This is a genomic window from Streptomyces sp. NPDC046261 (assembly GCF_040646235.1).
GTDB lineage: Bacteria > Actinomycetota > Actinomycetes > Streptomycetales > Streptomycetaceae > Streptomyces.
On the sequence record NZ_JBEYZU010000001.1, the window covers coordinates 848349 to 906019 of the forward strand.

The 57671-nt window shown below is 73.5% G+C and carries 46 protein-coding genes (2 of these 46 cut by a window edge); 30 read left to right on the forward strand and 16 right to left on the reverse strand.

Features of this window, described 5'->3' with window-relative positions:
- The 5 genes from ABZ956_RS03925 to ABZ956_RS03945 all read right to left on the reverse strand — a co-directional run.
- A protein-coding gene (locus tag ABZ956_RS03925) for a hypothetical protein (RefSeq protein WP_361886399.1) crosses the window boundary here: on the reverse strand, positions 1-885 show its 5' portion. It extends 48 nt beyond the left edge of the window; only the first 885 of its 933 coding nucleotides appear in the window; it begins with the start codon at positions 883-885; its stop codon lies beyond the left edge, outside the window.
- Positions 886-1012: 127 nt separating this feature from the next.
- Positions 1013-2221 carry a hypothetical protein gene (locus ABZ956_RS03930; RefSeq protein WP_361886402.1) on the reverse strand — a complete coding sequence of 403 codons (1209 nt, stop codon included), beginning with the start codon at positions 2219-2221 and terminating at the stop codon, positions 1013-1015.
- On the reverse strand, positions 2203-2940 hold the full coding sequence (locus ABZ956_RS03935; protein WP_361886405.1) for an ATP-binding cassette domain-containing protein: 738 nt from the start codon (positions 2938-2940) through the stop codon (positions 2203-2205). The genes ABZ956_RS03930 and ABZ956_RS03935 overlap by 19 nt, the downstream gene beginning before the upstream one ends.
- Before the next feature lie 273 nt (positions 2941-3213).
- Positions 3214-4593: an aspartate aminotransferase family protein gene (locus ABZ956_RS03940; RefSeq protein WP_361886407.1), complete on the reverse strand. Its 1380-nt coding sequence runs from the start codon at positions 4591-4593 to the stop codon at positions 3214-3216.
- Positions 4578-5066, reverse strand: a complete 489-nt coding sequence (locus ABZ956_RS03945) for an Lrp/AsnC family transcriptional regulator (RefSeq protein WP_071965076.1) — start codon at positions 5064-5066, stop codon at positions 4578-4580. The genes ABZ956_RS03940 and ABZ956_RS03945 overlap by 16 nt, the downstream gene beginning before the upstream one ends.
- Before the next feature lie 181 nt (positions 5067-5247).
- Here ABZ956_RS03945 and ABZ956_RS03950 point away from each other — a divergent pair, with 181 nt between their 5' ends.
- Positions 5248-6699: a gamma-aminobutyraldehyde dehydrogenase gene (locus tag ABZ956_RS03950; protein WP_361886410.1), complete on the forward strand. Its 1452-nt coding sequence runs from the start codon at positions 5248-5250 to the stop codon at positions 6697-6699.
- Between the two features lie 127 nt (positions 6700-6826).
- Positions 6827-7990 carry a spermidine/putrescine ABC transporter substrate-binding protein gene (locus ABZ956_RS03955; RefSeq protein ID WP_361886712.1) on the forward strand — a complete coding sequence of 388 codons (1164 nt, stop codon included), beginning with the start codon at positions 6827-6829 and terminating at the stop codon, positions 7988-7990.
- Between the two features lie 12 nt (positions 7991-8002).
- Here ABZ956_RS03955 and ABZ956_RS03960 read toward each other — a convergent pair whose 3' ends face one another.
- Positions 8003-8698, reverse strand: a complete 696-nt coding sequence (locus ABZ956_RS03960) for a glycerophosphodiester phosphodiesterase (RefSeq protein WP_361886413.1) — start codon at positions 8696-8698, stop codon at positions 8003-8005.
- A gap of 28 nt (positions 8699-8726) precedes the next feature.
- Positions 8727-9749 carry an adenosine deaminase gene (locus ABZ956_RS03965; RefSeq protein ID WP_361886416.1) on the reverse strand — a complete coding sequence of 341 codons (1023 nt, stop codon included), beginning with the start codon at positions 9747-9749 and terminating at the stop codon, positions 8727-8729.
- A 118-nt stretch (positions 9750-9867) separates the two neighbouring features.
- Between ABZ956_RS03965 and ABZ956_RS03970 the strand changes: the two genes are divergently transcribed.
- On the forward strand, positions 9868-10680 hold the full coding sequence (locus ABZ956_RS03970) for a DUF4190 domain-containing protein (RefSeq protein ID WP_361886419.1): 813 nt from the start codon (positions 9868-9870) through the stop codon (positions 10678-10680).
- Here the strand turns inward: ABZ956_RS03970 and ABZ956_RS03975 are convergent.
- Complete coding sequence (locus ABZ956_RS03975) at positions 10626-11261, reverse strand: NADAR family protein (protein ID WP_361886422.1); 636 nt, start codon at positions 11259-11261, stop codon at positions 10626-10628. The genes ABZ956_RS03970 and ABZ956_RS03975 overlap by 55 nt on opposite strands.
- A 215-nt stretch (positions 11262-11476) precedes the next feature.
- Between ABZ956_RS03975 and ABZ956_RS03980 the strand changes: the two genes are divergently transcribed.
- The 6 genes from ABZ956_RS03980 to ABZ956_RS04005 all read left to right on the forward strand — a co-directional run bounded on the left by ABZ956_RS03980 (position 11477) and on the right by ABZ956_RS04005 (position 17217).
- Positions 11477-11605, forward strand: a complete 129-nt coding sequence (locus tag ABZ956_RS03980; protein WP_361886425.1) for a hypothetical protein — start codon at positions 11477-11479, stop codon at positions 11603-11605.
- Positions 11605-12819: a spermidine/putrescine ABC transporter substrate-binding protein gene (locus tag ABZ956_RS03985; RefSeq protein ID WP_361886428.1), complete on the forward strand. Its 1215-nt coding sequence runs from the start codon at positions 11605-11607 to the stop codon at positions 12817-12819. The genes ABZ956_RS03980 and ABZ956_RS03985 overlap by 1 nt, the downstream gene beginning before the upstream one ends.
- 105 nt (positions 12820-12924) lie before the next feature.
- Positions 12925-14100, forward strand: a complete 1176-nt coding sequence (locus tag ABZ956_RS03990; protein ID WP_361886431.1) for an ABC transporter ATP-binding protein — start codon at positions 12925-12927, stop codon at positions 14098-14100.
- Complete coding sequence (locus ABZ956_RS03995; protein ID WP_361886434.1) at positions 14097-14984, forward strand: ABC transporter permease; 888 nt, start codon at positions 14097-14099, stop codon at positions 14982-14984. Before ABZ956_RS03990 ends, ABZ956_RS03995 begins: the two co-directional genes overlap by 4 nt.
- Positions 14984-15799: an ABC transporter permease gene (locus tag ABZ956_RS04000; protein WP_361886437.1), complete on the forward strand. Its 816-nt coding sequence runs from the start codon at positions 14984-14986 to the stop codon at positions 15797-15799. The genes ABZ956_RS03995 and ABZ956_RS04000 overlap by 1 nt, the downstream gene beginning before the upstream one ends.
- A 5-nt stretch (positions 15800-15804) precedes the next feature.
- Positions 15805-17217, forward strand: coding sequence for an FAD-dependent oxidoreductase (locus tag ABZ956_RS04005; protein ID WP_361886440.1), 1413 nt, complete (start codon positions 15805-15807; stop codon positions 17215-17217).
- Here ABZ956_RS04005 and ABZ956_RS04010 read toward each other — a convergent pair.
- Together ABZ956_RS04010 and gabT are read right to left on the reverse strand one after the other, a co-directional pair.
- Positions 17200-17754 (reverse strand): phosphatase PAP2 family protein, encoded by a 555-nt coding sequence (locus tag ABZ956_RS04010; protein WP_361886443.1) that lies wholly within the window; start codon positions 17752-17754, stop codon positions 17200-17202. The two genes, ABZ956_RS04005 and ABZ956_RS04010, sit on opposite strands and share 18 nt — an antisense overlap.
- A gap of 406 nt (positions 17755-18160) precedes the next feature.
- Positions 18161-19495 carry a 4-aminobutyrate--2-oxoglutarate transaminase gene (gabT, locus tag ABZ956_RS04015; protein WP_361886446.1) on the reverse strand — a complete coding sequence of 445 codons (1335 nt, stop codon included), beginning with the start codon at positions 19493-19495 and terminating at the stop codon, positions 18161-18163.
- Positions 19496-19733: 238 nt separating this feature from the next.
- Between gabT and ABZ956_RS04020 the strand changes: the two genes are divergently transcribed.
- The 12 genes from ABZ956_RS04020 to ABZ956_RS04075 all read left to right on the forward strand — a co-directional run bounded on the left by ABZ956_RS04020 (position 19734) and on the right by ABZ956_RS04075 (position 37173).
- On the forward strand, positions 19734-22127 hold the full coding sequence (locus ABZ956_RS04020; protein ID WP_361886449.1) for an ATP/GTP-binding protein: 2394 nt from the start codon (positions 19734-19736) through the stop codon (positions 22125-22127).
- Between the two features lie 106 nt (positions 22128-22233).
- Positions 22234-23874 (forward strand): PucR family transcriptional regulator, encoded by a 1641-nt coding sequence (locus ABZ956_RS04025; protein WP_361886452.1) that lies wholly within the window; start codon positions 22234-22236, stop codon positions 23872-23874.
- 198 nt (positions 23875-24072) lie between these two features.
- Entirely contained in the window at positions 24073-25518 is a 1446-nt protein-coding gene (locus tag ABZ956_RS04030; protein WP_361886454.1) for an aldehyde dehydrogenase family protein, read from the forward strand.
- Positions 25519-25796: 278 nt separating this feature from the next.
- On the forward strand, positions 25797-27056 hold the full coding sequence (locus ABZ956_RS04035) for a sensor histidine kinase (RefSeq protein ID WP_361886457.1): 1260 nt from the start codon (positions 25797-25799) through the stop codon (positions 27054-27056).
- Complete coding sequence (locus ABZ956_RS04040) at positions 27022-27744, forward strand: response regulator transcription factor (RefSeq protein WP_361886460.1); 723 nt, start codon at positions 27022-27024, stop codon at positions 27742-27744. Before ABZ956_RS04035 ends, ABZ956_RS04040 begins: the two co-directional genes overlap by 35 nt.
- Positions 27745-27896: 152 nt before the next feature.
- Positions 27897-29831 carry an acyl-CoA dehydrogenase family protein gene (locus ABZ956_RS04045; RefSeq protein ID WP_361886463.1) on the forward strand — a complete coding sequence of 645 codons (1935 nt, stop codon included), beginning with the start codon at positions 27897-27899 and terminating at the stop codon, positions 29829-29831.
- Positions 29832-29904: 73 nt separating this feature from the next.
- Positions 29905-31179, forward strand: coding sequence for a 1-deoxy-D-xylulose-5-phosphate reductoisomerase (dxr, locus tag ABZ956_RS04050; protein WP_361886466.1), 1275 nt, complete (start codon positions 29905-29907; stop codon positions 31177-31179).
- Positions 31176-32477, forward strand: a complete 1302-nt coding sequence (locus ABZ956_RS04055) for a site-2 protease family protein (protein WP_361886468.1) — start codon at positions 31176-31178, stop codon at positions 32475-32477. Before dxr ends, ABZ956_RS04055 begins: the two co-directional genes overlap by 4 nt.
- Before the next feature lie 134 nt (positions 32478-32611).
- Positions 32612-33769, forward strand: coding sequence for a flavodoxin-dependent (E)-4-hydroxy-3-methylbut-2-enyl-diphosphate synthase (gene ispG / locus ABZ956_RS04060; RefSeq protein WP_311614070.1), 1158 nt, complete (start codon positions 32612-32614; stop codon positions 33767-33769).
- A 178-nt stretch (positions 33770-33947) separates the two neighbouring features.
- The gene (locus ABZ956_RS04065; RefSeq protein ID WP_361886471.1) at positions 33948-34793 is read left to right on the forward strand and encodes a GNAT family N-acetyltransferase; all 846 of its coding nucleotides are present in this window, start codon (positions 33948-33950) and stop codon (positions 34791-34793) included.
- Between the two features lie 37 nt (positions 34794-34830).
- Positions 34831-35364, forward strand: coding sequence for a GNAT family N-acetyltransferase (locus ABZ956_RS04070; RefSeq protein WP_361886474.1), 534 nt, complete (start codon positions 34831-34833; stop codon positions 35362-35364).
- Positions 35365-35439: 75 nt separating this feature from the next.
- A complete protein-coding gene (locus ABZ956_RS04075; RefSeq protein ID WP_361886477.1) occupies positions 35440-37173 on the forward strand; it encodes a proline--tRNA ligase in 1734 nt (577 codons plus the stop codon).
- 41 nt (positions 37174-37214) lie between these two features.
- Here ABZ956_RS04075 and ABZ956_RS04080 read toward each other — a convergent pair whose 3' ends face one another.
- The 3 genes from ABZ956_RS04080 to ABZ956_RS04090 are packed head-to-tail and all read right to left on the reverse strand — an operon-like array spanning position 37215 to position 39125.
- Positions 37215-38150 carry an aminoglycoside phosphotransferase family protein gene (locus ABZ956_RS04080; RefSeq protein WP_361886480.1) on the reverse strand — a complete coding sequence of 312 codons (936 nt, stop codon included), beginning with the start codon at positions 38148-38150 and terminating at the stop codon, positions 37215-37217.
- A 31-nt stretch (positions 38151-38181) separates the two neighbouring features.
- Positions 38182-38679 (reverse strand): ferritin-like domain-containing protein, encoded by a 498-nt coding sequence (locus ABZ956_RS04085; RefSeq protein ID WP_361886482.1) that lies wholly within the window; start codon positions 38677-38679, stop codon positions 38182-38184.
- A complete protein-coding gene (locus tag ABZ956_RS04090; protein WP_361886715.1) occupies positions 38676-39125 on the reverse strand; it encodes a hypothetical protein in 450 nt (149 codons plus the stop codon). The genes ABZ956_RS04085 and ABZ956_RS04090 overlap by 4 nt, the downstream gene beginning before the upstream one ends.
- 245 nt (positions 39126-39370) lie before the next feature.
- On the opposite strand from ABZ956_RS04090, the gene rimP reads away from it, so the two are divergent.
- The 9 genes from rimP (at position 39371) to ABZ956_RS04135 (ending at position 53076) form a co-directional block, all read left to right on the forward strand.
- Positions 39371-39919, forward strand: a complete 549-nt coding sequence (rimP, locus tag ABZ956_RS04095; protein ID WP_361886485.1) for a ribosome maturation factor RimP — start codon at positions 39371-39373, stop codon at positions 39917-39919.
- Positions 39920-39921: 2 nt separating this feature from the next.
- The gene (nusA, locus tag ABZ956_RS04100) at positions 39922-40917 is read left to right on the forward strand and encodes a transcription termination factor NusA (RefSeq protein ID WP_361886488.1); all 996 of its coding nucleotides are present in this window, start codon (positions 39922-39924) and stop codon (positions 40915-40917) included.
- A 210-nt stretch (positions 40918-41127) separates the two neighbouring features.
- Positions 41128-41403: a YlxR family protein gene (locus tag ABZ956_RS04105; protein WP_361886491.1), complete on the forward strand. Its 276-nt coding sequence runs from the start codon at positions 41128-41130 to the stop codon at positions 41401-41403.
- 175 nt (positions 41404-41578) lie between these two features.
- Positions 41579-44653 (forward strand): translation initiation factor IF-2, encoded by a 3075-nt coding sequence (gene infB, locus ABZ956_RS04110; protein ID WP_361886494.1) that lies wholly within the window; start codon positions 41579-41581, stop codon positions 44651-44653.
- A gap of 133 nt (positions 44654-44786) precedes the next feature.
- A complete protein-coding gene (locus ABZ956_RS04115) occupies positions 44787-45083 on the forward strand; it encodes a DUF503 domain-containing protein (protein ID WP_361886497.1) in 297 nt (98 codons plus the stop codon).
- A 54-nt stretch (positions 45084-45137) separates the two neighbouring features.
- Positions 45138-45587, forward strand: a complete 450-nt coding sequence (rbfA, locus tag ABZ956_RS04120) for a 30S ribosome-binding factor RbfA (protein ID WP_361886500.1) — start codon at positions 45138-45140, stop codon at positions 45585-45587.
- Positions 45584-46486 carry a tRNA pseudouridine(55) synthase TruB gene (truB, locus tag ABZ956_RS04125; protein WP_361886502.1) on the forward strand — a complete coding sequence of 301 codons (903 nt, stop codon included), beginning with the start codon at positions 45584-45586 and terminating at the stop codon, positions 46484-46486. Before rbfA ends, truB begins: the two co-directional genes overlap by 4 nt.
- Positions 46487-46736: 250 nt before the next feature.
- On the forward strand, positions 46737-52058 hold the full coding sequence (locus tag ABZ956_RS04130; protein ID WP_361886505.1) for a hypothetical protein: 5322 nt from the start codon (positions 46737-46739) through the stop codon (positions 52056-52058).
- A gap of 52 nt (positions 52059-52110) precedes the next feature.
- Positions 52111-53076 carry a bifunctional riboflavin kinase/FAD synthetase gene (locus ABZ956_RS04135; protein ID WP_361886508.1) on the forward strand — a complete coding sequence of 322 codons (966 nt, stop codon included), beginning with the start codon at positions 52111-52113 and terminating at the stop codon, positions 53074-53076.
- 88 nt (positions 53077-53164) lie between these two features.
- On the opposite strand, the gene ABZ956_RS04140 is transcribed toward ABZ956_RS04135, so the two are convergent.
- From ABZ956_RS04140 to eccE, 3 genes are all read right to left on the reverse strand, one after another.
- Positions 53165-55897, reverse strand: a complete 2733-nt coding sequence (locus ABZ956_RS04140) for an SCO5717 family growth-regulating ATPase (RefSeq protein ID WP_361886511.1) — start codon at positions 55895-55897, stop codon at positions 53165-53167.
- 281 nt (positions 55898-56178) lie between these two features.
- The gene (locus tag ABZ956_RS04145; protein WP_361886514.1) at positions 56179-57018 is read right to left on the reverse strand and encodes a hypothetical protein; all 840 of its coding nucleotides are present in this window, start codon (positions 57016-57018) and stop codon (positions 56179-56181) included.
- Positions 57018-57671, reverse strand: partial view of a type VII secretion protein EccE gene (eccE, locus tag ABZ956_RS04150; protein WP_361886517.1) — the 3' portion only. It continues 633 nt past the right edge of the window; the window shows 654 of its 1287 coding nt (coding positions 634-1287); its start codon lies off the right edge, out of view; the stop codon is at positions 57018-57020. The genes ABZ956_RS04145 and eccE overlap by 1 nt, the downstream gene beginning before the upstream one ends.

Below are 57671 nucleotides of genomic sequence, written 5' to 3' on the forward strand. Positions count from 1 at the left end.
GGTCGCCGCATGCGCGTCCGGTTCGCCGAACCACGCGACGGCCACCGCGCCGGCCACCGCGAGCAGGAAGCCGAGGACCGCCATCCAGGCCAGGCCCTCGCGGGAGGCGTCGCCCAGCCACATGACGCCGATGATGCCCGGCAGGACCGTCTCACCGACCACCAAGGCGGCCGTGGCGCCGTTGACCGAACCGATCTGCAGGGCCACGGTGTGCAGGTACATGCCGACGCTGCCGGCTATGAAGATGGCGTAGAAGGCCGGGTCCGACAGCAGCGTGGTCAGGTCGAACGGGTCGACGCCGTCGAGGATGCGGACGCCCACGCCGATCGCGCCGAAGCCGAGGCCGGAGAGCAGACCGGCCAGGATGGCGGCCTTCGAACCGAGGAAGTGGACGGCCACCCAGCCGCCGCCCATCAGCACCACGGTGATGGCCAGCAGCCACCAGTGCGTGGACCGGGCGGCCTCGCCGCTGCCCTCGTGGCCCGCGGCGGTCGCCAGCAGCACCAGCGCCGAGCAGACGACGCCGATCGACATGACCTCGCGCTTGTTCAGCCGGATGCCCAGCATCTTGATGCTCAGCAGGGCGGTGACGACGAGGTTGGCGCTGATGACGGTCTGGGAGAGGAAGAGCGGCAGCATGCGGGCGGCGAGCGCGCCGAGCGCGAAGCCGACGAAGTCCAGGACCGTGCCGACCATGAACTCCCAGGTCACCGCCGCCTTCGCGGTGGACGACAGACTGGGGCCGCCGTGCTGGGTCGTGCCCGCGGTGGAGGCCCCCTTGGCGGCCTCCCGCTGGGCCGACTTGCGCGACCCGACGGCTTGCAGGACGGATCCTGTGCCGTAACACGCCGAGGCCGCGACAGCCGTGACAAGGCCGATGATCACCAATAGCTCCGTTCGCCTGATGGCCCGTCCTGCTTTGAAGCAGACGTACTCCTGAGCAGACGTACTTTTCGGCGCCGGAGTTGCCTTGAGTCAAGAACTGGTCAAGAACTGATGCTCCCAGCCCTCTTCACCGGGTCAGGGGGAGGGTCGTCAGCTCCGCGATCACCCAGGTGAGTGGGGCGAGCACGGCCAGCAGGACGCCCGTCCGTACGGCCGCCGCACCGCGCAGCATGGACGGCGGGACGCCCAGCCGCAGCAGGGCGTCCGTCGTCTCCGAGCGGGACTGGCGGGTGTCCAGGGCGGCGGTGATCGCCGTGGCCGTCACACAGGCCATCACGACCGCCGCGCCCAGCCCCGTGAGCGGCCCGAACGGGCTGTCGCCCGCCGGCTCCCATGCGGCGCCGTACAGCTCGGCGGCGGCCAGCGCCCCCGAGGCGACCGCGCACAGCACGCCGAGCGGCCGGCCGAGCCGGGTCGCCGCGTCCTGCAGTATCCGCCCGGCCAGCAGGCGCATCGGCCCGGGCCGTCCGGCCGACAGGAGCGTGCCGCACCAGTGGGTCAGGCCGGGGCCGGCCAGCACCAGGCCGAGGGAGGCGAGCAGCCAGCCGCCCAGCAGGCCGGGGGAGGCGCCGTCCTGGCCGGGCAGCGCCAGCAGGGCGGTGGGGGCGGGGGCCGGGGCGTGGCCGACGTACGCCTCCAGGGCGAGGCCGCAGGCGATGATCGAGATGCCCCACGGCAGGCCCGCGTAGCTCGGTCTGGCGGTCCGGGGCGCCGTGGGCGCGGCGGCGTCCGGGGCACCGGGCTCCGGTGCGCTCGCCCTGCGCTCCTTGCGCGGGCGCAGGGCGATGGCGCACGCGCCGGCCGCCAGCGCCGGGAGCAGCCCGAGCAGGGTCAGCGTCGCCGCCCAGGGCAGGGTGGCGTTCCCGTTCAGCAGCGATGCCGCCGACCCGCTCAGCGGAGTGCCGCCCAGATCGCCCCGCAGCTCGAGGTAGACCAGCAGGGCGACGACGCTGCCGAGCCCGCAGGAGAGGGCCGTCGACGTCGCCGCGAGGACGGACAGCCGCACCGGGCCGAAGCCGATGGCGTCCAGGCCGTCCCGGGGGCGCGTGGCGGGATCGTTGCGGGCCACCGCGAGCGCGAACTGCACCACGGCGGCCAGCGGGACCGCGCACCACAGCAGCCGCACGAGCGACTCCTCGGTCGCCTTGGGGTGGGCCACGGCGTACCCCAGCGTGCACAGCAGCAGGAAGCCGACACCGGACGCGGCCCCCGCCACCAGCACACGGCGGAGCAGGACGAGCGGGTGCGCGCCGCGCGCTAGGCGGAGACTGAGCACGCGGCCCTGCCCTCCCCTTCGGGCGCGTCGGGGGCCGGGATCGCGCCGCCCCGGCGGCCGTCCACGAGGGAGACCGTGCGGTCGGCGAGCGAGGCGCTCTCGTCGTCGAGGGTGGCCAGGACGACCGTGATGTGGTGCGAGCGGGCGGCCGTGGTCAGGGTGCGCAGCACCTGGGCGCGGTCGCCCTCGTGCAGGGGCGCGGTCGGCTCGTCGGCGAAGACCACGGTCGGCTCGGCGGCCAGGGCGCGGGCGATGGCGATGCGCTGGCGCTGGGCCTGGGTGAGCGCGCCGGGGCGCTTGCGGGCGCAGTCGCCGACGTCGAGGCGTTCCAGCCATTCGTGGGCCGTCTGTTTGGCCGTCCGGTGGCCGACGCCGCGCACCAGCAGGGTCAGGGCGGCGTTCTCCCAGCCCGTCAGCTCCGGCACCAGGTGCGGCGCGCTGTCGATCCAGCCGAACCGCTCACGGCGCAGCCGCTCGCGGGCGGCGCGGGAGAGGGTGTGCACGGGGGCGCTGTTGAACCACACCTCGCCGGGGTCCGCCAGGAGCTGCCCGGACAGGCATTTGAGGAGTGTGGTCTTCCCGGAGCCACGGGGTCCGGTCACGGCGAGGATCTCGCCCTCCCGGACGCCGATGGACACACCGGCCAGGGCCGGTGAACCGCTGTAGGAGTAATGCAGACCGCGTGCCCAGAGCACGTCGTTGTCCGGCGGGGCCACCATATCGAGCACCTCGGGTCGCTTCAGAGGGTCCGTTCCCCTGTCCGGGTGAACGAACCGGAGGCCATTGGGTCACTGGCACCGTACGGAACCGGGATCCTAGCCCCCGTCCAGGCTCGGCGCTGGAGTGCCCCACTTTCCTCCCATCGGGCTCATCCCGCCCGGACATGAGCGAGCCGTGGCCCACGAGCGCGCGGGGGAGTGGTGCGCGCACGTGGGCCACGGCGGGAGACGGGCCGCGAAAAAGGGGGGGTGCCCGTCGTGAAGGGGTACGGATCAGATCTTCGTCCAGGCCTCCGTGAGCACCCCACGGACGATCTGCTCGATCTCCTCGAACGTCGACCGGTCGGAGATCAGCGGCGGGGACAGCTGGATGACCGGGTCGCCGCGGTCGTCGGCCCGGCAGTACAGGCCGTTCTCGAACAGCTTCTTCGACACGAAGCCGTACAGCAGCCGCTCGCACTCCTCCGGGGTGAACGACTCCTTGGTCGTCTTGTCCTTCACCAGCTCGATGCCGTAGAAGAAGCCGTTGCCGCGGACGTCGCCGACGATCGGCAGGTCGTGCAGCTTCGAGAGCGTGCCGAGGAAGGCCGACTCGTTGTCCAGCACGTGCTGGTTGAGGCCCTCGCGTTCGAAGATGTCGAGGTTGGCGAGCGCGACCGCCGCCGAGACCGGGTGGCCGCCGAAGGTGTAGCCGTGCAGGAAGGTGTTGCTGCCCTTGAAGAACGGCTCGGCGATCCGGTCGGAGATGATCGCGGCGCCGATCGGGGAGTAGCCGGAGGTCATGCCCTTGGCGCAGGTGATGATGTCCGGTACGTAGCCGAACTTGTCGCAGGCGAACATCGTGCCGAGGCGGCCGAAGGCGCAGATGACCTCGTCGGAGACGAGCAGCACGTCGTAGGTGTCGCAGATCTCGCGCACCCGCTGGAAGTACCCGGGCGGCGGCGGGAAGCAGCCGCCCGCGTTCTGCACCGGCTCGAGGAAGACGGCGGCGACGGTGTCGGGGCCCTCGAAGAGGATCTGCTGCTCGATCTGGTCGGCCGCCCAGCGGCCGAAGGCCTCGGGGTCGTCACCGTGGACCGGCGCACGGTAGATGTTGGTGTTCGGCACCTTGTGCGCGCCGGGGACCAGCGGCTCGAAGGGGGCCTTGAGGGCGGGCAGCCCGGTGATGGCCAGGGCGCCCTGCGGGGTGCCGTGGTAGGCCACGGCCCGCGATATGACCTTGTACTTGCCGTGGTTGCCGGTCAGCTTGTGGTACTGCTTCGCCAGTTTCCACGCGGTCTCGACGGCCTCGCCGCCGCCGGTGGTGAAGAAGACCTTGTTCAGGTCGCCCGGTGCGTGGTGGGCCAGCCGCTCGGCCAGCTCGACGGCCTTGGGGTGGGCGTAGCTCCACACCGGGAAGAAGGCCAGCTCCTGCGCCTGCTTGTTGGCGGCCTCGGCGAGCTCGGCGCGGCCGTGACCGGCCTGGACCACGAAGAGGCCGGCCAGGCCGTCGAGGTAGCGCTTGCCCTTGTCGTCGAAGATGTAGGCGCCCTCGCCGCGCACGATGGTGGGCACCGGGGCGTTCTCGTACGACGACATGCGGGTGAAGTGCATCCACAGGTGGTCGTACGCCGTCCTGCTGAGGTCCTTGCTCACGGCTATCGGGTTCCCCATGTGTAGGTCTGCTTACGGAGCTTGAGATAGACGAAGCTCTCGGTGGAGCGCACGCCCGGAAGGGTGCGGATGCGCTTGTTGATCGTTTCGAGCAGGTGGTCGTCGTCCTCGCAGACGATCTCGATGAGGAGATCGAAGGAGCCCGCGGTCACGACGACGTACTCCACTTCGTCCATCGCGGTCAGGGCGTCGGCTACCGGGTCGAGGTCCCCCTCGACGTTGATGCCGACCATCGCCTGCCGCCGGAATCCCACGGTGAGCGGGTCGGTGACGGCGACGATCTGCATGACGCCCTGGTCGAGCAGCTTCTGCACGCGTTGCCGGACCGCCGCCTCGGACAGCCCGACGGCCTTGCCGATCGCCGCGTACGGGCGGCGCCCGTCCTCCTGGAGCTGCTCGATGATCGCCAGGGAGACGGCATCGATCGGCTGCGTGCTGTTCACGCCCTTGGGATCTGCGCTACGAGTGGCCACAGACCCCACTGTGCAGGAGAACTCGACGGTGTGGCAACCCCTGAGCGATGAAATTCGTTGCGCGGCGGCCGCAGAATCACTGATTCCGTTGTTCATGGCAGTTGGGTATGTCGAAAGCGTCACCTCAGTGATTAGGCTGGGCGTCTCAGCCAACGGACACCGATAGAAGGGGTGGCACATCGTGACCACCGAGCTGCGCCGCCTGCGTAACTACATCGCCGGGGAATTCCGTGACGCCGCCGACGGGCGGACCACGGAGGTCGTCAACCCGGCCACCGGCCAGGCGTACGCCACCGCCCCGCTGTCCGGCGCAGCCGACGTCGACGCCGCCATGGCCGCCGCCGAGGCCGCCTTCCCGGCCTGGCGCGACCTGGTGCCCGGCGAGCGCCAGAAGGTACTCCTGAAGATCGCCGACGCCTTCGAGGCGCGCGCGGAGGAGCTGATCGCCGCCGAGTCGGAGAACACCGGCAAGCCGCTGGGCCTGACCCGCAGCGAAGAGGTCCCGCCGATGGTGGACCAGATCCGCTTCTTCGCGGGTGCCGCCCGGCTGCTGGAGGGCCGCTCCGCCGGCGAGTACATGGAGGGGATGACCTCCATCATCCGCCGTGAGCCGGTCGGCGTCTGCGCGCAGGTCGCGCCGTGGAACTACCCGATGATGATGGCCGTGTGGAAGTTCGCCCCGGCGCTCGCCGCGGGCAACACCGTCGTCCTCAAGCCCTCGGACACCACCCCCGCCTCCACCGTCCTCATCGCCGAGATCATCGGCGGGGTGCTCGAGGAGCTGGGCCACCCCAAGGGCGTCTTCAACGTCATCTGCGGCGACCGCGACACCGGCCGCCTGATGGTCGAGCACCCCGTGCCCGCCATGGCCTCCATCACCGGCTCCGTGCGGGCCGGCATGTCGGTCGCCGAGTCCGCCTCCAAGGACCTCAAGCGCGTCCACCTGGAGCTGGGCGGCAAGGCGCCCGTCGTCGTCTTCGAGGACGCCGACATCGCCAAGGCCGTCGAGGAGATCTCGGTCGCCGGCTACTTCAACGCCGGCCAGGACTGCACGGCCGCCACCCGCGTGCTCGTGCACGAGTCGGTCCACGACGACTTCGTCACCGCCCTCGCCAAGGCCGCGGCCGACACCAAGACCGGGCAGCCGGACGACGAGGACGTGCTGTACGGCCCGCTCAACAACGCCAACCAGCTCCAGCAGGTGACCGGCTTCATCGAGCGCCTCCCCGCCCACGCCAAGATCGAGGCCGGCGGCCACCGGGTCGGCGAGAAGGGCTACTTCTTCGCCCCGACCGTCGTCTCCGGCCTCAAGCAGGACGACGAGATCGTCCAGCACGAGGTCTTCGGCCCGGTCATCACCGTCCAGTCCTTCACGGACGAGGAGCAGGCCGTCGCCTACGCCAACGGCGTCGAGTACGCGCTGGCCTCCTCGGTGTGGACCAAGGACCACGGCCGCGCGATGCGCATGTCCAAGGCCCTCGACTTCGGCTGCGTGTGGATCAACACCCACATCCCGCTTGTCGCCGAGATGCCCCACGGCGGCTTCAAGAAGTCCGGCTACGGCAAGGACCTCTCCGCCTACGGCTTCGAGGACTACACGCGCATCAAGCACGTGATGACCTCCCTGGGCTGATCCCGTCCCACCCGCGCACGCGTGTACGTTCCGTACGCGCGTGCGCGTATCATCGACGCCCGGCCGACCGGCCCGCACCGCCCCGACCCGCCGTCCCGCCGGAATGCGAGTAACGCCCGTGAAGCCCCTGTCCCGCCGGACCCTGCTGCGCGCGCTGGGCGCCGGCGCCGGGGCCGCAGCCCTCGCCGGATGCGGGGTGCCCGCCGCGTACGTCGCCCCCCGGGACCGGGCCGCGGCGGACCGCTCGGAGCGCGAGAAGCGGCTCGTCTTCGCCAACTGGCCGCTGTACATCGACGCCGACGAGGACGACCCGCAGAAACGTCCCACGCTCGACGAGTTCCAGGAGAGCAGCGGCATCTCGGTGAAGTACACCGAGGAGATCAACGACAACGACGAGTTCTTCGGCAAGATCAGCCCGGCCCTGATGAACCATCAGGACACCGGCCGGGACATCATCGTCGTCAGCGACTGGATGGCCTCCCGCTACGTCCGGCTGGGCTGGGTGCAGAAGATGGACCGGGCCGCCCAGCCCCACGTCGCCCGCGAGCTCGACCCGCTGCTGCGCAAGCCCTCCTTCGACCCGGGCCGCCTGCACACCGTCCCCTGGCAGTCCGGCATCACCGGCATCGCCTACAACCGCAAGAAGCTCGGCCGCGAGATCCGGCGCACCTCGGAGCTGTGGCACGAGGACCTGCGCGGCCGCGTCACCCTGCTCTCCGGCATGGACGAGGCGTTCTCCCTGCTGATGCAGGGCAACGGCGCCGACGTCACCCGCTGGACCGCCGACGACTTCCACACGATGACCGACCAGCTGCGCGCGCTGGTCCGCAAGCGGCACATCCGCCGCTTCACCGGCAACGACTACATCAAGGACCTCTCCTCGGGGGACGTCCTGGCCTGCCAGGCGTACTCCGGTGACATCATTCAGCTCCAGGCCGACAACCCGGACATCGAGTTCGTCGTGCCCGAGGAGGGCGCGGAGCTGTGGGCGGAGAGCCTGATGATCCCCAACCTCGCCCGCCACAAGAGCAACGCCGAACGGCTCATCGACCACTACTACCGGCCCGACGTCGCCGCGCGGCTCGCCGCGTCGGTCAACTACGTCTGCCCGGTCCCGGCCGCGCGCGCGGTACTGGCCTCCTCCAAGGACAAGGAGCTCGCCGAACTCGCGGAGAACCCGCTGATCTTCCCCAGCGACGACATGCGCGGACGGCTCGCCACCGCCCGCGACATGACCGCCCGGGAGCGGCCGGCCTTCACCAAGGAGTGGAACGAGATCGTCGGGCTGTGAGCCCGCGCCGCCTCACGCCGGCAGCAGCGAGCGCAGGGTGGCGATGCGGTTGGTGGTGATCGAGTCCACGCCCGCGCGCAGCAGTCGGCGCATGGTGCGGCGGGTGTCGGCCGTCCACGCCGAGACGAGCAGGCCGTCGGCGTGGTGGCGGGCGACCAGTTCCTCGCTCACCAGGCCGAAGCGGTAGTTGAGCCAGCGCGGCCGCACCTCGGCGAGCAGGGCCGGGCGGGGCGGGGCGAGGGTGGTCCAGGTGAGGGCGATCTCCGCGTCCGGATCCGCGCGGCGCACGTTCAGCATGGCGGCCGGTCCGCCGCAGTAGTACGCCCGCTCCCGCGCCCCGGCCGCCCGCACCCCGGCGACGGCGGCAGCGGCGGCCGAGGGGTCGGGCAGGTCGACGAACAGCCGCCCCCGCGCCGCGGCCGTGGCCTCGGCGAGAGCTTCCTCGAGCGTCGGCACCCCACCGCCCGTCACAGCGCGCAGCTCCCGGGCCGTCAGCGCCGCCAGGGCCACCTCACGGCCCCACAGGCGCCCCAGCGTCGCGTCGTGCAGCAGCACGGGCACGCCGTCGCGGGTCAGCCGGACGTCGATCTCCACCGCGCACGCCCCCGCCCGCAGGGCCGAGCGGATCGAGGGCAGGGTGTTCTCGCGGTGGACGTAGGGGTCGCCGCGGTGGGCGACGGCGGTGAAGGCGGTACCCATGGGCCTCATTGTGGCGACAGCGCCCGGGGCCGGTGCCTCAGCCCCGCCAGGTCGAGGTGTAGGCGTCGATCTCCTTGCGGAGCCGGGCCTTGCCCGCCTCGTCCATGAACGACGCCTCCACGGCGTTCTTGGCGAGCTCGGCCACGCCGCGGGCGTCGAGGTCCAGGAGGCGGGCCGCCACCGCGTACTCGGTGTTGAGGTCGGTGCCGAACATGGGCGGGTCGTCGCTGTTGATGGTCACCAGCACCCCCGCGGAGACCATCTCCCTGACCGGGTGGAGCTCCAGGTCGGCCACGGCGCGGGTGGCGAGGTTGGAGGTCGGGCAGACCTCCAGCGGGACGCGGTGCTCGGCGAGGTGGGCCAGCAGCGCCGGATCCCGCGTGGCGCTGGTGCCGTGGCCGATGCGCTCGGCGCGCAGCTCCGTCAGGGCGTCCCAGATGGTCTGCGGGCCGGTGGTCTCCCCGGCGTGCGGCACGCTGTGCAGCCCGGCGGCGATGGCCCGGTCGAAATACGGCTTGAACTGGCCGCGGGGCACCCCGACCTCGGGCCCGCCGAGCCCGAAGGAGACCAGGCCCTCGGGCTTCAGGTCGCAGGCGATGCGGGCGGTCTCCTCGGCGGCCTCCAGCCCGGCCTCGCCGGGGATGTCGAAGCACCAGCGCAGCACCACGCCCAGCTCGGACTCCGCCGCCTTGCGGGCGTCCTCGATGGCCTCCACGAACGCGACGTCGGGGATGCCGCGCCGGGTGGAGCTGTAGGGGGTGACGGTCAGTTCGGCGTAGCGGATGTTCTGCCGGGCCATGTCACGGGCGACCCCGTAGGTCAGCAGGCGCACGTCCTCGGCGTCGCGGATCAGGTCGACCACGGAGAGGTAGACCTCGATGAAGTGGGCGAAGTCCCGGAAGGTGAAGAAGTCGGCGAGGGCCTCGGGGTCGGTGGGCACCGGCGAGTCGGGGTGCCGGGCGGCCAGCTCGGCGACGATGCGGGGGGAGGCGGAGCCGACGTGGTGGACATGCAGCTCCGCCTTCGGCAGCCCTGCGATGAACGAGTCGAGTGCGGACATGCGGGCCTCCATGGCTCCTCGGGCTGCTCGGTCGGCGGCGTGCCGATCATCGTATGCGCGGTGGGCGCCGCCACCGTGCTCAGGCCTTAGCATGACGGGGTACCGACTGGGGAGGGTCATGTCCGAGAAGGACGACGCGCAGCCGGAGCCGCAGGGCCGCGATCCCTGGGCTCCGCCGGAGCGGCGCGTGCCGCTCGACAAGCCCGGCACCGCGCAGGTGCCGCCGCAGCAGCCCCCCGCGCGGCCCGTCCCCGGACCGGCCGCGGGCCCGGGGCAGGCCCCGCAGCAGGGCGCCCCCGCCGCACCGCTGCCCGGCACGGTCCCACCCGTACCCCTGGCGCCGACCGGCCCGGGCACCCCCAGCGCGTACCCGGGCGGCCCCTACGGCTACGGACAGCCCGGCCCCTACGGCCAGCCGCAGCCCCAGCCGTCCTACGGTCACGGGCCGGGCGCCGCACCCGGCGCCTACGGCCAGGACCCGTACGCCCAGAGCCCCTACGGTCAGACCGCCTACGGCACGGGCGCCTACGGCTATCCGGCGGCGGGCTACGGGCCGGGCTGGCCGGGCCCCGGCGGGGCGGTGCCCAACAACAGCCTCGGGGTGGCCGCGCTCGTGCTCGGCATCGTGGGCACGGTCCTCTCGCCCACCCTCGTCTTCGGCGTGATCCTCGGCGTCCTCGCCATCGTCTTCGGCGCGATGGGCCGGGGCAAGGCGGCCACGGGCGAGGCGAACAACGGCGGCCAGGCCCTGGCGGGCCTGATCATGGGCGCGGTGGCGCTCCTGGCCACGGCCTCGCTGCTCGCGCTCTACATCACCTTGGGCGACAGCGAGGACGCCGGCGTGGACGAGGATCCCGACGACGCCGTCTACGGCGCCTATATGCCCGAGCCGCCCGCGCCGGGCCCGCTCGTGGTGGCCGCCAGGCGCTGACGCGCTTCCATCAGCGCGAAGCCCAGCAGGTTCAGCCCGCGCCAGCTCGCGGGGTCCTGCGTCCGCTCGTCGTCGGCGGCCAGGCCGATGCCCCAGACCCGGTCCAGCGGGCTGGCCTCGACCAGCACCCGGGCGCCCGTGCCGAGCAGATAGGCGCCCAGCTCGGGATTCTGGCCGAATTTGTGGACGCTGCCCTCGACGACCAGCTCGAAGCGGTGCCGGCGCCACTCCTCCTCGTCGAAGCCGCGCACCGAACGGCCCGCGTCCTTCGCCTGCTTGGGGTGGCCGGCCCGCAGGGCACGGGCCTCGGCCTCGGCGTCGCCGAACAGCCGCGCCTTGCCGGCCATCATCCAGTGCTCGGCCGTGGCGTAGACCGTGCCGTCCACCGTGAAGGGCGACGGCCACCACTGGCTGAAGCAGCCGGCGCCCACGCTGCCGTCGCGGCGCGGCCGGTGACCCCAGAAGTACACGTACTTCGCCTGCTCGCCGCGGGCGGTGGCCGCCACCAGCTCCGCCACCGAACGCGGCCCGTCCGCCGCGACCGTGTTCCCGCTCATGTCCTTCGTCCCCCGTGTCGTCATGCCGCGATTGTGGCAGCGGCCACTGACACCGCCCGGGTGCGGCCCCGGCCCGGTGCTGCCGCTCTCGGCCCATCCTGCACCGATTCCGTCGGCAACCTAAAACGTAGCGACGGAATCCCTTGTTGCGGTCGGGTTGCTCTGCCAGGATCGGCAACCATTCCGGATGGAGCAACACCTGCCCGCAGGTGCGCGGTCGGGTCGGAGGAGTGTGCGCGATGGATCAACATCTCGACACGGCGGAGGAATTCGCCGGTGGCGCGCAGTACATCGGGGGCCCGGCCACCCGCGACAGCAGGGGAGCGGCGCGGAAGGACCGGCACCGCACTGTCCTCGGGGCGCGGTGATGGAGCGCCATGACCCCTGGCACCACCGGGGGTCGCCCGCGGCGCCGGGCCGCCGGACCCTGCTGCGGGCCGGCGGGGCGGGCGCGGTCGCCCTCGGCGGGCTCGGCGCGTTCGCCGCCTGCGGCGCCCCGCCCGCCGGGCGCACCGGCGGCCAAGAGGCTGCCGCCGAGGACCGCTCCGCCACGGAGCGGGCCCTCGTCTTCTCCAACCGGACCGGATACCTGGACGTGGGCGAGGACCGGCACAGCCGTCCCACCCTGGACGCCTTCCGCCGGCGGACGGGCATCGACGTCGCCTACGCCGAGGACATCGACGACAACGCCGAATTCTTCGGCAAGGTCGGCAAGCGGCTCGCCGCAGGCCAGGACACCGGCCGCGACCTGATCTGCGTCACGGACCGGATGGCCGGCCGCATGATCCGCCTCGGCTGGGCCCAGCGGCTGGACGCCGCCCACCTGCCGCACGCCTTCGCCAACCTCGCCCCCGGCTTCCGCGCCCCCGACTGGGACCCCGGCCGGGTCCACTCCTACCCCTGGACCGGCATCCCGGCCCTCATCGCCTACAACCGCAAGGCAACCGGCGGCCGTACGGTCGACTCCGTCTCCCAGCTGCTGGAGGACCCCCGGCTCAAGGGCCGCGTCGGGCTGCTCCGCGAGATGCGCGACACCGTCGGGCTGACCCTCCTCGACATGGGCAAGAATCCCGAGCACGTCACCGCCGAGGACCACGCCGCCGCGATCGCCCGGCTGCGCGGGGCCGTCGACCGCCGGCAGATCCGCCGCTTCACCGGCGACGACTACACCGGTGACCTCAACCGCGGCGACATCGCCGCCTGCATCGCCCGGGCCGGCGACCTCGTTCAGCTCCAAGCGGACAACCCCGACATTCGGTATGCGATACCGGACGCCGGCTACCTGCTTTCCAGCGACAATCTTCTGGTACCCCAGCAAGCGCGCCACAAGAGGAACGCCGAGCGCCTGATCGACTACTACTACCAGCCCGAGGTCGCGGCACGGCTCGCCGCCGCCATTCACCACGTGAGCCCGGTCGTGGGCCTGCGCGAAGAGCTGGCGAAGATCGACAAAGATCTCGCCGACAACCCCTTGATCATCCCCAGTGAGGCGATGGCGGCGAAGGCACACGCCTTCCGCCTGCTGACGCCCGCCGAGGACAAGGCGTTCGAGTCGGCGTTCGCCCAGCTCACCGGCGCCTGACGACCACCGCGGACGGTGGCGGCACGGCCCATGGCGGACCACGCGCGGCTGTATGTCAGTGTTACGTGCTCTTCCGTCCCCACGACCCCCCTGGACATGAGACCCATGACGGCAACCGCCACGACCGGCACCAGCGGCAACGACGTCCGCCTGACCGGGATCAGCAAGACCTACGGCAGCTTCACCGCCGTGCACCCGCTCGACCTGTCGGTCCCCGCGGGCTCCTTCTTCGCCCTGCTCGGCGCCTCCGGCTGTGGCAAGACCACCACCCTGCGCATGATCGCCGGCCTGGAGGACCCCACCACCGGCACCGTGGAGCTCGCGGGCAAGGACGTCACCGGCCTCGCCCCGTACAAGCGGCCCGTCAACACCGTCTTCCAGAGCTACGCGCTCTTCCCGCACCTGGACATCTACGAGAACGTCGCCTTCGGCCTGCGCCGCCGCGGCATCAAGTCCGTCAAGAAGCAGGTCGACGAGATGCTCGACCTCGTCCAGCTCGGCGACCTCGCGCGCCGCAAGCCGCAGCAGCTCTCCGGCGGACAGCAGCAGCGCGTCGCCGTCGCCCGCGCCCTCATCAACCACCCGCAGGTCCTGCTCCTCGACGAGCCGCTGGGCGCCCTCGACCTCAAGCTGCGCCGCCAGATGCAGCTCGAGCTCAAGCGCATCCAGACCGAGGTGGGCATCACCTTCATCCACGTCACCCACGACCAGGAGGAGGCCATGACCATGGCGGACACGGTCGCGGTGATGAACGCCGGCCGCGTCGAGCAGCTCGGCGCGCCCGCCGACCTCTACGAGACGCCCCGCACCACCTTCGTCGCCAACTTCCTCGGCACCTCCAACCTCATCACCGCCGACGTCCTGGGCACCTCGGGCGACGACATCCTTCTGCGCGCCTGCGATACCAAACTCACTCTTCCGGCGACACGATGTACAGCCACCGCCCGCAGGGGCGAGAAGCTCCTGGTCGGGATACGGCCCGAGAAGATCACCCTGACGCACGCCGACGACGCCGGCACCATCCCCGACGGCCGCAACCGCATCACCGGCCGCATCGCCCAGTCCAGCTTCATCGGCGTCTCCACCCAGTACCTCGTCGACAGCCCGGCCGGCACCGGCCTGTCCGTGTACGAGCAGAACATCGAGCGCGACTCCCGCCTGGCGCCCGGCGCCGACGTCGTCCTGCACTGGAACCCGGGCCACAGCTTCGGCCTGGACGCCGCGCAGAACATCGAGGCGGGCACCGACGTCGACCGTGCCGAGGCGGGAGAAGGTACGTGAGCGCCACCCCCGAGGCCGCCCGCCGCACGAGGCGCGTGCCCTACTGGCTTCTGCTGCCCGGCATCCTGTGGCTGCTCGTCTTCTTCGCCGCGCCCCTCGTCTACCAGGCGTCGACGTCCGTCCAGACCGGCTCGCTCGAAGAAGGCTTCGAGGTCACCTGGCACGTCGCCACCTACTGGGACGCCCTGACCGAGTACTACCCGCAGTTCCTGCGCTCGGTCGGCTACGCCGCCACCGCCACGGCGCTCTGCCTGATCCTCGGCTACCCGCTCGCGTACCTCATCGCCTTCCGGGCCGGCCGCTGGCGCAACGTGCTGATGGTCCTCGTCATCGCGCCGTTCTTCACCAGCTTCCTCATCCGCACCCTCGCCTGGAAGACGATCCTCTCCGACGGCGGCCCCGTCGTCTCCGCCCTCGACACGCTGCACGTGCTCGCCCTCACCGACGCGCTCGGCGTCACCGAGGGGCACCGCGTGCTCGCCACACCGCTCGCCGTCGTCTGCGGCCTGACCTACAACTTCCTGCCCTTCATGATCCTGCCGCTGTACACCTCGCTCGAACGCATCGACGGCCGCCTCCACGAAGCCGCCGGCGACCTCTACGCCCGGCCCATGACCACCTTCCGCAAGGTGACCCTGCCGCTGTCCATGCCGGGCGTCGTCGCCGGCACCCTGCTGACCTTCATCCCCGCCACGGGCGACTACATCAACGCCGAACTGCTCGGCTCCACCGACCAGAAGATGATCGGCAACGTCATCCAGTCGCAGTTCCTTCGCGTCCTGGACTACCCGACCGCCGCCGCCCTGTCCTTCATCCTCATGGCCGCCATCCTCGCCATGGTCACGCTCTACATCCGCAAGTCCGGGACGGAGGACCTGGTCTGATGGCCCTCACCTCCCGTTACTCCCGTGCCGTGCGCGGCCTGCGCCGCAACCTCGTGGTGATCGCCGGACTGGGCACCCTGGCCTATCTGATCCTGCCCAACGTCATCGTGACGGTCTTCTCCTTCAACAAGCCCAACGGCCGCTTCAACTACGAGTGGCAGCGCTTCTCCACGGACGCCTGGACCGACCCCTGCGGCGTCGCCGACCTGTGCGGCTCGCTCTCGCTGAGCCTGCGGATCGCGCTGTGGGCCACCATCGGCGCCACCGTCCTCGGCACGATGATCGCCTTCGCGCTCGCCCGCTACCGCTTCCGGGCCCGCTCCTCCGTCAGCACCCTGATCTTTCTGCCGATGGCCATGCCCGAGGTCGTCATGGCCGCCTCACTGGCCACCCTCTTCCTCAACATGGGCGTCACCTTCGGCTTCTGGACCATCCTCATCGCCCACATCACGTTCTGTCTGAGCTTCGTGGTCACCGCGGTCAAGGCCCGCGTGATGAGCATGGACCCCCGCCTCGAACAGGCCGCCCAGGACCTCTACGCCACCCCGCTGCAGACCTTCCTGAAGGTGACCCTGCCCATCGCCGCCCCCGGCATCGCCGCGGGCGCCCTGCTCTCCTTCGCGCTGTCCTTCGACGACTTCATCATCACGAACTTCAACTCCGGCTCGACTGTGACCTTCCCCATGTACGTCTGGGGATCCGCACAACGGGGCACACCCGTTCAAATCAATGTCATCGGAACGGCGATGTTCGCCACCGCCGTGCTGTGCGTGCTCGTCGGTCAGCTGGCCGGGAGACGCCGAAAAAGGAGCTGAGAACCATGGCCCCCAGTGCCATGAACCCTGCCGAAGCACTTTCCGACGCCACTCCCCGTCCCTACTGGCTCGACGACCCCGCCCGCCCCGAGGCGCTGCCCGCGCTCGTCGGCGACGAGTACAGCGACCTGCTCGTCGTCGGCGGCGGGTACGCCGGTCTGTGGACCGCGCTCCGGGCCAAGGAGCGCGACCCCGGCCGCGACGTCGTCCTGATCGAGGCCCAGGAGGCCGGCTGGGCCGCCTCCGGCCGCAACGGCGGCTTCTGCGCCGCCTCCCTCACCCACGGCTGGGCCAACGGCCACGCCCGCTGGCCCGCCGAGCTCACCACCCTGGAGGAGCTCGGCCGGCGCAACCTCGACGGCATCGAGGCCACCCTCGCCCGCCACGGCATCGACTGCGACTTCGAGCGCACCGGCGAGATCGACGTCGCCACCGCACCCCACCAGGTCAACGAGTTGAAGGAGGCCGCCGAGGAGGCGGCCTCCCTGGGCGTCGGCGGCCATGAGTTCCTCGACCGCGACGCCCTGCGCGCCGAGGTGGACTCGCCGACCTTCCTCGCCGGCCTGTGGAACCGCCGCGGCGTGGCCATGCTGCACCCCGCCAAGCTCGCCTGGGGCCTCAAGCGCGCCTGCCTCGCCCTCGGCGTACGGATATACGAGCACACCCCCGGCACCGAACTCTCCTCCCGCGGCTGCGGCGTGGCCGTCCGCACCCCCTACGGCCGGGTCTTCGCCCGGCACGCCGCGCTCGGCACCAACGCCTTCCCCTCCCTGGTCAAGCGCCTGCGCCCGTACATCGCCCCGGTCTACGACTACGCGCTGATGACCGAGCCCCTCACCGCGGAGCAGCTCGCCTCCGTCGGCTGGAAGCGGCGGCAGGGCCTGAGCGACAGCGCCAACCACTTCCACTACTTCCGGCTGACCGCCGACCACCGCATCCTGTGGGGCGGTTACGACATCGTCTACCGCTACGGCGGCGGGGTCCGGGCCGAGTACGACCACCACCCGGCCACCTACCAGCGCCTCGCCGGGCACTTCTTCCGCTGCTTCCCCCAGCTCGAGGGCGTGCGCTTCTCCCACACCTGGGGCGGCGCCATCGACACCTGCTCGCGCTTCTCCGCCTTCTTCGGCACCGCCCACGGCGGCCGTGTCGCCTACGCCATGGGCTTCACGGGGCTCGGCGTCGGCGCCACCCGGTTTGGCGCGGACGTCATGCTGGACCTGCTCGCCGGGGAGCGCACCGAGCGCACGGAGCTGGAGATGGTCCGCAGCAAGCCGCTGCCGTTCCCGCCCGAGCCGGTGCGGTCGGTGGGCATCGGCATCACGCAGTGGGCCATGACCCGCGCCGACAAGAACGGCGGCCGCCGCAACCTCTGGCTCAAGGCCCTGGACAAGGCGGGGCTAGGGTTCGACAGCTGAGGTCACACGTTCTTGTGGGCAATCGTTCCGCAGGGCGGAACGGGTGGGCACAAGACGACCACCGGCCAGCACCCACAGCACCACCCCGGCCAGGCACCAAGCGCCGACCACGTCCAACGGCCAGTGGTACCCGCGCAGCACCAACCCGACGCCGACCCCCATATTGAGGAGCACGCAACAGCCGGCCCACCACCGGGACCGGACGAGGAGGAGAACGGCCGCCCCATACGCCACCGCCGCCGTGGCCGCGTGGCCCGAGGGGAAGAAGCCGTCGTGCGCCCCGGCCGCCATCGCGGGCGGCCCGGGGCGGGCGATCCACAGCTTCAGCGGAACGACGAGCGCCGGCACCGCCGCCATCGCCAGGGCGGCGCCCAGGGCCGGCGCCCACCGCCGGTGGCGCACGACGCTCCAGGCGATCGCCGCGATCAGCACCGGCAGCGCCACGACGGTGTTGCCCAGATCGGCGAGGAGTTCGGCGAAGCCCGAGGGCAGGGCACCGGAGTCCGCGGCCGCGCGCCCCAGACGTTCGTCGAGCACGCGCAACGGACCGTGGGCGGCGACCTGCCAGGTGACAAGGGCGAGGAGAACGGCGCACAGCGCCGGGAGGAGGACAGTCGGCGGCCCCGGAACAGGGGGGGTAGTTCCGGGGCCGCCGCGCCGGCCGGTGTGCCGCGCGCCCCGGGGGGTCTGGGGCGGGCGGCCGTCCGATCGGTGAGGATGTCCGGAGCCGAAGGCTCCAGGGGTGTGCGCGAAGGCACGACCGGGTCGGCACTGGGGAAGTACCGGCTCGGCGTCGTCCGCAGTCCCCTGCGGACGGGGTGTTTCCTTCATCTGCAGAAACCGTACGGCAGGTAAGACGACTCCGATAGTCGGATCACCTGTCCGCCACCCGCCCCGCACAGGTTCTTCACTCCGCTACGGGGCGGTACCGGCGAAGGTACCGTCACAGGCGCGCGAACGCGCCCTCGATGATGTCGAGACCCTCGTTCAGCAGGTCCTCGCCGATGACCAGCGGCGGCAGGAAGCGCAGCACGTTGCCGTAGGTGCCGCAGGTGAGGACGATCAGGCCCTCCGCGTGGCAGGCCTTGGCGAGCGCGCCGGCGGCCTCCGGGTTCGGCTCCTTGGTGGCCGCGTCCTTGACCAGCTCGATGGCGATCATCGCGCCACGGCCGCGGATGTCACCGATGATGCCGAACTTCTCCTGCATGGCCGTCAGACGGCCCTTCATGACCTCCTCGATGCGCTTGGCCTTGGCGTTGAGGCCCAGCTCGCGCATCGTCTCGATCGCGCCGAGCGCCGCGGCGCACGCGACCGGGTTGCCGCCGTAGGTACCGCCCAGGCCGCCCGCGTGCGGGGCGTCCATGATCTCCGCGCGGCCGGTGACGGCGGCGAGCGGCATGCCGCCCGCGATGCCCTTGGCGGTGGTGATCAGGTCCGGGACGATGCCCTCGTCCTCGCACGCGAACCACTGGCCCGTGCGGCAGAAGCCGGACTGGATCTCGTCGGCGACGAAGACGATGCCGTTGTCGTTGGCGAACTTCACGATCGCCGGCAGGAAGCCCTTGGCCGGCTCGATGAAGCCGCCCTCGCCGAGCACCGGCTCGATGATGATCGCGGCGACGTTCTCGGCGCCGACCTGCTTGCTGATCTGGTCGATGGCCTGGGCCGCGGCCTCGGGGCCGCAGTTCTCCGGACCGGTCGGCCAGCGGTAGCCGTACGCCACCGGCACGCGGTAGACCTCGGGCGCGAACGGGCCGAAGCCGTGCTTGTACGGCATGTTCTTCGCCGTCAGCGCCATCGTCAGGTTGGTGCGGCCGTGGTAGCCGTGGTCGAAGACGACGACGGCCTGGCGCTTGGTGTACGCGCGGGCGATCTTGACCGCGTTCTCGACGGCCTCGGCGCCCGAGTTGAACAGCGCGGTCTTCTTGGCGTGGTCGCCCGGGGTCAGCTCGGCGAGCTGCTCACAGACCTCCACGTAGCCCTCGTAGGGGGTCACCATGAAACAGGTGTGGGTGAAGTCGGCGAGCTGCGCGGTCGCGCGGCGCACCACGGCCTCGGCGCTGGCGCCGACCGAGGTCACCGCGATGCCCGAGCCGAAGTCGATCAGCGAGTTGCCGTCGACGTCCTCGATGATGCCGCCGCCCGCGCGCGTGGTGAAGACGGGCAGCACGGAGCCCACACCGCCGGCCACCGTGGCGGTACGGCGGGCCTGCAGCTCCTGCGACTTCGGGCCGGGGATGGCGGTGACGACGCGGCGCTCCTGCGGAATCGCGCTCATGTGGGCTCCTGGGGGTGATTCGGACGCATCCGGGGTCTTTCCCCGCAGGCTAGGTGCGGGGGGAGGGGTCCGGCATGCGCCGTTCGGTAGTGATCCGCTCGTGTCGTTGTCCGCGGCGGACAGGAGGTGCCCGGGGCCCCGGCAGGGCCCAAAACGCTGGAACTGTCGGTGGTGGGCACTAGATTGAGCTCCGGCACGCTCGGAAAGGGCCTGGCAGGCCAGGGGGGTACAAGGGGCGATGGACACCGACGGCACGTACGACGCGCGCGGCACCCGCGGCACCAGCGCCCACCCGGTGCCCCACGCCGTGCCCCGCCCGGCCGGCCCGCCGCCCCCGCCCAAGACACCGCCGCCGAAGACCCCGCCGCCGCCGGGGTACGCCCCCGCCGTCCGCCCGGCCGTCGTGGAGTGGCTCGACGCCCCCCGGCGGCCGGCCCCGCCCGGCGTCTTCCGGCACGGCCACGTCCCACCGCCGGAGCCGGGCCCCGAGCGGGTCCCGGACCGCGCCCTGCTGTCCGGCGCCGTGATCTCGCTGCTGTCCGGGATGCTGCTGTGGACCCTGCTGTGGAACGGCTACATCCCCTACTGGCGCGTTCCCATGAAGCTGGTCACCCCGACGGAGTGGTGGCGCGCCGGCGCGATGGGCGGCCCGGCGACGATGGACGCCGTCGAGGCCACCGTCGTCTACCGCGCCGTGCTCGCCGCCCTGCTGATCTACGGCTTCGGGCGGCTCGGGAACTGGCCGGAGCTGCTCAGCCGCTTCGTCAGCAGCCGCCCCCAGCCCTCCCGCGCCGCCGTCGCCGCGCTGCTCGCGGGCATCACCCAGCTGCTCGCATGGAAGGGCACGCTCCCGGTCGTCGAACCGGTCCTCGTCCTCACCCCCGACGCCTGGCTGCAGGGCGGCGGCGACGCCTATGTGGCGGCGCTGGTCGTCTACGTCCTCTACGCCCTGATCACCCTCGCCCTCCTGTGGCCCTTCGCCCGCCTGGGCGACTGGGCGGCGCTCGTCCGCCAGCGCCGCGCCCGAAGCCCCCGGCCGCCCGCCGCGCCCCCGGCCGCCGCCCCCTCCCCGGCCGACTGGCCCGAGCTGCGGGCCGCCGGCCAGCCGGAGACGGCCGACCGCCTCGCCGCCGACCTGGCCGCCGGCCGGATGAACGACGTCGACTGCGTCCGCATCCGCCACGCCTGGGCCTCGGCGAAGGCCGACCCCGCCCGCCGGGCCGCCTTCCGGGACACCGTCGCGCGCCACGGCGCCGCGTCCTTCACGCACCCCTCCGGCCACCGCGACCTGCCCGCGCGCACGGCCATCCACGACCTGCTCACCGCCCAGGTGCGCATCGGCCGCGGCGCGGACCACGACCGCAACCCCCGGGCGCGCCGCGGCTGCGGCGTCGCCCTGGAGCCCGCCGTCCTCGGCACCTCGCTGCTGGCGGTCGGCCCACCCGGCGCCGGCAAGACCCGCCGCCTGGTCAGGCCCGTCGTCGAGACCCTCGCCCTCCAGGCACTGGCCGGGAAGGGCAGCGTCGTCGCCGTCTGCGCCGCCGGCACGCCGCTCGGCCCCGACGAGGCGTACGACGTCGTGATCAAGCCCGGCGACAGCACGTCCGTCCACGACCTCGACCTCTACGGCGGCACCACCGACCCCGACGAGGCCGCCGCCTTCCTCGCGGAGGGCCTCGTCGGCGACCTCGCCGGCGTCGACACCCGCCGCGCCGCCACGGCCCTGGCCCAGCTGCTCGGCCCCTACCACGCCGCCCACGGCCGCTTCCCGGCCGTGCCCGAGCTGTACGAACTCCTCAGCGGCACGCCCACCGTCCTCGCGGCGCTGCGCCGGGGGCTCGACGACGGCGGCCACGAGGCGATGCGCCGCGAGCTGGAGGCCCGCCTGCGCCAGAGCGGATCCGCCTCCGACCCCTGCCCGGCCCTCGCCGACCGGATCGCGCTCCTCGACCGGCCGGCCTTCGCCGACTTCTTCTCCGTCGACGCCGCCACCCGGCCCTTCTCGCTGCGCTCGGCGCAGCACCACCCGCTGCGGGTCCGCATCGACCTGCCCGAACGCGGCCACGGGGAGGCGTCCCGGCTGCTGGCCCGGCTCGTCCTGGCCCAGTTCACGACGACGGCCACCGCCCGCGCGGACCGCTCCCTGTTCACCTGCCTGGTCCTCGACGACGCCACCGGCACCCTCACCACCGAGACGGTCCGCGGCATCCAGCGCCTGCGCTCCGCCAACGCCGGCGTGGTCCTCGGCCTGCGCACCGTCGACGACGTCTCCGAGAACCTGCACATCGCGCTGCTCAGCGCCGTCGGCTGCCACATGGCCTTCTCCGGCGTCACCACCTGGGACGGCCGGCGGTTCGCCGAGGCGTGGGGCACCGAATGGGTGGAGACCCGGGAGGTCGCCCAGCACGCCGTCTTCGCCGACCAGCCGCTCACCCGCGCCGTCCACGCCCTGCGCAAGCTCGTCACCGGCCGGCCCGTCACCCGCGACGCGGTGACCGTACGCAAGGTGGAGCGCGAGCGGTGGTCGGCGTCCGAGCTGGCGCACCAGGTGCCCGCGGGGCACGCCGTGCTGTCCCTGACGACGGTCCGCGGCGAGCACGTGCCCCCGCTCTTGGTGGACCTGCGGGACTGAGCGGCGTACGCCACGTGGGCCCCGCGACCCTGCCGCCCTGGCAGAATTGAGGGCAGCCGTTCATACGGGACGGTGCACTTCCCCTCCCGTCGAAGGTCCGTCATCCATGCCGCCCACGCTCGCCTCGCTCGTCCAGCACTCGGCGCTCAAGCTCACCGTGCTCGCGGGGGCGGACCGCCTGGAGACGCCCGTGCGCTGGGCGCACGTCAGCGAGCTGGCCGATCCCGTGCCGTGGATGGACGGCGGCGAGCTGCTGCTCATCACGGCCATGAAGATCGACGCCGAGGACCGGGAGGCGATGCGCCGCTATGTGCGGCGGCTGGTGCGGGCCGGCGTGGTCGGGCTCGGCTTCGCCGTCGGCGTCAACTACGACCAGGTGCCCGGCGCCCTCGTCGAAGCGGCGCGGGAGGAGGGCCTGCCCCTGCTCGAGGTGCCGCGCCGCACCCCCTTCCTCGCCATCACCAAGGCCGTCTCCGCGGCCATCGCCGCCGACCAGTACCGCGCGGTGACCGCGGGCTTCGAGGCCCAGCGCGAACTGACCCGGGCCGCGCTCGCCCCCGAGGGACCGGCCGCGCTGATCACCCGGCTCGCCGCGCACCTGGGCGGCTGGGCCGCGCTGTACGACGCCTCGGGCGCCGTCGTCGCCGCCGCACCCGACTGGGCGGCGCGCCGCGCGGCCCGGCTGGGCGCCGACGTCGCCAGGCTGCGGGAGCGGCCCGCGCCCGCCAGCGTGGTCGTCGGCTCGGACGACGCCGAGGAGGGCGGCGACCGCGTCGAGCTGCAGTCCCTGGGCACCGGCCGCCGCACCCGGGGCGTCCTCGCCGTCGGCACGGACGAGCCGCTGGGCACCGCCGAGCGCTACGCCGTGCACTCCGCGATCGCCCTGCTCACCCTCACCACCGAGCGCTCGCGCGCCCTGCAGGACGCCGAGCAGCGCCTGGGCGCGGCCGTGCTGCGCATGCTGCTGGCCGGCGAGCCGGATCACGCCCGGGCGGTGGCGGGGGAGCTGTACGGAGGGCTGCTGGACGCGCCGTTCCGCATGCTGGTGGCGGAGGCCGTCCCGGCCGCCGCCGAGGAGGAGCGGGCGGAGGACACGGCGGAGGACCCGCTGGGCGCGCTGGCGGACGCCGTGGAGACCGCGGCGAGCCGGGTGGCCGAGCCGGTCCTGGTGGTTCCGGAGGAGAACCGCATCCTCGTCCTCGCCACCGACGGCGGCGCGGCCGTCGACGCCTGCCTCGCGTACGCCCGCACGGCCGCGTCCCGCCGGAACAACGAACGCGGCGCCGCCGCTGCGTCCTCGTCCTCGGCCGACGGCACCGGGCCGGCCCTCGGCCTGTCCGCACCGACCGGCCCCACGGGTGCGGCCGCCGCCTTCCGCCAGGCCGAACAGGCCCTGTCCGTCGCCCGCCGCCGCGGCCGCGTCCTCGTCGAGCACGAGGAGGTGGCCGCCGGCTCGGTCCTGCCCCTGCTGGCCGACGACGCCGTGCGCGCCTTCGCCGAGGGCACGCTGCGCGCCCTGTACGAACACGACGCGACCGGCCGCGGCGACTTGGTCGCCTCCCTGCGCGCATGGCTGTCGCGGCACGGCCAGTGGGACGCGGCGGCCGCCGATCTGGGTGTCCACCGCCATACGCTGCGCTACCGGATGCGGCGGGTCGAGGAGATCCTGGGGCGCTCCCTGGACGACCCGGACGCCCGCATGGAGCTGTGGCTGGCCCTGAAGGCGACGTCCGGGCCGCCGGCCTAGCGGGCGCCGGGGGACGGACGGTGCCCCTGCCCCGCCCTCTCACCGTCTCTTGTCCCCAATCACCGGACGGGCTGGACTGTCCACGCCATAGCGGTGCACCCGCGCGGTCGCGCGCTCCATCACGGATAAACAGCCGGGGGTCGCACCGCACCTACGGTGGGGGAGCCCCATTACGTCTGCACCCCCCGGAGGGAATCCGTGACTGCTCCCCACGCGTTCTGGCTGGCCGGCCGCGAGGCCACCGGCGAGGAGACCTTCGACGTCACGAACTCCTGGGACGGTCGTCTCGTCGGCACCGTGAGCGTGCCCACCGAGGCGCAGGTCGAGGAGGCCGTGGCCGCCGCGCACGCCGTGCGGGACGAGTTCGCCGCGACCCCCGCCCATGTCCGGGCCGCCGCCCTCGACCACGTCGTCAAGCGGCTCACCGAGCGCACCGAGGAGATCGCCCAGCTGATCTCCGCCGAGAACGGCAAGCCCATCAAGTGGGCGCGCGGCGAGGTCGGCCGTGCCGTCTCCGTCTTCCGCTGGGCCGCCGAGGAGGCGCGCCGCTTCAACGCCGGCGACGCCCAGCGCCTGGACACCGACGCCGGCGGCACCGGCCGCCTCGCGCTGACGCGCCGCTTCCCGCGCGGCACCGTGCTCGGCATCGCGCCCTTCAACTTCCCGCTCAACCTGAGCGCGCACAAGGTCGCCCCGGCCATCGCCGTCGGCGCCCCGATCATCCTCAAGCCGGCCCCGGCGACCCCGATCTCCTCCCTGGTGCTCGGCGAGATCCTCGCCGAGACGGACCTGCCGGCGGGCTCCTGGAGCGTCCTGCCCGTGCCCAACAACCGCATGCCCGCCCTGGTGCGGGACGAGCGGCTGCCGGTCATCTCCTTCACCGGCTCCGGCCCGGTCGGCTGGTCGATCCTCGACTCCGCGCCGCGCAAGCACGTCACCCTCGAGCTCGGCGGCAACGGCGCGGCCGTCGTCCTGGCCGACTGGTCCTCCGAGGAGGACCTGGACTGGGCAGCGCAGCGCATCGCCACCTTCTCCAACTACCAGGGCGGCCAGTCCTGCATCTCCGTGCAGCGCGTCATCGCCGACGCCTCGCTGTACGAGCGGCTGGTCCCCAAGGTCGTCGCGGCCGTCGAGGCGCAGGTGACGGGCGACCCGTCCGACGCCGCCACCGATGTCGGCCCGCTGGTCAGCGAGGACGCCGCCAAGCGCGTGGAGTCCTGGGTCGACGAGGCCGTCGCGGCGGGCGCGACGCTGCTCGCGGGCGGCAAGCGCGACGGCGCCACGTACGCGCCGACCGTCCTGGCGGACGTCCCGGCCGGCGTGACGATCGCCTGCGAGGAGGTCTTCGGCCCCGTCCTGACCCTCACCAAGGCCGACGGCGAGGACGCGGCGTTCGCGGCGGTCAACGACTCCCCGTACGGCCTGCAGGCGGGCGTGTTCACCCACGACCTGCAGACCGCCTTCCGCGCGCACCGCGCGCTGGAGACCGGTGGCGTGATCATCGGTGACGTCCCGTCCTACCGTGCGGACCAGATGCCCTACGGCGGCGCCAAGCAGTCCGGCGTGGGCCGTGAGGGCGTGCGCTACGCGATGGACGACTACACGTACGAGCGTGTCCTGGTCCTGACGGGTTTGAACCTGTAACCGCGTCAAACAGCGACAGAGCAGTGCGCTCCGGCACCATGGGCCGGAGCGCACTGCTGTCCCCCGTGGCCGGCGCGTCCCCCGTGTCCCCCCGTGCGCCCACTGCGCGCCGACCCTCATGACCCTAGGCGGGCCGTCGCCCGCAGTCGTCCCGTAACGGGTGGAATTCCGCCCTCAACCCACGCGGTAGTCGCCCTTCCGTCTCCACCCCACGCGGTAGGCCGGCAGCCTCCGCCCGACCGATGCTCCGCCTGCCGGTACGCGGTTACGCTGCGGCGATGTGGACGGTGCGGGCACTGGAACGCAGGATCGCGGAGTGGCCGCGCGCGGCGCTGGACGTGCCGATGGCGGTGGGCTTCACGATCGTGGCACTGCTGCTGGCGACCGAGCGCCCGCCCGAGGGCTGGTACTGGGACCGGCCCGACGCCCTGGGCTACGCCCTGATCTGCGCCACCAACCTCGTGCTGGCCGCGCGCCGCCACGCGCCCCGTACCGTCTTCGCGGCCGCCACCGTCTTATGGCTGTGGTACATCGCCGCCGGGTTCTGGCCCGTCGTCAACAGCGGCGCCCTGATGCTGGCCCTGTACACGGTGGCCGCGAGCTGCCGCGCGGCCCATGCGGCGGTCTGCGGGGTGACGTTCGCGGCGGTCTGGATCCTGGGCGCCGCGCTCTCCCGGAGCAACGACGTGGCGACCGCCGTGGCCCAGGCCCTGGTCGTGCCCTTCATCATCTGGAAGTTCGGCGACAACGCCCGCCGGCTGGCACACCGCAACCGCACCCTGTCGGAGCTGACCGGCCAGTTGCGCCGCGAGCGCGAGGAGAACGCCCGCCGCGCGGTCGCCGAGGAGCGGGTCCGCATCGCCCGGGAACTGCACGACGTGGTCGCCCACCACATGTCCGTCATCTCCGTGCAGGCGGGCCTGGCCCACTACGTGTTCACCAGCGACGCCGCGACCGCCCGCGACGCCCTCGGCACGATCTCGGCCTCCAGCGGGGAGGCGCTGGAGGAGCTGCGCCGGCTCCTGTCCGTGCTGCGCGTGGGCCCCGAGGGCGTCGGCGAGAACCCCGGCGACGGCCCGTACCAGCCCGCGCCCGGCCTGGACCGGCTCGAGGAGACCGCCGAACGCGTCCGGGCCGCGGGCGTGGCGGTCGAGCTGGAGGTGGTGGGGGAGCGGCGGCCGCTGCCCCAGGGCCCGGACCTGTGCGCGTACCGCGTCGTGCAGGAGGCGCTCACGAACGTCATCAAGCACGCCCGCCCCGCCCGCGCCACCGTCCGCGTCGAATTCCGGCCGCACCAGCTGTCCGTGCGGGTCACCGACGACGGCCGGGGTGCAGTTCCGGCCATCCCGTCGCCGTCGGGCGGTCACGGGTTGATCGGCATGCGCGAGCGCGCCAGGATCTACGGGGGATCCCTGGCCGCCGGCCCGCGCGCCGAGGGCGGGTTCGAGGTCCGGCTCACCCTCCCCCTGAAGTCGCCGGTGCGGGGGAGAGGGACGACCGGGGATGACCGGGAAGGCCGAACGGAGCGGGGCCGGTGAGGCCGGCGCGGCCGCCGACATCCGCGTCCTCGTCGTGGACGACCAGATCCTCATCCGCGCCGGAGTCGCCGCCCTGCTGCGCGCCGCCCCCGGCATGGCGGTCGTCGGCGAGGCGGCCGACGGCGAGGAGGCCATCGCGCTGGCCGCCGAGCACCGGCCCGACGTGATTCTCATGGACATCCGGATGCCCGGCCTCAGCGGCATCACGGCCACCGAGCGCATCCTGGAAGCCGCCGTGGACCCCGCGCCCCGGGTGCTGGTCCTGACCACCTTCGACCTCGACGAGTACGTGTACGCGGCGCTGCGCGCGGGAGCCGCGGGCTTCCTGCTGAAGGACGCGGGCCCGCAGCGCCTGCTCGCCGCCGTGACGGCCGTGGCGGGCGGTGACACCCTCTTCGCGCCGACGGTCACCCGCCGCCTGGTCGAGGCGTTCGCCCGGCGCGCCCCGGACCCCGAGCCCGCGCCGCAGGAGGCGCTCGAGGGGCTCACCGGCCGGGAGACGGAGGTGCTGCGGCTGACCGGGCGCGGCCTGTCCAACACCGAGATCGCCTCCGAGCTCGTCATCAGCGAGGCCACGGTCAAGACCCATCTCAACCGCGCCATGGCCAAGCTGGGCCTGTGCAGCCGCGCCCAGGCGGTGGTGGTCGCCTACGAGAGCGGCCTGGTCACCCCCGGCGCGTCCAGCTAGCGCGCGCCCCCGCACACGCCCCACGCGCCCGGGCCGGAACCTTGACCGGGGTCTGGTAGACCCCGTACGGATGGGGTAGGTACATACGGACGAGTAGCACCGGTCGGTAGTCGACCGGGACAACCGCCCCGACTGAAGCGGTGAGGTGCCAGATGACCGCACCATCCGTACGACCGGTCTCCGAGCGCGAAGCGCGCCAGGTCGCCGAAGCGGCCCGGGAGCAGGGATGGCAGAAGCCCAGCTTCGCCAAGGAACTCTTCCTCGGCCGGTTCCGTCTCGACCTGCTGCACCCGCATCCCACCCCCGCCCCGGAGGACGTCCGGCGCGGCGAGGAGTTCCTCTCCAAGCTGCGCGACTTCTGCGAGACGCGGATCGACGGCGCCCGCATCGAGCGCGAAGCGAAGATCCCGGACGAGACGGTCGACGGGCTCAAGGAGCTCGGCGCCTTCGGCATGAAGATCGACATCAAGTACGGGGGCCTGGGCCTGACCCAGGTCTACTACAACAAGGCCCTGTCCCTGGTGGGCTCCGCCAGCCCCGTCGTCGGCGCGCTGCTCTCCGCCCACCAGTCCATCGGAGTGCCCCAGCCGCTCAAGCTCTTCGGCACCCAGGAGCAGAAGGACACCTTCCTGCCGCGCTGCGCGCGCACCGACATCACCGCCTTCCTCCTCACCGAGCCCGACGTCGGCTCCGACCCGGCCCGGCTGGCGACCACCGCCGTGCCCGACGGCGACGACTACATCCTCGACGGCGTGAAGCTGTGGACGACCAACGGCGTCGTCGCCGACCTGCTCGTCGTCATGGCCCGGGTGCCCAGGAGCGAGGGGCACAAGGGCGGCATCACCGCCTTCGTCGTCGAGGCGGCGGCCGAGGGCGTCACGGTGGAGAACCGCAACGCCTTCATGGGCCTGCGCGGCATCGAGAACGGCGTCACCCGCTTCCACCAGGTCCGCGTGCCCGCCGCCAACCGCATCGGTCCCGAGGGCTCCGGCCTGAAGATCGCCCTGACGACGCTGAACACCGGCCGGCTGTCCATCCCCGCCATGTGCGTCTCCGGCGGCAAGTGGGCCCTGAAGATCGCCCGCGAGTGGTCCACCGCGCGCGAACAGTGGGGCAAGCCCATCGCCAAGCACGAGGCCGTCGGCGCGAAGATCTCCTTCATCGCCGCCACCACCTTCGCCCTGGAGGCCATCCTCGACCTGTCCAGCCAGATGGCGGACGAGGACCGCAACGACATCCGCATCGAGGCCGCGCTCGCCAAGCTCTACGCCAGCGAGATGGCCTGGCTGATGACCGACGAGCTGGTCCAGATCCGCGGCGGCCGCGGCTACGAGACCGCCGCCTCACTGGCCGCCCGCGGCGAGCGGGCCGTCCCCGCCGAGCAGATGCTGCGCGACTCGCGCATCAACCGCATCTTCGAGGGCTCCACCGAGATCATGCACCTGCTCATCGCCCGCGAGGCCGTCGACGCCCACCTCTCCGTCGCCGGTGACCTCATCGACCCGGACAAGTCCCTCGGCGACAAGGCCAGGGCCGGCGCCCGCGCGGGCGGCTTCTACGCCCGCTGGCTGCCCAAGCTCGTCACCGGCCCCGGACAGCTGCCGCGCACCTACGCCGAGTTCCACCCCGCCGGCCACCGCGACCTCTCCGGCCACCTGCGCTACGTCGAGCGCTCCTCGCGCAAGCTCGCCCGCTCCACCTTCTACGCCATGTCCCGCTGGCAGGGCCGCATGGAGACCAAGCAGGGCTTCCTGGGCCGCGTCGTCGACATCGGCGCCGAGCTGTTCGCCATGAGCGCCGCCTGCGTACGCGCCGAGCACCTGCGCAGCCGCGGCGACCACGGCAGCGAGGCGTACCAGCTCGCCGACGCCTTCTGCCGCCAGTCCCGCATCCGCGTGGAAGAGCTCTTCCGGCGGCTGTGGACCAACACCGACGAGCTCGACCGCAAGGTCGTCTCGGGCGTGATGGCCGGCTCGTACGCGTGGCTGGAGGCCGGCATCGTCGACCCCAGCGGCGAGGGCCCCTGGATCGCGGACGCCACCCCCGGCCCCTCCAAGGCCGCGAACGTCCACCGCCCGATCCACTGAGCGGACCACCCGATGGCCGCACCGCCGGGACGCCCCTGTCGGGCAGGCCCGGCGGTGCGGCCACAATGGAGGGATGACGGACTCCCTCGCTGACCCGCACCTGCGCTACTCCGCCGCCGTTCCGGCGGGCGGCGGACCGCGCGAGATCGTGATCCTCGGCTCGACCGGTTCGATCGGCACCCAGGCCATCGACCTCGTGCTGCGCAACCCCGGCCGCTTCACGGTGACCGGCCTGTCTGCCGCCGGCGGCCGGGTGGGCCTCCTCGCCGAGCAGGCCCGGCAGCTGCGGGTGCGCACGGTCGCCGTCGCCCAGGCCGACAAGGTGCCCGCGCTGCGCGAGGCGCTCGCCGCGCAGTACGGCAGCGAGCCGCTGCCCGAGATCCTGGCCGGGCCCGACGCGGCCACCGAGCTGGCCCGCGGGGAGTGCCACACCGTCCTCAACGGCATCACCGGCTCCATCGGCCTGGCGCCCACCCTCGCCGCCCTGGAGGCCGGCCGCACCCTGGCCCTGGCCAACAAGGAGTCCCTGATCGTCGGCGGCCCGCTGGTGAAGGCCGTCGCCAAGCCGGGGCAGATCATCCCCGTCGACTCCGAGCACGCGGCCCTCTTCCAGGCCCTGCTGGGCGGCACCCGCGCCGAGGTCCGCAAGCTGGTCGTCACCGCCTCCGGCGGCCCCTTCCGCGGCCGCACCAAGGCCGAGCTGGCCTCCGTCACCCCCCAGGACGCCCTGGCGCACCCCACCTGGTCCATGGGACCGGTGATCACGATCAACTCGGCCACCCTGGTCAACAAGGGGCTCGAGGTCATCGAGGCCCACCTGCTGTACGACATCCCCTTCGAGCGCATCGAGGTCGTCGTCCACCCGCAGTCCTACGTCCACTCGATGGTGGAATTCACCGACGGCTCCACCCTCGCCCAGGCCACCCCGCCCGACATGCGCGGCCCCATCGCCATCGGCCTCGGCTGGCCCGAGCGGGTGCCCGACGCCGCCCCCGCCTTCGACTGGTCCCAGGCCTCCACCTGGGAATTCTTCCCCCTCGACGACGAGGCGTTCCCCTCGGTCGGCCTCGCCCGGCACGTCGGCGGCCTCGGCGGCACCGCGCCCGCCGTCTTCAACGCCGCCAACGAGGAGTGCGTCGATGCGTTCCTGAGCGGGCAGCTGCCGTTCAATGGGATCGTGGACACCGTCGCCGAGGTGGTCGCGGAACACGGCACCCCCGCCGCGGGAACCCGCCTGACCGTCTCGGACGTCCTGCAAGCGGAGACCTGGGCGCGCGCCCGGGCCCGCGAACTGGCGGCCCGTAAGGGCGCCCGTACGGCGAAAGCGACCTCGGAGGCCCGCGCATGACGACACTGATGACCGTCCTCGGGATAGTCGTCTTCGTGGTGGGCCTGCTCTTCTCCATCGCCTGGCACGAGCTGGGCCACCTCTCCACCGCCAAGATGTTCGGCATCCGGGTGCCGCAGTACATGGTCGGCTTCGGGCCGACGATCTTCTCCCGCCGCAAGGGCGAGACGGAGTACGGCATCAAGGCCATCCCGCTCGGCGGTTACATCCGGATGATCGGCATGTTCCCGCCCGGCGAGGACGGCCGCATAAGCGCCCGCTCCACCTCCCCCTGGCGCGGCATGGTCGAGGACGCCCGCTCGGCGGCCTTCGAGGAGCTGCGGCCCGGCGACGAGACGCGGATGTTCTACACGCGCAAGCCCTGGAAGCGCGTGATCGTGATGTTCGCGGGGCCGTTCATGAACCTGGTCCTCGCGGTGGTGATCTTCCTCGGCGTGATGATGTCGTTCGGCGTCAACACCCAGACCACCACCGTCTCCGCCGTCTCCGAGTGCGTCGTCTCCGCCAGCGCCGCCACGGACAAGTGCCCCCAGGGCGCCAAGGACTCCCCGGCCAAGGCCGCCGGCCTGCAGCCCAAGGACAGGATCGTCGCGTTCAACGGCCACAAGGCCACCGACTGGACGACCCTGCAGAAGGAGATCCGCAGGACCACCGGCCCGGCCACGATCACCGTCGTCCGCGACGGGCAGGAGAAGACCCTCAGCGCGGACCTCATCTCCAACCAGGTCCAGAAGTACGACAGCAAGGGCGCCCCCCTCAAGGGCCAGTACGTCACCGCGGGCTTCCTCGGCTTCACGCCCGCCACCGGCGTCGTCCAGCAGTCCTTCGGCCAGTCCGTCGACCGGATGGGCGACATGGTCCAGTCCGGTGTGGAATCGCTCATCGCGCTGCCCGGCAAGATCCCGGACCTGTGGAACGCCGCCTTCGACGGCGGCGAGCGCAAGGCCGACTCGCCCATGGGCGTCGTGGGCGCCGCCCGCGTCGGCGGCGAGGTGTTCAACCTCGACATCCCGCCGTCGCAGCAGATCGCGACCATGCTGTTCCTGGTCGCCGGCTTCAACCTCTCGCTGTTCCTCTTCAACATGCTGCCGCTGCTGCCGCTGGACGGCGGACACATCGCGGGAGCCCTGTGGGAGTCGGTGCGGCGTGCCTTCGCCAAGGTCTTCCGGCGCCCCGACCCGGGCCCGTTCGACGTGGCCAAGCTGATGCCGGTCGCCTATGTGGTGGCGGGGATCTTCATCTGCTTCACCATCCTCGTCCTCATCGCGGACGTGGTGAACCCCGTACGCCTCACCTGAGGCGGGGCGCAGCCCCGTACGGCCGAACGCCGGACGTGCTGAATTTCCAGCCCGTCCGGCGTTTGCCGTAACCTCGGAGACCGGAGCCCGCCGATCTCGGGACCATGATTTAAGACCTTGGGGTTGCTCGCCAGATGACTGCGATTTCGCTGGGAATGCCGTCCGTTCCGACCAAGCTCGCCGACCGCCGGGTCAGCCGCAAGATCCAGGTCGGATCCGTGGCCGTCGGCGGCGACGCCCCCGTGTCCGTCCAGTCGATGACGACGACCCGGACCTCGGACATCGGCGCCACGCTGCAGCAGATCGCCGAGCTGACGGCCTCCGGCTGCCAGATCGTCCGCGTCGCCTGCCCCACCCAGGACGACGCCGACGCCCTGCCGATCATCGCCAGGAAGTCCCAGATCCCGGTCATCGCGGACATCCACTTCCAGCCGAAGTACGTCTTCGCCGCCATCGACGCCGGCTGTGCCGCCGTCCGGGTCAACCCGGGCAACATCAAGCAGTTCGACGACAAGGTCAAGGAGATCGCCAAGGCCGCCGGCGACGCCGGCACCCCGATCCGCATCGGCGTCAACGCCGGCTCGCTGGACCGCCGCCTGCTGCAGAAGTACGGCAAGGCCACCCCCGAGGCCCTCGTGGAGTCCGCCCTGTGGGAAGCCTCCCTCTTCGAGGAGCACGGCTTCCGCGACATCAAGATCTCGGTCAAGCACAACGACCCGGTCGTCATGGTCAACGCCTACCGCCAGCTCGCCGCCCAGTGCGACTACCCCCTGCACCTGGGTGTCACCGAGGCCGGCCCGGCCTTCCAGGGCACCATCAAGTCGGCCGTCGCCTTCGGCGCCCTGCTCTCCGAGGGCATCGGCGACACCATCCGCGTCTCGCTGTCCGCCCCGCCGGCCGAGGAGATCAAGGTCGGCATCCAGATCCTGGAGTCCCTCAACCTCCGCCAGCGCCGCCTGGAGATCGTCTCCTGCCCCTCCTGCGGCCGCGCCCAGGTCGACGTCTACAAGCTGGCCGAGGAGGTCACCGCGGGCCTGGAGGGCATGGAGGTCCCGCTGCGCGTCGCCGTCATGGGCTGCGTCGTCAACGGCCCCGGCGAGGCCCGCGAGGCCGACCTGGGCGTCGCCTCCGGCAACGGCAAGGGCCAGATCTTCGTCAAGGGCGAGGTCATCAAGACCGTTCCCGAGTCCAAGATCGTGGAGACCCTCATCGAAGAGGCCATGAAGATCGCCGAGCAGATGGAGAAGGACGGCGTCGCCTCCGGCGAGCCCACCATCAGCGTCGCCGGCTGACCCAGGCCCACCCCCGCCCGCCGGGCGCACACCCGCACCACCGCTGCCCCGCCCCGCGAAGGGACGGGGCAGCGCCATATCCGCCCGCGAGGGAGGTATCCCGCACAAGGCTGGAGGTACAGTGCCAGGACCTGTTCCCCCATGGCCCCCGGCCCGCGACGGTGAGGCAATCCCACACGTGCTGACGACGACCACCACCAAGGTCCTGGAGCCCGGCGAACTGGACGCCGCCCTCGCCGTCCTCGACCGCGATCCCGTCGCCAACGCCTTCGTCGCGGCACGCGTCCAGGTCGCCGGGCTCGACCCCTGGCGGCTCGGCGGCGAGATGTGGGGCTGGTACGCGGGCGGCCGCCTGGAGTCGCTGTGCTACGCGGGCGCCAACCTCGTCCCCATCTGCGCCGGCCCCGACGCCGTACGGGCCTTCGCCGACCGCGCCCGCCGCTCCGGCCGCCGCTGCTCCTCCATCGTCGGCCCCGCCGAGGCCACCACCGAGCTGTGGTCCCTCCTCGAACCCCACTGGGGCCCCGCCCGCGAGGTCCGCGCCCACCAACCGCTCATGGTCACCCGGTCCATGCCCGCCGGCATCGAGCCCGACCCGTTCGTCCGCCGCGTCCGCAAGGACGAGATGGACGTGATCATGCCGGCGTGCGTGGCCATGTTCACCGAGGAGGTCGGCGTCTCCCCGCTCGCCGGCGACGGCGGCCTGCTCTACCAGGCCCGCGTCGCCGAGCTCGTCGGCTCGGGCCGCTCCTTCGCCCGCGTGGAGGACGGCCGCGTCGTCTTCAAGGCCGAGATCGGCGCCGCCACGGACCGGGCCTGCCAGATCCAGGGCGTCTGGGTCGCCCCCGAGCACCGCGGCCGCGGTCTGTCCGTGACCGGCATGGCCGCCGTCCTGCGGCACGCGCTGCGGGAGGTCTCCCCGGTCGTGAGCCTGTACGTCAACGACTACAACACCGCCGCGCGGGCCACGTACCGCCGCGTGGGCTTCGAGGAAGTCGGCGCCTTCATGAGCGTGCTGTTCTGAGGCGACCGACGGACCTACGGACGGGTAGCCTCCCCGCATGAATGACATCGCGGTCGCACCGCTCGATCTCGCCGCCCGGGTGGACGAAGCGCTGGCCGTGCAGGCCGTCGCCTTCGGGCTCACGCCCGAGGAGGTCGGCGTACGGCGCCACATCGTGCTCCGGCATCTGGCCTGCCCCGGCGCCCGGGCCCTGGGCGCCACCACGCCCGAGGACCGGCTCGTGGGCTTCGTCTACGGGATGCCGAACGACCGCACGCACTGGTGGTCCACGGTGGTCGAGCCGTACCTGCGCGCCAACGGCTGCGAGGACTGGCTGGACGACTCCTTCGTCATCACCGAACTGCACGTCCACCCCGCCTTCCAGAACCGGCGGATCGGGCGCGGCCTGATCACCGCCATCACGGCCACCGCCACCGAGCCCCGCTCCATCCTCTCCGCCGTCGACCGCGAGAGCCCCGCCCGGGCGCTCTACCGCAAGCTCGGCTACCGGGACCTGGCGCGCCACGTCCTCTTCCCGAGCGCGCCGAGCCCGTACGCCGTGATGGGGGCGCCGCTGCCGCTGCTGGGCTGAGAAAACGTTTCCCGGCCGCCCGCGCCGACGGCTAGTCTCCTCGCCATCACCCCGGCACGGTACGCAGGAGCAGCCATGGCCCACGTCCAGCGCATGTCCACGACGATGATCAAGACGCTGCGCGACGACCCGGCCGACGCCGAGACCGCCAGCCACAAGCTGCTGGTCCGCGCCGGCTATGTGCGCCGCTCCTCGGCGGGGGTGTGGACCTGGCTGCCGCTCGGCAAGAAGGTCCTCGACAACGTCACCCGCGTCGTGCGCGAGGAGATGGACGCCATCGGCGGCCAGGAGGTGCTGCTGCCCGCGCTGCTGCCCAGGGAGCCGTACGAGACGAGCGGCCGCTGGAAGGAGTACGGCGACCAGCTGTTCCGGCTGCGCGACCGCAAGGGCGCGGACTATCTCCTCGGGCCCACGCACGAGGAGATCTTCACCCTGACGGTCAAGGACCAGTGCACGTCCTACAAGGACCTGCCGGTGATCCTCTATCAGATCCAGACCAAGTACCGGGACGAGGCACGGCCCCGCTCGGGCGTGCTGCGCGGACGCGAGTTCCAGATGAAGGACTCGTACTCCTTCGACACCACGGACGAGGGCCTCGCCGAGTCCTACCGCCTGCACCGCGCCGCCTACACGCGGATCTTCGACCGCCTGGGCCTGGACCACCGGATCGTCTCCGCCGTCTCCGGTGCGATGGGCGGCTCGGCGTCCGAGGAGTTCCTGGCCCCCGCGGCGGCCGGGGAGGACACCTTCGTGGACTGCCCCAGCTGCGACTACGCCGCCAACACCGAGGCGGTGACCACGGTCGTGACCCCCGCCGACCCCTCGGGCCACGGCCCGCTGGAGGAGCTGGACACCCCCGACACCCCCACCATCGACACCCTCGCCGAGTACCTGGGCGTGCCCGCCTCGGCCACCCTGAAGAACCTGCTCGTCAAGGTCGACGGCACGATCACGGCCGTCGGCGTGCCCGGCGACCGCGAGGTGGACCTGGGCAAGCTGGGCGAGCACCTGGCCCCGGCCGTCGTGGAGTTGGTGACGGCCGAGGACTTCGCCGGCCGCCCCGGGCTCGTCCGCGGCTACGTCGGCCCGCAGGGGCTGCCCGAGGACGTGCCCTACCTCGCCGACCCGCGCGTGGCGCCCGGCACGGCCTGGATCACCGGCGCCAACAAACCGGACACCCACGCCCGCGATGTCGTCTGCGGCCGCGACTTCACCGTCGACCGCTACATCGACGTCGTCGTGGTCGAGCCCGGCGACCCGTGCCCCTGCTGCGGCGCGGGCCTGGAGATCGGGCGGGCCATCGAGGTCGGCCACATCTTCCAGCTCGGCCGCAAGTACGCCGACGCGTTCGCCCTCGACGTCCTCGGCCCGCAGGGCAAGCCCGTCCGCGTCACCATGGGCTCGTACGGCATCGGGGTCTCCCGCGCCGTGGCCGCCCTCGCCGAACAGACCCACGACGGCGCCGGCCTGTGCTGGCCCCGCGAAGTCGCCCCGGCAGACGTCCACGTGGTGGCCGCCGGCAAGGCCGTGCAGGGCGAACTGGCCGACGCGGTGGCCGAGCGCCTGGCCAAGGCGGGGGTGCGCGTCCTGCTGGACGACCGGGCCGGCGTCTCACCGGGCGTCAAGTTCACGGACGCGGAGCTGATCGGAGTGCCGACCATCCTGGTCGTGGGCCGCCGGGCGTCCGACGGCGTGGTCGAGGTGAAGGACCGCCGCACGGGCGCGAAGGAGGAACTGCCGGTGGACGAGGCGGTGTCGAGACTGACGGAGGCGAAAATCAGCCCGTCTGGGGGCACCTCCCAGCGGTAGCTGGGGGAGATTGAGGACCGGGGTCCGGGGCGGAGCCCCGGTTACAGCAACCCCGCGAATTCCAGCAGCAGTTCCCCCTGCCTCCGTTCCCCCCGCGCCAGCGCCCGCGCCCCCGCCTCGGCCGTACGGAAGAGCGTCCAGCCGCGCAGCCGCCCGGCGTCGACGTCCAGCGACTCCGACAGCTTCGCCACCCGGCGCCGGGCCGCCGCGGCGGCCCCGGGCGCGGCCAGCAGCGTGTCGGCGCGGTCGCGGACCAGCCAGGCCAGGTCGTAGGCGCGTTCGCCGACCAGCGGGCGCGGGGCGATGGCCAGCCAGGGCGCGCGGTCGGCGGCCAGGACGCTGCCCTGGTGGTACTCGCCGTGCAGCAGCACGGAAGCCTCCTCGGCAGCGGCCGCCACCAGGGCGTCCCGCAGCTCCAGCGCCTCGTCGAGCACGCCGCGCGCATCGGCTGCCCAGGGCTGTTCGCGGTACGCGCGCAACGCGTCGGCCGGCGCCGCCGTGTGCTCGGCGACGGTCGCGAACGGATGGCCGGCGGGCGGCGGCACCCACAGCCGCTGGAGCGTGGCCGCCGCCTCCAGCTGGGCCTTGGCCTCGGCCAGCGAACGCAGGCTGACGTCGGCGTGCAGCCGCTCCAGCAACAGCGCCCCGGCCGCCGGGTCCACGCGCAGCGCCCGTACCGCGCTGCGGCCGTCCCAGTGGGCGAGCGCGGCGTGTTCGCGCTCCGTCGTGCCGTCGGGCGGGGAGAGCTTGAGCGCGGCCGGCGTGCCGTCGGACTGACGGACGAGGACGAGCAGGGCGGTCCGCCCGCCGGGCATCTGCACCCGTTCGGGTGTCAGTTCCCAATGGGCGAGGCACTGTCGGGCGATGTCGGGCAGCGCGGTGAGCCACTGCCGGGCGGCGGCGCCGCGGTCGGGGTCCGAGCCCAGGGTCCGAACCAGCCGCTCCGGCGGTTCGAGGCGGTCGTGAGCGTTGGCCATCCCTGAGAGGTCCCTTTCGTCTTTTCGCTGATCAGGCCCGCTGGGACGGACCGCCCGGCGAGCCACCGGGCCCGGTCGTGGCGGCCCGCTCGGCGAGCCCAGGGAAGGCTACGCTGCCGCCGCTCCAGCGCACCGCCCGCACCGCCGCCTCCCGCAGGCCCGCCGCCGCCTCGCCGCGCAGGCCGCCCGTGGCGGCCCTCACGAGATCGGCGTAGACGGCCGCGAGCCGGCTCTCCAGCTCCGCCGCCAGCCGCACCGCGGCCGCCTCGTCCGGCACCGGGAACGGCAGGGTGTACGCGGCCGCCGCGGCCTCGGGCTCGGCGCCCAGGTCCCGTACGGTGCGGATCATCGCGTCCCGCCGGGCACGGTGGGCGTCGTGCGCCTCGCGGGCCTCGGCCGCGCGGGCGTCGTCCACGCGCCCGCCGACCACCCCGTAGCCGTAGACGGTGGCGTGCTCGGCGGCCAGCGCCGCCTGGGCCGCCGCCACCACGTCACGCCGCGCGTCGCCGGCGCGGGAGGGCCTGGTCATGCGTCACCTCCGGTGAGCAGATAGGCGTGGGCCGCGCCCGCCGCCGCCACCGAGGCGAGCAGCCGGGCGAGCTCGGGCGGGGCCGAACCGAGGGCGGCGGTCCGGGCGTCGGCGGTGCGGCGCTCGGCGTCGGCGAGGGCGGCCAGCGCCGCGCTCTCGTCGCCGGGCACCTCGGGGGCGGCGGGCGGGGCCTGTGCGGAGGCCGAGGGGGAAGGGGCTTGCGGGCTGAATGCCTCGGCGTGCCGGGCGACTTCCGCCCGCAACGGCCGCAGCCGCCGCGCCAGCGCGGCGTGCGCGGCGATCGTCGCGTCGTAGCGCTCCAGCAGCCGCGCCGAGTCCTGGCCGGCGCTCTCCCGCAGCCGGCGCGTGGCGAAGGCCCGCCCGTCGGCGTCGTCGCCACCGGAGGAACATCCGGCCAGCAGCGCCGTGGCGCCACCGGTCAGCAGGGCCGCCGTCGCCCCGGCCAGTACCCTGCGTCTGCGCGGGCCGTCGGCGCCCCGCGTCGTCGTCGTGAGCGGCACGATCCTCTTTCCGCCTCGTCCGGGCATGATCACCGCACGCGAGCGTACCGGCGTGCGGCCACGTCGCAGCGGACCGGGCACCGAATCGTCAGCCGCCTGCCGGAACAGATAGGCTTTGACCTGACACGCGACTTTCCCACAACAGCACACGCGGCCGAGGAGTCACCCGGATGAGCACCACCCAGAGCGAGAGGCTGCGCGAGCTCCTCGCCCCTCTCGTCAGCGCGCGAGAGCTGGAGCTGGAAGAGGTCGAGGTGACACCGGCCGGGAAGCGGCGCGTCCTGCGCATCGTGGTGGATTCCGATGCGGGCGTGCAGCTGGACACGTGTGCGGAGCTGAGCCGTGATGTCTCCGACCTGCTCGACGAGACGGACGCCATGGGTGGCGCCCCCTACGTCCTCGAGGTCACCTCTCCGGGCGCCGACCGCCCCCTGACGCAGCACCGTCACTACGTCCGTGCCACCGGCCGGCTGATCAAGGCGCAGCTCACCGAGGGCGGTGAGCTCGTCGCGCGGATCATCGCCGTGGACGAGGACGGGCTCGACCTGGAGGTGCCGGGCGTCAAGGGCCGCAAGCCCACCGCCCGCAGGCTGGCGTTCGCCGAGATCGCCAAGGCGCGTGTCGAGATCGAGTTCAACCGTAAGGCCGACGAGAAGGCCGCAGTCGAATCCGCCGGAGAGCAGTCCGGGATTCAAGACGAGATTCAAGAGGAGGCGTAGCCGTGGACATCGACATGAGCGCCCTGCGGGGTCTGGTGCGAGAGAAGGAGATCTCCTTCGACCTGCTGGTCGAGGCGATCGAGTCGGCCCTCCTCATCGCGTACCACCGCACCGAGGGAAGCCGCCGCCGGGCCCGCGTGGAGCTGGACCGTTCCAGCGGCCACGTGACGGTGTGGGCCAAGGAGGACCCGCAGGACCTCGCCGAGGGCGAGGAGCCCCGCGAGTTCGACGACACCCCCTCCGGTTTCGGCCGGATCGCCGCGACCACCGCGAAGCAGGTCATCCTCCAGCGTCTGCGCGACGCCGAGGACGAGATCACTTTCGGTGAGTTCGCCGGCCGTGAGGGCGACGTCGTCGCGGGCGTCGTGCAGCAGGGCAAGGACCCCAAGAACGTCCTGGTCGACATCGGCAAGCTGGAAGCCATCCTGCCGGTCCAGGAGCAGGTGCCGGGCGAGGAGTACAAGCACGGCACGCGTCTGCGCACGTACGTCGTGCGGGTGGCCAAGGGTGTCCGCGGCCCGTCCGTGACGCTCTCGCGCACCCACCCCAACCTGGTGAAGAAGCTGTTCGCCATGGAGGTCCCGGAGATCGCGGACGGTTCGGTGGAGATCGCCGCCATCGCCCGTGAGGCAGGTCACCGCACCAAGATCGCCGTGCGTTCCACCCGCTCGGGGCTGAACGCGAAGGGCGCCTGCATCGGCCCGATGGGCGGCCGCGTCCGCGCGGTCATGGCCGAGCTGCACGGCGAGAAGATCGACATCGTCGACTGGTCGGACGACCCGGCGGAGCTGGTGGCGCACGCGCTGTCCCCCGCACGGGTGAGCAAGGTCGAGGTCGTGGACCTCGCCGCCCGCTCCGCGCGGGTGACCGTGCCGGACTACCAGCTCTCGCTGGCCATCGGCAAGGAAGGCCAGAACGCCCGGCTCGCGGCCCGGCTCACCGGCTGGCGGATCGACATCCGTCCCGACACCGAGCAGCAGCAGCCCGAGCGCGACTGATCCTCGCGCAGCGCACAGTAGTGACGGGGGGCGTGCGGCAGCCCGCCCCGAGCGGCCCCGATTGGTCCGTAAAACGACCATGAGGGGGCCGCGTCCCCCCGGTGGGCCCCGGTCGGGGCCCCGAATCCTGGCCGATCTTGGCTGAAACGCATACGCGCACGATCAGTGCCCCGAAGGGGTGAGGTCGGCGTGGGGAGGTAGACTTAATCAGTGTCTGGCCGGACGCATGCCCGCGCATGCCCTGAGCGCACCTGTGTGGGGTGCCGGGAGCGAGCGGCCAAGGGCGAACTGCTGCGGACCGTGATGATCGAGGGCGTCTGCGTCCCCGATCCGCGCGGTACGCTGCCCGGCCGGGGTGCCTCCGTGCATCCCACACTGGTCTGTCTCGATCTGGCGGTACGCCGCCGGGCGTTTCCCAGGGCCTTCAAAAGCCCGGGGCCGCTCGATACAGCGGCACTGCGCCGCTACATCGAACAGATCGGCTAGTACCGGCAGCACTGCCAGGCAACACCGTAAGAAGAACGGCACGGGCGACCGTGCGGTCAGGTACCTCGCGAGTTGGAAGTAGGTCGAGATTGCGATGAGCACTCGATGAGTACGCGATGAGTACGCCCATGAAGTAGCGACGGTCCGGTGGACACCCGGACCTAGAAGGAGCGAAGTGGCTAAGGTCCGGGTATACGAACTCGCCAAGGAGTTCGGAGTGGAGAGCAAGGTCGTCATGGCCAAGCTCCAAGAACTTGGTGAATTCGTCCGTTCGGCGTCCTCGACTATCGAGGCGCCGGTCGTCCGCAAGTTGACTGACGCATTGCAGGGGCCCGGCGGCAACGCCGGCAAGTCCGCTGCGAAGCCCGCGGCGCCGCGCAAGGCAGCGCCGAAGCCGGGTGCCCCCACTCCGGGCGCCCCCCGTCCCGCCGCCCCGGCCCCCAAGCCGGCCGCGGAGACCCCCAGCACCCCCAAGCCGGCAGGCGCCGCGCCGACCCCCGGTCCGCGCCCCGGTCCGAAGCCCGCTCCGGCGGCTCCGGCCAAGCCTGCCCCGGTCACCCCGGTGCCCGCCGCGGAGTTCTCCGCGCCGGCTCCGGCCGCCCCGTCCCAGGACCGCCCCGCGCCCCGCCCCGGTGGCGGCGCTCCCGGCCCGCGCCCCGGCGCGCGTCCGGGTGGTCAGGCCGGCCAGCGTGACGGTGGCCGTCCCGAGCGCGCCCCGCGCCCGGGTGGCGAGCGTGCCCCGCGCCCCGGTGGCGCACGTCCGGCCGGTCCCCGTCCGGGCAACAACCCCTTCACCTCCGGTGGCTCCACCGGTATGGCCCGTCCGCAGGCCCCCCGTCCCGGTGGCGCCCCGCGTCCCGGCGGCGACCGTCCGGGCCCCGGCGGCCCGCGTCCGCAGGGCGGCCCCGGTGGCGCCCCGCGTCCGCAGGGTCAGGGCGGCGCCCGTCCGACCCCCGGCGGCATGCCCCGTCCGCAGGGTGCCCCCGGTGGCGCGCCCCGTCCCGGCGGCGGCGCCGGCGCCCCTGCCGGTAACCGCCCGAACCCGGGCATGATGCCGCAGCGTCCGGCTGCCGGCCCGCGTCCGGGCCCCGGTGGCGGCGGTCGCGGTCCCGGTGGCGGCGCAGGCCGTCCCGGTGGCGCCGGTCGTCCGGGTGGCGGCGGCTTCGCCGGCCGTCCGGCCGGTCCGGGTGGCGGCGGTCGTCCCGGTGGCGGCGGCGGCTTCGCCGGTCGTCCCGGTGGCGGTGGCCCCGGTGGCGGTGGCGGCGGCTTCGGCGGTCGTCCCGGCTTCGGTGGTCGTCCCGGCGGCCCGGGTGCCCGTGGCGGCACGCAGGGTGCCTTCGGCCGTCCCGGCGGTCCGGCCCGTCGTGGCCGCAAGTCCAAGCGCCAGCGTCGCCAGGAGTACGAGGCCATGCAGGCCCCGTCCGTCGGCGGCGTCATGCTGCCCCGCGGCAACGGCGAGACCATTCGCCTGTCGCGCGGTGCCTCCCTCACCGACTTCGCGGAGAAGATCAACGCCAACCCGGCGTCGCTCGTCGCCGTGATGATGAACCTCGGCGAGATGGTCACGGCCACGCAGTCGGTCTCCGACGAGACCCTGCAGCTCCTCGGTGACGAGATGAACTACACGGTTCAGATCGTCAGCCCGGAGGAGGAGGACCGCGAGCTCCTCGAGTCGTTCTCCATCGAGTTCGGCGAGGACGAGGGCGGCGAGGACATGCTCGTCTCCCGTCCGCCGGTCGTGACCGTCATGGGTCACGTCGACCACGGTAAGACCCGACTGCTGGACGCGATCCGCAAGACGAACGTCGTCGCGGGCGAGGCCGGCGGTATCACGCAGCACATCGGTGCGTACCAGGTCGCCACCGAGGTCAACGGCGAAGAGCGCGCGATCACCTTCATCGACACCCCGGGTCACGAGGCGTTCACCGCCATGCGTGCCCGTGGTGCGAAGTCCACCGACATCGCGATCCTCGTGGTGGCGGCGAACGACGGTGTGATGCCGCAGACGATCGAGGCGCTGAACCACGCCAAGGCGGCCGACGTGCCGATCGTGGTCGCGGTCAACAAGATCGACGTCGAGGGTGCCGACCCGACCAAGGTGCGCGGTCAGCTCACCGAGTTCGGTCTGGTGGCCGAGGAGTACGGCGGCGACACCATGTTCGTCGACATCTCCGCCAAGCAGGGCCTGCACATCGACAGCCTGCTGGAGGCCGTGGTCCTCACCGCGGACGCCTCGCTCGACCTGCGCGCCAACGCGGAGCAGGACGCGCAGGGTATTGCGATCGAGGCCCACCTCGACCGTGGCCGCGGCGCCGTGGCCACCGTGCTCGTCCAGCGCGGTACCCTCCGCGTCGGTGACACGATGGTCGCCGGTGACGCCTACGGCCGTGTCCGCGCGATGCTCGACGACAAGGGCCAGAACGTCGAGGAAGCGGGTCCCTCGACCCCCGTCCTCGTCTTGGGTCTGACCAACGTCCCGGGCGCCGGCGACAACTTCCTCGTCGTCGACGAGGACCGCACGGCCCGCCAGATCGCCGAGAAGCGCGCTGCGCGTGAGCGCAACGCCGCCTTCGCCAAGCGCACCCGCCGGGTGTCCCTCGAGGACCTCGACAAGGTGCTCAAGGCCGGCGAGATCCAGCAGCTCAACCTCATCATCAAGGGCGACGCGTCCGGTTCGGTCGAGGCTCTCGAGTCCTCGCTGCTCCAGCTCGATGTGGGCGAGGAGGTCGACATCCGCGTGCTGCACCGTGGCGTGGGTGCGGTCACCGAGTCCGACATCAACCTGGCGTCCGGCTCCGACGCGATCGTCATCGGCTTCAACGTCCGCGCCGAGGGCCGTGCCACGCAGATGGCCGAGCGCGAGGGCGTCGACGTCCGGTACTACTCGGTCATCTACCAGGCGATCGAGGAGATCGAGGCGGCCCTCAAGGGCATGCTGAAGCCGGAGTACGAAGAGGTCGAGCTGGGTACGGCGGAGATCCGCGAGATCTTCCGCTCGTCCAAGCTGGGCAACATCGCGGGTGTCCTCATCCGCTCCGGCGAGGTCAAGCGCAACACCAAGGCGCGCCTCATCCGCGACGGCAAGGTCATCGCGGAGGACCTCACCATCGTCGGTCTGCGTCGTTTCAAGGACGACGTCACCGAGATCCGCGAAGGCTTCGAGGGCGGTATCAACCTCGGAAACTTCAACGACATCAAGATCGACGACGTCATCGCGACGTACGAGATGCGCGAGAAGCCGCGCGGCTGAACCGCATAGCTCGACCCGGGGCCGGTCGGCGGATCATATTTCCGTCGATCGGCCCCGGCCGTTGCGTGTACGGTGCGAAGAGCGACACACCATGTATCTCTCACGCCTCCCGGGTGGGCCTCACCCGTAACGCATGTATGTAGGGACTCTGTCCTTCGATCTTCTTCTCGGCGACGTACGGTCGCTGAAGGAGAAGCGCTCCGTCGTCCGTCCGATCGTCGCCGAGCTGCACCGCAAATACGCGGTGAGCGTGGCGGAGGTCGGCGACCAGGACCTCTACCGCCGGGCCACCATCGGGGTGGCGGCGGTCTCCGGGGACGCGGGGCACCTCACAGACCTGTTGGACCGCTGCGAGCGCCTGGTCGCCGCACGGCCTGAAGTGGAGCTGCTGTCGGTACGACGGCGGTTCCACGGTGATCATGACGACTGAGTGGTCGGCGATCGCCGCAAGCACAATGATGGAAGACGAGAAGGAGACGGACCAGTGGCCGACAACGCGCGTGCGAAGAGGCTGGCGGACCTCATCCGCGAGGTGATCGCACAGAAGCTGCAGCGCGGAATCAAGGACCCGCGGCTCGGCTCCCACGTGACGATCACCGACACCCGCGTCACCGGCGACCTGCGGGAGGCCACGGTCTTCTACACGGTCTACGGCGACGACGAGGACCGTGCCAGCGCCGCCGCCGGGCTGGAGAGCGCCAAGGGCATCCTGCGCTCCGAGGTCGGCCGCGCCGCGGGCACGAAGTTCACCCCGACGCTGACGTTCGTGGCGGACGCCCTGCCGGAGAACGCCCGGACCATCGAGGACCTCCTCGACCGGGCGCGGGCCTCGGACGCCCAGGTCCGCGAGGCGTCCTCGGGCGCCACGTACGCCGGCGAGGCCGACCCGTACCGCAAGCCGGGCGAGGACGACGAGGACGCTGCCGCCGAATGAAGCAGAAGTACAGCGGCCCCGACGGGCTGGTCATCGTCGACAAGCCGGCCGGCTTCACCTCGCACGACGTCGTCGCCAAGATGCGGGGCATCGCCCGCACCCGGCGCGTCGGCCACGCGGGGACGCTCGACCCGATGGCGACCGGTGTGCTCGTCCTCGGCGTCGAGCGCGCCACCAAGCTCCTCGGTCACCTCGCGCTGACCGAGAAGGAGTACGTGGCCACCGTCCGGCTCGGCCAGAACACGGTGACCGACGACGCCGAGGGCGAGATCACCTCGTCCACGGACGCCTCCGGGGTCACCCGTGAGGCGATCGACGCCGCGGTGGCCAAGCTGACCGGCGCCATCATGCAGGTGCCCTCCAAGGTCAGCGCGATCAAGATAGACGGCGTGCGCTCCTACAAGCGGGCGCGCGAGGGCGAGGACTTCGAGATCCCCGCCCGGCCGGTGACGGTCTCCTCCTTCACCGTGCACGCCGTGCTCCCCGCCGAGGCGGCGGACGGCACGCCGGTGCAGGACCTGCTGGTCTCCGTCGTCTGCTCGTCCGGCACGTACGTGCGCGCCCTCGCCCGCGACCTGGGCGCGGACACGGGCGTCGGCGGCCATCTGACGGCCCTGCGGCGCACCCGCGTCGGCCCGTACGGGATCGGCGACGCCCGCACCCTGGACCAGCTCCAGGAGGAGCTGACCGTCATGCCCGTCGCGGAGGCGGCCGCTGCCGCGTTCCAGCGCTGGGACGTGAACGAGGAGCAGGCGCGGCTGCTCGGCAACGGCGTCCGGATCAAGGTGCCGCTGTTCGACACCACCGGCCCCATCGCGGTCTTCGGACCCGACGGCCGCTTCCTCGTGCTGGTCGAGAACCAGGGCGGCAAGGCCAAGAGCCTGGCCGTCTTCGCCTAGCCGGCAGACCGGCCCCGGGGCGCAGCCCCGACACCGTGGGGCGGGGAGCGCGTCATTCCACGCGTTCCCCGCCCCACGATCCCCCTCCCACTGGTCTCTATCCATCCGGGACGGATGATTCACCCCAACGGGCAGGCGCTCGGAGTGAACCAGGGGGGTGGAAGGGGGCGCGTTCAGGGTGGGACCTGGTTTCGCCGATCATCCGCTGCCTACCGTCGTGTGTACGAGCACGGCGGGGAGGTTCGACGAGATGAACGGTCGGCGGGCCGACGCTGAAGAGTCGCTGGTGCGCATCCGCGACCTCGCGGGGCGCGCGCGGGGCACGGGCTTCCTCGCCGACGACCGCGGCACCCTGATCACCAGCCATGAGGCGGTCGACGGCCTGGCCCGCCTCGTCCTGCACGCGGCCGGCGAGCTGACCTGCGTCGTCGGCGTCGAGAGCGTGACGCCCCTGCCCGAGTTCGACCTCGCCCTGGTCCGCACGGAAGGGCTTTCCGTCCCGCCGCTGCCCGTCGCCGCGGCCGTGAGCTTCGAGGGCGGCCAGGAGGTCCGGCTGCGCACCGGCCGCTGGCACACCGCCCGCATCGTCGGTGACGTCCCGGTCACCTACACCGCCACCGACCGCTTCCATCTGCTGGGCGCCGCCCTGGAGCTGTCGCTGTCCGAGCGCGCCGGGCTCCGGCTGGGCGACGAGGCCACGGGCGGGCCCGTCTTCGACGCCCGCACCGGGGCGGTCGTCGCCGTCCTCGGTACCGCGCTGCAGGCCGATCGCCGGGCCGCCGGCTTCGCGATCCCCTTGCGCGCCGCCGCCGCGACCGCCCCCGACGGGCCGCTGGCCGCCCTCCTGGACCGCAACTCCGCCACCATCCCGGCCTTCGGCCCCGACCTCAACCTCGCGGGCGCCCTGCAGCTCACGGCCACCGCCCTCGGCTCGGTCGTCACCCCGCGCGTGTGGCGCGAGCCGGTGGAGCGCCCGGAAACCGAGCGGGAGTTCGCCCGCTTCCTCGACGTGGAGCCGTCCGGGCCGGGCACCGGGACCTGCGTCCTCGGCCTGGTCGGCGACCCCGGCACGGGCCGCACCACCGAACTCGGCGCGCTGGCCGCACGACGGGCGCGCGGCGCCGAGCCCGCGCCCACGATCTGGCTGCGCGGCGCCGACCTCCAGGTCGGCGACGAGAGCGTACGGGACGCCGTCGCGCGGGCCCTGGCGGCCGCCGGGCGCATCGTGACCGCCTCGGCGGGCCCCGGCGGCACGATCGGGGACACCGCGGCCGCCACCCCCGAGGGCGTCGCCGAGCTGGCCCGCCGCATGGGCCGCCCCCTGCTCGTCCTCCTCGACGGGCCCGAGGAGATGCCCCCCGTCCTCGCCCACGCCCTGCCCGAGTGGACCGCCGCGACCACGCGCTGGCTGCGGGAGACCTCCGCGCGCCTGATCGTCGCCTGCCGCCCGGAGCACTGGGAGAGCGCCGGCGCCCTCTTCCCGCCCCAGGTCCTCCACACCCCCGGCGGCTCCTGCGCGCCGCCCCCGGCGCCCGGGCGGCGCGCCCTGCCGCCCTGCTCCCGGCTCCCCGGACTCACCCCCGGCCAGGCGGCCGAGGTCCGGGCGTCCTACGGCATCCCGCCCGAGGCCATCGCCCCCGCGGACGCGGCCCACCCGCTCGCCCTCCGGCTGCTCGCCGAGGTCCGGGCCGCGCTCCCGGACGGCACCGAGGGCATCGGCGGCTCCGGCGAGGCGGCCCCCGACCGCTGGGACGTCTTCGCCGCCTACCTGGACCTGATCTGCCTGCGCATCGCCGTACGCCTGGCCGCCTCCCGCCGGCCGCCCCTGCGCGGCCCGGCCGTACGACGGCTCGCCGCCCGCGTGGCCGGGCAGGTCCACGAGGCCGCCCGGCGCTGCCTGGGGCCCGGCCAGGGGGAGCTGGAGCGCGAGGCCTTCGAGGAGCTGTTCCCCTGGCGCACCGGATGGGCCTCCGCCGTGCTCACCGAAGGTCTGCTCGTGCCCGCCGGCTCCGGCTACCGCTTCGCGCACGAGGAATTCGCCGACTGGCTGCAGGGCACGCACCTCGACCTCGACGCCGCGCTGTACGCGCTGGTCCACCGCTGGTACGAGCCGGAGGGCCCACCCGCCGAGGCCGCCGTCCGGCTGCCGTCCCGCGCGGGCGGCGGGCCCATGCCCGCCGCCGAGGGCCACGTACCGCCGCCGCCGGGCTCCGGCAGCGCCCGGGGGGCGGCCCGGCGCCGCAAGCGCGGCGGCGCGGCCCCGCAGGAGCCGCCCCGGCCCCTGCCGGTGCCGCGCCACCGCATCGGCCCCGTCCTGCAGGCGCTGCTCCTGCTCGCGCGGCGCTCCGGGCCCACCGAGCTCTCCCGCCGTCTCAGCGCCCTCGTCCACGCCGTCGAGACGCTCTCGCAGCGCGCGGCGGCGGCCGAGGCCAAGGAGGCCGGCGGCAGCCGCCGGATCAGCGACCCGTCCTGGTGGGCCGCCCACCTGCTCGGCGAGGCGCTGCTGCGCGTCCCCGACGCCACGCCCTACATGGGCGTGCTGCGGCTGCTCGCCGAGCGCGTCACCGCCCGCTCCGTCGCCATCGGCGGCTTTGACAGCGCGGCCTCCCGCACGCTGGGTGGCCTCGCCGAGTTCGGCCCCTGGTTCTGGCTCCGCCTACCGCTCGGCCTCGCCGAACGCCTCGAACTGCTGCGCATCCTGATCCCCGCCGACGCCCCGCCCCCGGGCGCCGCCCAGGAAGCCGCCACCGCCGCCCTGGAGGCAGGCCCCACCACGGCCGCGGACCAGCACGCCCGCCCCCTGGACGACGTGGCCGAGGCCCACGACGCCGCCTCACCGGAGGACGCCCCCGGAGCCCGCGTGCCGGGCCGGGCGGAGAACGCGGGTGAGACTGGTGAGGCAGATGAGGTCGAGGGGACCGGTGGGGGCCGCCGGGTGCCGGACTGGGCGGAGAAGGCCGGTGGGGCGCGGGTGCCCGGGCAGGGGCGCTCGGGTGCGGGTGCCGACGGCTCGGGTGCGGGGGACGGTGCGGACGGAACCGGTCGGGTGCGGGGCAGCCGTGCCGCCGGGGACGGTGCGGACGGGGACGCGGGGGCGCGCGGGTCCCGTGCGCCGCGGGTGCCTGGGCAGGCCGCCGGGCCGGGTGAGACCGGGGTGCCGTGGGTGCCCGGCAAGGTGGGCGGGCCCGGGGACACCGGGGTGCCATGGGTGCCCGGCCACACGGGCGGACCGGGGAAGGCCGGGGTGCCGTGGGTGCCCGGCCAGGCACGCGGCGCCGAGGACGAGTCGAGCGGTGCCGCGGTGCCGCGCGGTGACCGCTCGGCGGACGGCAGCCGTGGCAGGGGCGACTCGCCCCAGGGCTCGGGCGCCGGGCGCCCGGGCGACTCCGCGCGGGTGGACGGGGTCGGCGGGGTCGGGCGTTCGGGTGCTGATCGGGCGGGGAGCTCTGCCCGGGCCGGGGGTGTCGGCGGTGCCGGGCGTGCGGGCGACTCCGCGTGGGCGGGGGATGCCGGGCAGGCGGACGGCGCCGGCGGAGCCGGGCGCGCGGGGCGGGTGGCGGATTCCGGGCAGGCGGGGAGCTTCGCCGATGCGGACGGGGTTGGCGAGGCCGGGCGTTCGGGTGCGGGGCGGGTGGAGGGTTCCGGCGGGGCGGGGAGTTCTGCCCGGGTCGGGGATGCCGGCGAGGGCGGGCGTTCGGGTGCCGATCGGGTCGGGAGTCCCGCCTGGGCCGGAGATGCCGGCGGGGCCGGGCGTTCGGGAACGGGCCGTTCGGGCGACTCCGCGCAGGCGGATGGCGCCGACGAAGCCGGGCGTTCGGGTGCTGATCGGGCGGCGAGTTCTGCCCGGGCCAGGGGTGTCGGCGGTGGCGGGCGTGCGGGCGACTCCGCGTGGGCGGGGGATGCCGCGCAGGCGGACGGCGCCGGCGAAGCCGGGCGCGCGGGGCGGGTGGGGGACCCCGGGCAGGCGGGGAGCTTCGCCGGTGCGGACGGTGCCGACGAGGCCGGGTGTTCGGGTGCCGATCGGGCGGGGAGCTCTGCCCGGGGCGGAGATGCCGGCGAGGCCGGGCGTTCGGGGGCTGAACCGGTGGGGGGTTCCCGGCAGGCGGGGGGTGCCGGGGACGCTGAGGGGGGCTCGTGGCGGCGCGGGCGGGACACGCGGGACGGGGCTACGGAGGGGCGGCGTCGGGGGGCCCGTGAGGACGGGGCGGCGGCGGGTGCCGCGTCGCCCGCCGACCGGTTCCTGACCGCCGTCGCCGCGATCATGGCCGAGCACCCCTGCGCCGCGCAGCCCCTGCTGTGCCGTTGGTTCACCGACGAGCGGGCCCTGCAGACCGTTCCGGTCGGCGGCCGGGTGCGGCCCACGGTCGCCACGGCCGCCCAGGCCCTGCTGCACACCCACCGCCGGCGGGCCATCGACGACCTCGCCGAGGCGCTCGTCGAGGCCGGCCACCCCCGCGCCGACGAGCTGCTGACGGCCCTCGCCGAGGACGAGCCCTCCGCGCTGTGCCGGGCCGTGGACCGCTGGGCCCACGACGACCGCGTCGAGCGCCACGTCGCCGCCGCCGCGTACGGGCTGCTGACGGCACCCCACGTCACCACGGACGCCGACCGCGAGCTGCTGCGCTTCTCCGCCCTCGCCCTTCTCGCCCGCCCCGCCGAGGGCGCCCTGCACGGCACCGCGCTCGCCCTCCTCGTACGCGACCACGACACCCGCGCCAAGCACCTCCCGCAGGCGCTCGCGCGCTTCTCGGCGGGCGATCCGCACCTGCCGCCCAGCGTGCTGGCGCCCGCCCTGACCACCCACCCCGACCTCGTGCTCGGCGCCTTCCAGGCCCGGCTGTACGAGCCGGGGGAGCGCCCCGCCGCCGTCCTGCGCACCCTCGCCGAGGTCTCCGCGCCCGCCACCCTCGCCCGCCGCATCGCCACGCTCGTGCGCGAGCACGTCGAGCACCGCCCCGAGGGCGCCGAGAACGCCGCCTCCTTCGTCGACCGGCGCCTGGAGGACGGCCCCGCCGCCCGGGCCGTGCTCTTCCCCCTCGTGGTGGACCTGCTGCGCACGTGCCCGGCCCAGGTCCGGCGCGCCCTCGCGCCCGTCCTGGCAGACCCGGGCACGCCGCTGTCGCGCCCCCTGCGCCAGGAGCTGCTGGAGGTGCTGATGGAGCGGGAGGAGTACGGGCCGTACGAGCGCGAGGTCACGGTCCTCGACGCGTTGCTGCGGGCCGTGGCCGCCGGCGCCGCCGAGCGCTCCGAGGGCCGTACCCGCGACCTCGTCCACCGCACCGGCCTGCTGATGGCCCGCACCACGGAGGGCGCCGCGTGCTTCGACCGGCGGCTGACCCAGCTCGCCCGCGAGATCCCGGTCTTCGGCGCCCAGGTCCGCGGGTGGCTGAAGTCCGCGCCCGCCCAGTGGGCCGTGGTGGTGGGCCCGAGCGCACGGATCAGGCTGACCGCCGGGCGGGAGAAGGGGGGCGCGCGGGGCCAGGGGGACGGAACGGACCCCGCGGACCCGGCCGACCTGGCAGCCGGTGCACCGGCCGATGCAGGACGCCGCCAACCGGCATGGCACTCTTAGTCCTGCGTCATCAGACAGACAAAGGTTCGGGTTCGGGCGAGGAGCGGGCACAGTGCAGCGCTGGCGTGGCTTGGAGGACATCCCCCAGGACTGGGGGCGCAGCGTCGTCACCATCGGCTCGTACGACGGCGTGCACCGCGGGCACCAACTGATCATCGGCCGTGCCGTGGACCGGGCCCGTGAGCTCGGCGTTCCCGCGGTCGTGGTGACCTTCGACCCGCACCCCAGCGAGGTCGTCCGCCCCGGCAGCCACCCGCCGCTGCTGGCGCCGCACCACCGGCGCGCGGAGCTGATGGCGGAGCTCGGCGTGGACGCGCTGCTGATCCTGCCGTTCACGGCGGAGTTCTCGAAGCTCTCGCCCGCCGACTTCGTGGTGAAGGTCCTGGTCGACAAGCTGCACGCCAAGCTCGTCGTCGAGGGCCCCAACTTCCGCTTCGGCCACCGCGCCGCGGGCGACGTCGCCTTCCTGCGGGAGCTCGGCGCCACCTACGACTACGACGTCGAGGTCATCGACCTGTATGTGACCGGTGCGGCCGGCGGCGGGCTGCCGTTCTCCTCCACCCTGACCCGGCGCCTGGTCGCCGAGGGCGACGTCGCGGGCGCGATGGAGATCCTCGGCCGCCCGCACCGTGTCGAGGGCATCGTCGTGCGCGGCGCGCAGCGCGGCCGCGAACTGGGCTTCCCCACCGCCAACGTGGAGACGCTGCCGCACACCGCGATCCCGGCGGACGGCGTCTACGCGGGCTGGCTGACCGTCGCCGGCGAGGCGATGCCGGCGGCGATCTCCGTCGGCACGAACGTGCAGTTCGACGCGACCGAGCGGACGGTGGAGGCGTACGCCATCGACCGCGTCGGCCTCGAGCTGTACGGGCTGCACGCGGCCGTGGACTTCCTGGCGTACCTGCGCGGGATGGAGAAGTTCGAGTCCATCGAGGCGTTGCTGGAGTGCATGGCGGACGACGTGAAGCGGGCCCGCGAGCTGGTGGCGGCGCATGAGGCCACCGTCGTCGCCGGATGACAGTTGGACCGGATCACGGTCCTGAAGCGGAAGGGCCCCGGGCGCGTACGTCGCGCCCGGGGCCCTTTCCGTTTCCGTGTGCGGTGCCCTACTGCTGCGGAGGAATCGACCAGCCGTCCTGCTGCGGGTACGGCTGGGGGTGGGCCTGCGGCTGGGCGGCGCCGTAGGGGTTGTACGGCGCCTCCGGGGCGGGCGCGTAGCCGCCGGGCACCGGGGGCGCCTGGTGCGGCGCCGCGTACAGACCCTGTTGCTGCTGGGCCCGCACGAAGTCCTCGGCCACCATGGCGGACAGGTGGAAGTACGCCTCGCGGGTCTTGGGCCGCATCATCTCGAGGTCGACCTCGGCGCCGGTCGCCAGGTGCTCGTCGAACGGCACCACGACGACGCCGCGGCAGCGCGTCTCGAAGTGCGACACGATGTCCTCAACCTTGATCATCTTGCCGGTCTCGCGGACCCCCGAGATGACCGTGATGCTGCGCGATACCAGCTCGCCGTAGCCGTGCGCGGCCAGCCAGTCGAGCGTGGTGCTGGCGCTGCTCGCGCCGTCCACGGACGGCGTGGAGATGATGATCAGCTGGTCGGCGAGGTCGAGCACGCCGCGCATCGCGCTGTAGAGGAGCCCGGTGCCCGAGTCGGTGAGGATGATCGGGTACTGCTTGCCCAGCACGTCTATGGCGCGCCGGTAGTCCTCGTCGTTGAAGGTCGTGGAGACCGCCGGGTCGACGTCGTTGGCGATGATCTCCAGTCCGGAGGGCGCCTGCGAGGTATAGCGGCGGATGTCCATGTAGCTGTTGAGGTGCGGGATCGCCTGCACGAGGTCGCGGATGGTCGCGCCCGTCTCGCGCCGCACGCGGCGGCCGAGGGTGCCGGCGTCGGGGTTGGCGTCGATCGCGAGGATCTTGTCCTGGCGCTCGGTGGCGAGCGTCGAACCCAGGGCGGTGGTGGTCGTCGTCTTGCCGACGCCGCCCTTGAGGGAGATGACCGCGATGCGGTAGCAGGAGAGCACCGGCGTGCGGATGAGCTCCAGCTTGCGCTGCCGCTCGGCCTCTTCCTTCTTGCCGCCGAACTTGAACCGGCTCGCGGGGCTCTGCTTCTTCGGCTTGGGCTTGCCCTTGAGCAGCCGCTCCGAGGACAGCTCGACCGCCGCCGTGAACCCGAGCGGCGCCCCGTGCACGGACCGCTGCCGCTGCTCGGGCGTCACGCTCGGCCAGCCGCCGGCGCGGGGATCGACGGGGGCGCCCCCGCCTGCCGCCGGGTAGGCGGCGTACGGACCGGGGTGGGCGTTCGGGTCGCCGGGCGCGACGCCCGGGTGCCCCTGCTCCGCGCCGGGGCCCATGGCCGGCGGAAGCGCACCGGGGTGCGCCTGCCGGGCCTGCGGCCCCTGCGGAGCACCCTCCTGGCCGGCGCCGGGCATGCCGGGCTGCGGGGCGTACGGGCCGGGGGCCGCGGCGTCCGGCGGGCCGGGCAGGGGCTGGCCGGGCACCGGCTGCCCGGGGACCGCGGCCGGGGGCATCGCGCCGGCCTCCTGGCCGGCGGGTGCCGGGTAACCGTAACCGCCGTGCGGGGCGGGGGCCGTGGGCACGCCCGGGTGCGCGGGAGCGCCGGGTGCGCCCTGCGCGGGGTAGCCGAAGCCCCCTTCCGGCGAACCCGTGGGCCCGCCGGGCGGCACGGTGCCGGGCTGCGGGTAGCCGTAACCCCCCTGGGGCGCTATGGGAGCGGCGCCGCCGGGGTAGCCGTAACCACCCTGGGGTGCCGGGGCGTTCGGGGCCGGCGGGGCGGAGGGGCTGGGGGCATCCGCGGCCGGCGGGCGCGGGTGGCCGTATCCATCGTGCGGGGCGGGCGCGGGCGCGCCGGGTGCCGGTGTGCCGGGAGCGCCGGGGCCCGGGTAGCCGTAACCGCCCTGGGGTGCGGCCGGCGGGGCCGGCGGGGCCGGGGGCGTGGTGGTGCCGGACGCGTCAGGGCCCGGGTAGCCGTAGCCGCCCTGCGGGTTGGGCGCGGGGGCGGGCGCGGGCGCGGGCTCCGCGACGGGCGCGGGGGCGGGTGCCGGCTCTGCTACAGGCGCGGGCTCTGCGGCGGCCGCGGTCGCGGCGGCCGCCGGCGCGGCCGTGTCCGCGGCGGGGCTGTCCGCGGCGGGCTTCTCCTCCGCCTCCGTGCGCGCCGGGTGGTCGTCGCCCTGCGCGGCATCCCCGTCGGCGGGCGCGGCCACCGGCGTCACGGCTTCGGCGGGCGCCTCGGCGGCCTCGGCCGCTGGGGGAGCGGGGTCGTCGTTCCGCGGCGTCGCCGCCACGGCGCCGGCCGGACCCGGGTAGCCGTAACCGCCCTCGGAAGCGGGCCCGTTGGCGGGCGGAGCCGGCGGCCAGGCCGCCGGCGCGGCGGGCGGGAAGTTCGGCGGGAGGGGCGGCAGGGGAACCTGGGGTGCCGGCGGCGGGGTCCACGTCTGCGCGGGCTGCGGCGCGGCCGGAGCCGGTGCGGAACCGCCCTCGCCGGAGACCTCCGGCGCGGGGGCGGCGGGGAACGCCATCGGGTCGGGGCTCCGCACCGCGTCCCCGCCCGCGGCGGGAGCGGCGGGCGCGGGCGTCGGCGCCTGAGCGGCCGCCAGCGGCTCACCCGAAGGCGGCGGAGGCGTGACGGGCGCGGGTGCGGGCGCCGCCGCACCTGCCGACGGCGTGCTCTGCGTGTACCACGCCGGCGGCGTGTAATCGATCGTGAACTCACCCGTGTGCTCGGGCTCGTGCTCGTGTTCCTGCGCGTGCTCGGCGTCGGACCGGTCCTCGCCGGCTGTCTTCCCGGCCGCGCGGATCTCGTCCCGATCGCTGCTCACAATGCCTCCTGCTGGTGTGGTCCGGCACCCTTGGACTCATCTGGCGGGGCCGACCGTTCCTGACGCCCCGATCGCCCGGGTTTCCCCTCTGTCGCGTGATCTGTCACGCGACAGGACCGGCATCGGGTTCTCCAGTGCGTACGTTCATACAGACTAATCGTCATCCGCATCGCTGCGGCAGGCCCGCCCCGTCCCACCCGTCGCCCCCGGTGGAACAAGGCTTCCCCGTGCCGCCCCCACGACACCGTGACCGCGCTCTCCCCTCCGCTGCCCAGGGGCGCTCACTCCATGCGCCGGGCCGCACCCAGGAGTCCGGCTTCCGGTTCGGTCGGCTGCGTCGTGACATATGTCCGTGCCGAGCGCGTGCACCACAGCGTGACCCCGTCCGGCAGGGTGGACAGCGCCTCGACGTCGTCGGGCGGCAGGTTCATCGCGCGCCCGACCTGTCGCGCCTCGTCCGGGGCGACCCGCTGCACTCCCACGAGGTCAGCCCGGTCCATCAGACGCGGCGTCACGGGGCTGGGGTAGGGGAGCAGGGTCAGGACGGACTGCCAGGGCGCGGCGCCGACCCGCCCGCGCGGGGGCCGCGCCCCGCAGTCGCGGACGAGCAGCACGGGGCTGTGGACCGACGGTCCTTGCGGCGGCACCCGGCCGACGTCGTGCAGGGTGATGGAGTGCTGCCCGGTGTCGGCCGACTGGGCGAGCCCGGTCCACAACGGGCGCCGCCCGGTCTCGACCGCGACCCGCGCGCCTGTGCCGACCGTGCGCAGCGCGATGACCTGCGCCGTCCAGGCGCCGCCCACCAGGACGACGTCGAACGCCGTGGGACGTGCCAGCCCGAGCACGGCCGGGGCGCCCTGGGCGTCGGTGCCGATGACGACTCCGTCGTCCCCGACGGGCAGCGCCAGCGCCTCGAGCTGCTCGGGCGTCACCTCGTGCCGGCCGCGCCGGGGCCCGATCAGCCCGAAGCCGAACCGCGGCCGCCGGGCGGTGCCCGCGGAACCGCCGGCCGGGGAGCCCGGCGCGGGCCCGGCCCCGGCCGCCGGCGCTCCGCCCTGCGGCATGCCGGGCGCATCCGGCGGACCCGGCGCCGCCCCCGGTGTCGTAGCGGGCGTGGTCATCAACGGGTCCCTCCCAGAGGCAGCGTGGCGAGGACGCCGGGGACCTGCTCGTGGTCCAGCCGGACCAGGCCGACCTTCACCGCCCGCGCGGCTCGCTCCAACTCGCGCCGGAACGTACCCAATTCATCCGCACTGCGCCCGCATATCCGTACATGTCCAGTCATCGTCGCCGCGTGCCGTCCGTCGAGCATCCGGCCGCGGCCGAGCGTCAGGCTCAGCGTTGTCGACAGCGCGGGCAACGACGTGAGCAGCGCGGCCAGCTGGGGCAGGGGAGCGCCGCCCGTACCCAGCCGGGGCCAGCGGGCGATCCAGTACGTGGTGTGCCACCGGTCGTCGCACCGCCAGGCGCGGGAGCTCTCCACGGTCCGTCGCGCGGGCGTGCCCGTACGGCCGGCCTGGGCCGTGGCGGCGGGGTTGACGTCGGCGGCCGTGGCCAGCGCGGCCGTCAGCTCTTCCCGCGACAGTGGCGTCGCCGCGAACCCGGCCCCCCGCAGCCGGCTCGCCAGCTGGTCGGCGGCCCGCAGGACGCACCGCCGGGCCCCCTCGACGCCGCCGCCCCGCGCCTCGACGGCTTCCGGGCACAGCTCGGGGTCGAATTTGAGCGCCACCCACGTCTGCCGGACGGCGGGGGAGCCCGTAAGGGCCTGCAGCGG

Bases quoted from the DNA above. Each gene is read 5' to 3' on its own strand.
- ABZ956_RS04045 (WP_361886463.1), top strand. From the start codon at position 27,897: ATGACCGCACCATCCGTACGACCGGTCTCCGAGCGCGAAGCGCGCCAG.
- ABZ956_RS03960 (WP_361886413.1), bottom strand. From the start codon at position 8,698: ATGAGGCCCATGGGTACCGCCTTCACCGCCGTCGCCCACCGCGGCGAC.
- ABZ956_RS03985 (WP_361886428.1), top strand. From the start codon at position 11,605: ATGGAGCGCCATGACCCCTGGCACCACCGGGGGTCGCCCGCGGCGCCG.
- rimP (WP_361886485.1), top strand. From the start codon at position 39,371: ATGAGCACCACCCAGAGCGAGAGGCTGCGCGAGCTCCTCGCCCCTCTC.
- ABZ956_RS04035 (WP_361886457.1), top strand. From the start codon at position 25,797: ATGTGGACGGTGCGGGCACTGGAACGCAGGATCGCGGAGTGGCCGCGC.
- ABZ956_RS04070 (WP_361886474.1), top strand. From the start codon at position 34,831: ATGAATGACATCGCGGTCGCACCGCTCGATCTCGCCGCCCGGGTGGAC.
- ABZ956_RS04115 (WP_361886497.1), top strand. From the start codon at position 44,787: ATGTATGTAGGGACTCTGTCCTTCGATCTTCTTCTCGGCGACGTACGG.
- ABZ956_RS04085 (WP_361886482.1), bottom strand. From the start codon at position 38,679: ATGACCAGGCCCTCCCGCGCCGGCGACGCGCGGCGTGACGTGGTGGCG.
- ABZ956_RS04130 (WP_361886505.1), top strand. From the start codon at position 46,737: ATGAACGGTCGGCGGGCCGACGCTGAAGAGTCGCTGGTGCGCATCCGC.
- ABZ956_RS04020 (WP_361886449.1), top strand. From the start codon at position 19,734: ATGGACACCGACGGCACGTACGACGCGCGCGGCACCCGCGGCACCAGC.
- ABZ956_RS04075 (WP_361886477.1), top strand. From the start codon at position 35,440: ATGGCCCACGTCCAGCGCATGTCCACGACGATGATCAAGACGCTGCGC.
- dxr (WP_361886466.1), top strand. From the start codon at position 29,905: ATGACGGACTCCCTCGCTGACCCGCACCTGCGCTACTCCGCCGCCGTT.
- truB (WP_361886502.1), top strand. From the start codon at position 45,584: ATGAAGCAGAAGTACAGCGGCCCCGACGGGCTGGTCATCGTCGACAAG.
- ABZ956_RS03965 (WP_361886416.1), bottom strand. From the start codon at position 9,749: ATGTCCGCACTCGACTCGTTCATCGCAGGGCTGCCGAAGGCGGAGCTG.
- ispG (WP_311614070.1), top strand. From the start codon at position 32,612: ATGACTGCGATTTCGCTGGGAATGCCGTCCGTTCCGACCAAGCTCGCC.
- ABZ956_RS04055 (WP_361886468.1), top strand. From the start codon at position 31,176: ATGACGACACTGATGACCGTCCTCGGGATAGTCGTCTTCGTGGTGGGC.
- ABZ956_RS03935 (WP_361886405.1), bottom strand. From the start codon at position 2,940: ATGGTGGCCCCGCCGGACAACGACGTGCTCTGGGCACGCGGTCTGCAT.
- ABZ956_RS03940 (WP_361886407.1), bottom strand. From the start codon at position 4,593: ATGGGGAACCCGATAGCCGTGAGCAAGGACCTCAGCAGGACGGCGTAC.
- ABZ956_RS04005 (WP_361886440.1), top strand. From the start codon at position 15,805: ATGGCCCCCAGTGCCATGAACCCTGCCGAAGCACTTTCCGACGCCACT.
- gabT (WP_361886446.1), bottom strand. From the start codon at position 19,495: ATGAGCGCGATTCCGCAGGAGCGCCGCGTCGTCACCGCCATCCCCGGC.
- ABZ956_RS04025 (WP_361886452.1), top strand. From the start codon at position 22,234: ATGCCGCCCACGCTCGCCTCGCTCGTCCAGCACTCGGCGCTCAAGCTC.
- ABZ956_RS04000 (WP_361886437.1), top strand. From the start codon at position 14,984: ATGGCCCTCACCTCCCGTTACTCCCGTGCCGTGCGCGGCCTGCGCCGC.
- ABZ956_RS04040 (WP_361886460.1), top strand. From the start codon at position 27,022: ATGACCGGGAAGGCCGAACGGAGCGGGGCCGGTGAGGCCGGCGCGGCC.
- ABZ956_RS04080 (WP_361886480.1), bottom strand. From the start codon at position 38,150: ATGGCCAACGCTCACGACCGCCTCGAACCGCCGGAGCGGCTGGTTCGG.
- ABZ956_RS04145 (WP_361886514.1), bottom strand. From the start codon at position 57,018: ATGACCACGCCCGCTACGACACCGGGGGCGGCGCCGGGTCCGCCGGAT.
- ABZ956_RS03990 (WP_361886431.1), top strand. From the start codon at position 12,925: ATGACGGCAACCGCCACGACCGGCACCAGCGGCAACGACGTCCGCCTG.
- ABZ956_RS03980 (WP_361886425.1), top strand. From the start codon at position 11,477: ATGGATCAACATCTCGACACGGCGGAGGAATTCGCCGGTGGCGCGCAG.
- ABZ956_RS03970 (WP_361886419.1), top strand. From the start codon at position 9,868: ATGTCCGAGAAGGACGACGCGCAGCCGGAGCCGCAGGGCCGCGATCCC.
- ABZ956_RS03975 (WP_361886422.1), bottom strand. From the start codon at position 11,261: ATGACGACACGGGGGACGAAGGACATGAGCGGGAACACGGTCGCGGCG.